Genomic DNA, 57,671 nt, shown 5'->3' with positions numbered 1-57,671 from the left:
CTGAAGAGAACTTAAATACTTACTACGTGCAATCTCTTCAATCATGGCAAAATCTACATCATCAAATTTCTGTTCTATTTCTTCAATCGGTGTCGCATTGAAGGGCAGTACGGTCAAGAAGACCTCTTCGTCTTCGCGTGCGGAATATACGGGCTTATCCGGAATCTTATCCGTTCTAAAGCCAAAATCAAATGCTGTGTTGCAGTAATTTGCAGAATTGTTAAATCTTTCAATCTTCTTCATATATGCCACGCTCCTTTCACGCTGCAAAGTCATTACTGATCATTTTGGTAACTTTCTCACGAAGGCTGTTGTTGTTCAGGTTGCATACATAGTAATCACAAAAATACTCGATACATTCTGCCTTACTGTCAGAGATAAAGGAATCCACCAGCAGCAGTCTGTCCGGTACGATTCCATAAGTTGCTCCCACCTCGGCAAAGCTTCCCCAGTCAGAAAAGCACTTTCCGCTTTTGCATTCGATAACGTAGAAGATATTGCCCACATGGACCACAATATCAAATTCGTTCTTCAGTTTTCCCTCACGGGTTGCCACTCGGACGTTACGATATATCTCGTATTCAGTTTTATACTTCACTGCCAGTTCCTGAAGCACGTCCCTGACGGTCTCATACACTGCAAGCTCCAGATACCTTCCGGTCAGGAACATTTGAGCTTTAGGTGTTGCTGTCAGAAAACCATTCAGAGACTGAAACTCCGAACAGTAACGGACGGAGCTGACCAGGCCTGCCATATCCTGAAACAAAGAAATAATCTGTTTCTTCTCTCCATCACTCCTACCAGCCAATGACAGACGAAATTCTTTCTGTCCCCGAATATAAAGCTGTCGAAGCTCCCGCAACAAATCTTTGATCAATTCATTACTGTTCATCATTCTCACTGCAAGGTGACTGACTGCTTCCGGGATTTCTTCATCGTCTCCGACCGACTCAATTACGATATTCTGCATATTGCCGATGAAAGCTTTCAGACCTGAACCATTTTCTCTCTCAACAGCTTCAGACTTCTCCGCCACCGATATGAGCGGCCTGATTTCCGGAGCTGTATTACCATCTACTGCACAAAGTGCTTTTGCTTTCAGCATTAAGCATCCCTCCCTTCTGATGAGATAGCTGAAATACGCCTAATCCACAATCTCTGATTTTTTCCTTAAATACCCACAAACCATCTATATTTGCTTTTCTCCATATTTTCCTCAGCAGAGTCAATAACAATTTCCGGATGGGTCTTCATCCAGGATTTCAAAAAGTTCAGTTCCAACGGACCTCCAAAATTTCCATCATTTTCTGTCCAGAACCATTCTTCGTGCATATCCGGATGCAGAAACCGTAAAACCCCTGCGTCCCTCAATGCGGCTCCATCCTGACTTGAAAAAGCGCAACGTATATCGACTGGTTCCTGCCAGGTGAAAGAATCTGACCAGATACCCACCTCCGTATCCTTTGTCTGAACCGGGTACATCAGATATTCATTCGCCAGCTTATAATCATCTCTCCAGGAAAATGACTTCACAGAGGTCACCCTGTTATCTTCATACCTGATACAGATCAAGATTTGACCCGTACGAATTCTTCGCAGCATACTATCGCCGACAGCAATGGGCTTGTTATCAAGGATAGCTGTAATCTGCCCGTTTTTATGCTGGATAGGTTTGTTTTCAATAATCTTCAGTCTGCGGAACTTTCCCAGATTTTCGCCCTTAACCTGTCCAACTGAATATCTCCCGATCAATTCAGGAAATCTCTGTCTGTGAGTCATTTTCATCCTTCCCCGCCCCCACGGTATCTTCTTCGGCCGCCAATCCACTGGGAAACTGATTGAACGAAATCCGCTGTCCGCAAAAGAAAATCTGTCAATCGTATGAATCCTATCAGGAATACGGAGCCTGTCTAAAATAGATGCCTGTGAAAACGCAAAGGCCTCAATTTCTTCCAATGTTTCCGGTAAAATGATTTTATTTGCCCTAATATTTGAGAAGCAGAAGCTCTTCAAAATACGTATGCCTTCCGGAACTGCTATCCTGTCACCGGATGAGAAACAGACATACAAGGCATCCTGATCACAATAGAAATTTCTCCAGTGTCTCTCTGCCCATGGCACGTTCAAGAATGTTTCAACTCCGAAAATAATGACATCGTCATCATTTTTCTGTTGTTTGTCATATACATATCTCCATTCGCGCTTTCCCGATTCAATGTCATTCAGGCTCGTACAATTACGGAACGCATACGCATGAATACGATGGATTGTTTCCGGCAAGACTACCTTTTTCAGATTCGTACAATCTCTGAAAGCATTGATCCCGATTTCCGTAATTCCCTCTCCGACAGACACGCTTGTTATGCTCTCCTTCTTATCCTCCCACGGAGCTGCAGGATGCTTTCCGCAGGAGTAGTCGGAAATCTTGCCGCTTCCTTCAATACTCAGCAATCCAGATTCATCCAGTTTCCAGCGGATCACCGCCTCCACATTTGGCTTACGTCCTGTATTTCTCATATGCCGTCCCTCCATTTCCTAAAAACAATAGTGGCATGGTTTTGCGTTCAGTCTTATGAAATTTTCAAGGTTCGCTATGTCTTTCGACATAATCATCATAAGCCCTCTATTGAATTTCAAAAACGGACGCCTGGCGGGCTGTCTGAAACAACAGAACAAAATTTTTGAAACTTTCCTATAATGGATTTCAGCCCACTGCGGTACGGAAAATACATACCTGCCAGAGGGCCTCCATCACTACTCATTCATAATATCTTTTGCCTGTTCACTCGATGCATCCAGTAAAACAACCTTTCTGTTGCTGGACGCGATACTGCCTTCATATCCAGCTCCGGATACATGCCAGGGATCACTGGAGCCAAGACCTACTGCAATAATCCGGGATTCATCCACTCCCAATGCCACCAGAGATGCCTTAACTGCATCTGCACGCTCATGTGAAAGTGCCATGGTGTAGGCACTGTCCTCGTCTCCAGCAGTCGTACCTGCAAGAAGGATCGTGATTTGATTGTTCTGTGCCAGATAATCTGCAATGGGCTTAATTGTTTCGAGCGCCACATCCTCATCAAGATATTCTGACTTATCCGGTACAAAGCACACCTGCTCTTCTGTGAGCATAACCGGTTCTTCCAACAGGCTCTCGTTTTCTTCGTCCAGCATCGCCTCATCAAACTTTACCGGTGTTTCTTCCGGAAGATCCACCGTATCCACTTCCGGGAAAGAAACCTCAGTATCAACCGGATTCGCCATAATATCGTTATATACAAAGATACCGCCGCCACGCTCTACAATACCTCCCCAGATTTCCTGAAGGCGTGCCTTCTGCGACTGGGTAAGTGACTGCTGCGGCGCCGCAACATCACCAAGCTGCTGCCATACAACAGTCATACCCGTAAAATCCGGAATCTCATTCTTCTCCTCCAGCAAATCAAGAACTGCTTCTGGTTCTGCTGACAGAAGATTATTCTGGAAATTCAAGGTGCCCTGCGTAGAAAGTCCGGTTCCGATCACTACAATTGTTTTGGAATTGTATCCCTCTAAAGAATTTAACGACCTTACCGCAATCCTTAATCCTTCCAGATAGTCCACCTGCGCATCATTGGCAACTTCATTCTCCATGAACGTAATCAAATTTGTTGCATTCGAACGCGCATCCGTCTTAAGCTTCTCCTTCGGAGCGCTCTTATACTGCTCCGGGATATCATAGCTATCCGCTGCAACAAGTTCCGGATTACCGTCAATGGTTACAACACTGATATAGCCATATCCGAGAATTGTATCATATGCCATATCCTGCACCAACGGGCTGTTCATATTCAGTCCCTGAGAATTTGCGGTAGGAGCTATGGCATAACACACAGCTGCAGGACCAGCGGTCTCATCCGCAGATGTCTGACTGCCACAGCCTACAAGCCCGGCCATGGCTGTAACTAAGCAAGTCATCATTGCAAAAATCTTAATCTTCTTCATTGTTCATCTCTCCTTAAGCTGTTGCTCTGTTGCCACGGAGCATCATAGTGTATTTTGTGTCTCTGCCTGACATATCAACGGTATGCGATGTCTGACCATCCAGACATGCCAGTTCTTTATCCAGTCTGGCAAGAATGTTTTCACAGATTTCTTCAGAAAGAACATTGTTGGAGGTCGGATTTCCCAGATGTTCCTTCAGGCGCTCTCTCACATAATCGCAATAACCGACCACCATAGCTCTATGCATCTTCTTCATTTCTTCGTACTTAGCTTCATCTTCTGCTTCGAGCTGCTCAGCGAAATCAGGCTCGGCATCATAATCGTCGATGATGGCATCGAAACGTCTGACCTCATCTCTGGTATCTTCAATCATTTCAGCCAGTCGCTGCTTTTTGATGCCAAGCGGGTTATATGTGATAAAGCTGATCAGGCAGCTTCCCAGGGATGTCACAACCGGAATGCCCATACCGAAAATAGTAAGCGCAATGGCCGTCGGATCAATGCCTGATTCTGTAGTCTCCTGAGTTGCTGTGCCGATATAGCTGGTTACCGTACGGACTGCTGACGGTGAAATCAGGTCAATGGTCGTTACACGGAGCGCAATGTTCATCGAAAATGCCAGTCCACATACAATCAGCGCCATAACCAAAATAAACTTATCTTTCGTCAGGCCCTGACGCAGCCGCTTGTATTGGATGCCGATAAAGATAGGCACAACATCAAATCCAAACAGAAAACCTGCAATCTGCACGCCGAGCATCATTGGACTGTCATAAGAAATCTTACTGAACAGAGAGTAGAATACAAATCCATCGACTGTTGCACAGAAGATCATGATCAGATACGGGACGATGCTGTTATCAAACGGTGTATCCGCCTTAAAGCGCTTTCTGTTGTTACGATACATGCACTCATTCATAATTTCACCTTTACTATTAAGCGACCAGATATTATTACTTTTCTTGCTCATGCTTAACCCTCCTCTGCAGCCATAATCTTGTTACAGGTTTCTTTATACTCTTCTTCCAATCGCGCCAGTTCTTCCTGGCGTTCGAATCCCAGCCTTACGAAATCCTCACGGTCGGCTGTTCTGCGGGCTGCCAGACGTCGATTCATATCCTTATGATTCAGTCTCTGAACACCAAGCTCCGGCACAGATTCACGATATGGGCCAAAAATAATATTATCGAGCATATCACCATTTGCATCATCCACCTCTCCGGCAATCAATGCTTCCAGATGCTGATCCAACTTCGGCTTCATCTCTTCCTCACAAAGCTTATGGAATACTCTGTAATCTACAGAGCGATAGGATTCGTACAGATAGCGACGGGTAAAGTCATGTACCATAACCCTGGAATCATCCATCGTGTTAAACAGACCCTGTTCCTGTTTCTTTCTTCCAAACATTTAAGCCACCTCTCTTTTATGAGCCTCATCCTGAATCGCCTCATGAATTGTAGCTGCGCGTTTCATCAGTTCCTTATGAGGCTGTAAATAAGCTTCCTCAGCATCATTTCTCAGTTCCAATGTCGGGATTACTGGCATGTCCGCTCCCTCCGGATGACGCATCAACGCCGAATTCCAATACACATCAATGCGCATAAGTATGTGATCCTTCACACGATGACAGATCAGTCTGGTCGTATTATCATCTTCTATCAACTTGCTATGTAGACCAGAGAACGCTTCTTCTGCCTCCTTAAGCTCCTGTTCCAGACCTGCGACCTTGCTCTTTAACGGAGCCAGATTTTTCTCTTTCTCCGCCTTACGTCTTGTCTTAACCTGCGCATCTGTGAGCTTATCTTCGCCTTTTTTTCTGAAAGTCTCCCCTTCTTTCTCTCTCTGACTGGCAACCTGAAAATCGTATCTGGCAGCTTCCAGATGTTCTTTCTTCTGGCGGATTCCGTCCATTAGTTGTTCCAGTCTTGTGAATTCATCTTCATTTTCAATCTGAAGACTGCCCCAGATGTGGCTGCAAAATTCTTCATAGCTGTTCACTTCACGGTTCATAAAGGTGGAATACCATGCATTATCACCTGTCAGACGAGGAAAACCTTTTCGTCCGTCTCTACAGCCGATAATCTTCAAACCAATCGACTCGGAAAATCCCACCTTCTTTCCTTTTCCATTGCCTAACTTCTTATGACGCTGCTTACGCAATTTCCTTCTATCCATAGATGCATCCTCCTTCTTTTTTTTAATACAAATCAGGAATATTATGTTACACTTATGATGAGCGTTTTAATGTCTCACTTGATACAAGAAAAATTTACTGTTTCTTTGGAAAACATCGCAATCCCACCATAGAAACAGAAATTTGAAACTGAGAAACTGTAAGAGAGGAGTACGATATATGGCACAATATGCTTTTTCCATGCGAGACCAAAGCCTCGGCATCACCTGGGCTAAATTGCATCAAGAAATATGCTGCAATCCTGATTTGTGTAAGAAGACCATGAAACAAAAAGAATTTATGGATAAAATGTTCATGCGAGTTTCTGATACAAAATCTGATACTCATATTAAGGGAGAACTATATATTACAGCATTTGCCCCCGAAAGAGACACAGAGTCCAGCAGTGTCAAAAAATACATCGGATATATGTATTATGCTAAGGATGGCATACATTCCCGCTTTAAAAATGTAAGGGATTATTTCATTACACAGAAAAACAAATCTGGAGAAGACTGGGATTATAAGACCCATCCGGATATAGTAGCTTTCAAATCCATTTGGGAAGAACTCATTCCTGTATCAGGGCCGGATACTGATTACAACGAACCTTTAGAGCTTGCAATCGATGAGGTTTTACGCAATATTCCTGATACCCCATTGCAACTCATGGAGAGGTTGTCTGCATTAAATGATGCCCATGAATATTCGCTCACATTAGCCATACTATCTGCGATCGCTTCTACTTTATTCTGCTTCGGTTGTGGTAAGCCTTTCGAGGAAAACGATTTTGCATTACAAGATTTAATACTCCCACCTTTACCCAAACATGAGGAATCCTTAGCTTTGGAGAAAGCACGTGAGTTGGTAGAAGAAAAAAAGGGAACTTTAAAAGAGTTGGAGGATAAATTGGTGTTTCCTTTGAAAACACCTTTTGAAAAAGGAGAAGCAAATTATCTTCTGGCTAAACGCGCCTACCAGTTGGATAACAAGAAACTTTTCGAAGCCTATTTAAATAAAGCTGTAGAATGTGGCAATAAAAAAGCGATACGTTTGAAGAATGAAGAAAGGGCAATTAAATTGTTAGCGCGCTCCCGCTCCATTTTTTACGGTTCTGAGCAAACTGACCCCAGATTTGTAAAAGAATGCTGTGAGAATTGTCAGAAAATCCTTCATTTTTCTCCTTCGGTAGATGAGAACTACCGCGGGGAAGCAAGTTATATGCTTTATAAATACATCAAAATCGGACTTTATATTTCTCCATCAGGAGAAACTGCCCAGGATTACCTCAGCTTAAGCCATCGTCTTGGTTATCCTTTGGCTAAAGATGATTGGAATGCTTCCAACAATGTTTCGGTGGAACCTCAATATGAGCGGCCCGAAACAGCTAATGAAGGAACTTGCTTTGTAAATACACGAAATATTTATTCCGAAACTTTTGCTAAAACAATTCCTCATTCGTGGAATGATGATCTTACCGAGTTCAATCTCGAATCTATTGAAAAAATAATCTATGACAATTGCCATTGCAGATTCTTATTTATTGATGATCATCCACTGAAAAATATGCAGGATTTCTTCTCTCTTTTACAGTTAATCAAGGACTCGTCTCCTGAATCCGTAGAATATTATGAGGTATTTATACGACATGACTTTGAAAAGGCAAAACCTCTTGTCGATACCGCATTAAGTCATTTAGCAAATTATAAGATAGCCGTTTACATTTTAGATGACGATAAACAAGCGGCACAGCAATTACTATCTTTCCATCCGCTATTCTATCCGGTTAAATCAATTAATTTCAATTTACCGGCAATTCAAACAGGACAGGAGAGGCCAATCTTAAACTTTACCGTCTTGGGGGATACCCGCGTAGCAGAATGGCTTGTTCGGGAAGCGTTTTGGATGATGGGATTCAAAGATGATCTTATCGAAAATAGAATAACTGTCCTTGCCAATGCCGGGGAACAATTTGTAATGAATATCAAATCACAATACCCAGGTATGGCCAAAGGCAATTTGAATATTGATGGCATTGAATTTCCAGACATTAAAGGAATAGATATTGATTATTCATCGCCGACACTATACCGTCAAATTGCAGAATTGTTAAATGTCTCACGATATAATTATTTTGTTGTTGCAACAGACTCCGATGAAGAGAATCTATCTCTTGCAATGAAGATCAAAGAACTCCTGATCAGAAACAGTGTATTTGCAAACAAGAAACAGGAATTCATTGTGCCTTCACCTGTCGCTTTTCTATGCAAAGATGATAATTTATCCTGGCTCAGCAAAGAATTAGTCGTCGAACAGGAAGATGAGGGAGATCGCTGGTTTAATACATGGAATCTTATTCCATTTGGAGAAATATCTAAGCGTTATTCCTGGAATAATATTACCGGAGGAACCTTTGAAGAATTAGCTCGCTGCATTCATTATCAATACAATGGCGTCACTTTGGACGATGTCATCAATCAAACGGATCATTGGAAAAAAGCCACCCATGAATATTACTTAAGGCAATACAATCAGGATAGTTCCTATTCATCTGCATTAAGTATGCCTTATCGTATATTTCAATTTCAAGATGATGAGCATAATCAAATTATCCCTGCGGCATGGAGTATTTGCCAATCCACTGTTTTTTCTTCGGTGAATCAGTTAAAAGCACTTTCGAATCGTTTCAGCAGATTTCTATCGTCTAAAGAAAGAGCAAACGAAGAACAAAAAATAGCCGAGTGGGAGCATGCCCGTTGGGTAAAATGGATGATCTCGCGTGGTTGGATGCCTGCCTCTATCGATGATGTTGTATTTGCTTATGAGAATGGCAACCCTCGCCCACAACTGTTTGTGGCCAAACTGCATCCGTGCATATGCTCCTATTATGACCTGCAAATCCTTCAAGATGAATTATTAGCCAAATGTGGCATGAACAAAGATTTTTTCACCTATGATTTATTAAATATACGAGATACTCAAAAGTTATTAGCTTTGGAATGGCTTCATCCCACATCTAAAGAAAAGACCTTGTAACTGGATCAAAATCTAAACTAAAGGCGGCAGTCCCGTTGATAGATATCATGATAGGCAGATGCCGCCTTCTTTTAGGTTTACCCTATTATTCCAGTAATCTAAGTTCGTTGTGCCCTCATCTTTTTCGGGTTCCAAAGCGTCTCCGTCCCCCATAACGGTACATTCATCTGCTTTGCCCGTTCGACAAACGATGCTCTGTTCTTCTCGGTATAGTCCGAAGCCACTGCCATAACACCTGTGGACTGGAAGTGATCCGACACTGCTTTGATTTCATAAACCCATTGCATGTTGTCACTGTCGGATGTTTTACAAGATACCATTGTTGCATTCATTCCTCTTAATGCAATGATATCAACCTCATTTTTAACGGACTGCCCCTCCTGGATGATGGCGTGCCTGATCACTTCACCTCTCGCCCGCACGTAATTGCTATAACCCAAATCACCGAAGCTGCTCATGTTCAATTCTTCCAATAGTTGCTGTTTCTGAGGGACATCTTCTGCGTCCCAGGCAATTTTCACTCCGGTCTCTACATCATCGAACTGACCAGATTCACGCATCAAATAATACACAACCAATTCGAAAATCAGTCCCTGTGTCTTTATAAGGTGCATCGTTGAATCATCCCGAAATACAAAGGATACCGTATCTCCATTGTCATCTATAGCCAAATTGATAATATAACCTCGCCTGGAAAGATCCTGCAGAAAGGCTAATTTGACTTTTCTATGGGCGTCCGTTTCCCCTTCTGCCAGTATCGGTGCCTGCTGCACATAGCGATTCGAAATCTTCAAGCCTCCATTCATTGGAATGAATTTTAAGGACTTGTATGTATCTTCTTCTGTAATAGTGTCCTGTTCAAATTGGTGCATTAAAGCTGCGATTTCAGGATTCACATACTCAAAACGGACAGTCACTACTTTATCTGCAGTACAGTCACTGTACCCTTGAATAATGTGATATGCCTGCAACTGACTCAAGGTATTTCCAATCATAGAGTCACGGAAAACATTTTCAGAAAAAGTTCCTGTGTATTGTAGTACATCGCCTTCCAGATTCTTTTTTATTTTATCCTCATAGTGAGTGTCTTTCGCTGACTGGGCAAAAAATTTAGTCACAACCGCCCAGGTATTAAAACTTCCCTGTGTTTTTCCATCACCTTTTTTGTATCGAGTCGGTTCACAGTATTTCTTGAACAGCTCCATAAGTGACTCATATTCTCTGGTATCATAAAGCTTGTCATATTCATTTTCCACTCTTCCGCCCATAAGCTGTATGTATTCTGACAGCGAAAAATTCTTATTATCCAGACCCACGCCGATATTTTTATCCGCAGAAAAAGACAGGATTCCTTTCTCTGGAAGATACTGAACAGCATTAATGGCTCTCGGATACTTTTCAATCAACCTTCCGACCGCAAGCACAGCATCGTATCCTTTATTAGGTACACAATTGATAATCAGATCATGATGGCCGTATTTTTCAATCTGTTCCTCCAGACATTCATAAACTGTGTCCATATCCATAGAGGATAATGCTATAAATTGAGGCGTTATATTGCCTCCGCGGCTTTCAAAATACGTTGAAATTGCTTCCTGATATTTTCTGCTGCTAACGGCCTTGCCAATAAACACTGCATTCTGAGCACAGAACAAAGTCGGAATGATCACATCATGCATGGTCGTGGACATACCGTCACTGATCGTAATAACCGTTCCGTATTTGTTGCCGTACCATAGCACAAATGGCAGCATTTCCACAAGCTGCTCATCAAGACTGAAGAAATCCATTCTGGCATTTCTGATTTTGACAACTGAAAGCATTTCATCTGCCTCATCCAGCTGATGAACCTCCTCCCCGGAAATGTTCTCAGCATATTCTTTTGCTGCTTCAAATGATTTCTGATAGAGCACCAATGAATTGTCCTCATCATTGACAAGCTTCAAGATTGAACGTCTGAGATTCGAGTATTCAGTATTGTTTCCAACAATCCGTCTCAAGATTGCATCGGAATCAATCTTCTCTGACAATTTTTCTGTGAGCTGGTGTGCTCTCAGACTGGCCCTGTCAAGTTCGGAGGGATCATTTGCCGGACATTTCTTTTTCAGCCATAAAGCATACTGATAGTCAAATTCATTATCCAGGGACGCTTTCTCACCACAATCGCACAAACACATATGCAATAATCTCTGTTTATCCTGATGCGTATTGCCATCCCGATACAACAGCGTTTCTTCTTCCTGCAGTGTCGGTGCACGGAAACCGCGCGTCACGGTATATGCGTTCCAACGTCGATGTTCAAGCGCGACCAGTTTCCAATACAACTTGTTCTTCTTTCGAATGGCCTCCTTCAGGATATTAAGAGGATTCTTTTTCGGTTCGGAGTCCTTACACATGGCCAGTTTTACCGGGATATGAACTACGGATGCAAACGAAGAATCTGCCGCATATTTCGCCCCGATAAAGTTCGCCGCCACATTAACATCTCCGATCTCATAATCCATCGGCGATTCCACAAACTCCGCCATACGGCTCGCTTCAAACTGCTCATCGGATTTTTTCTTATTTATACGCTGATCATATTTCATTCCGTAACTAAAATTAATGTTGCGGGCAATGCGCTCCAATTCTGTACCGATGACAGATTCATTTCCAAAGAAATGGACCTCAATGCCGTTCTCTTCGCCATGTTCCTCCAGCATTGCCTGTTCGTCCGCCCCAATATTATCAGAGAATTCGTCAAAAACATTTACAACAACTCCGAACGGACTCGATTCCTTTTCGGATCGTGCTGCACCAATCTGTGTGATCAATTCTGATGCCGCCAGCCAGTTATGTTCTGCATCGCCAAGAGAGATGATGATATAATTATATCTGTTTGCGGCAAAATCAAGTGGTGCCAATCCTGCAGCATCTAACCCCTCTTCTACATCGATATCAATAAACTTCAGATTCGCATAATGCTTCTGTTCCGCATACTTTTTCAGTGCCGGCATATAAGCATCCGACTTTGTCGACAAAACTTGTTCCTTATAGGCTGTTGCATTCTGAGAAGCAACTGTAATATTCAGTTCTGTATCCAGTGCCTGTCCCGCCCAGAAGGCTGCCTTGAACGCCTCGTTACCGGTCCAACCGGTTCCGAGAATCAAGACATTGCTCTGTTTCTTTTTCCCGGTGCCTTCTGCATAATTGCAGATTGGTTTTTCATATAGCAGATCATAAATCCGCAATCGATATACTCCAATCTTCGCCATGTTTTCATCCCCCCTGTATTTACACCTATTGGTATCTTGTTAGCGGAAACTTTCTAATTGCTTTGGACTACACTGTATATTTTATTAAACTCGCCCCGTTCCACAAAATTAAAATCCGCGTCTATGATGCAACCGTTGTTATCGCGGGAAATGCTATAAAAAACAATGACCGCATCTGCTGCAGCTACCTCTTTTGTTCCCCAGAGTTCTGCCGAATAGCGCTGTGCTGTAGAGGTCTCATTGATAATCAACCCCTTCTTCTCAACCAGGAATGCCACTTCCGGACACATCGCACATTCTGCATCCCAGGCCTGAAGAGGTTTTGGAATCTGCTCATAGATATCACCTTCTATATGACAATGATTCGCCTCAAAATAGACCTGATCATTCGGGTAAGGACAGCCGCTGCTATCGATTTTGATCCAATCACCGGCTTTAGCCACTTCTCCGCCCACATTTCCATTGATTGCTTCCTGAGAATGGACTGCATAGTTTCCATCTCCCAGATTCTCAATTTTACCGCCTGCAATTAACTCATTTATTATTGCGCTATCCCTTCCCAGCTGATAAGCTCGAACCACATTTCCTTTATTTTTAATCACGTTAAACATGTCTTGCTCTCCTTAATGGATATGATATTCTCATTTTATCATATTATATCTGTATGAACCATTGAAAATACCAACGACTATCACCTTTATTCCGATCTTTACCTTTCCTCTTGAACGATCGTTATCACAATATCCTCAATATTTCCCGACAGCGTTACCTTCTTTCCCCTGTATCTTCCGATATTGCGGTCATATACTGTCGCTGCTGTGATAGCCTCTCTCACTGCATCTTTGACACCTCTGGCGCCATAGTTGCTGTGCTGTTCTTTCAACTGTACCATCAGTTTTTCGTCCATGTGCTCCAGTTCCATCTCGTAGTTCTGAAGCTCCTCTACAACAAATTTACTGACGATATCCGTAAGAGCATCTACGGGCAACTCCTGAAAAGCCAGGCAGTTCGTAATCTTACCGGCAATTTCCGGGTGCCCGCAGGCCTTAGCCAGAGTATTTCTGCAAATTTCCTTCTTTCGGAATGCAGATGCCTCATTATATGCCTTCATATCGACAGGAATATTGCTCGTGATAATGAAAATCACATGGCTAAGGTCGATGTCTTGCGAGTTATCTGCCAGATGCACCACACCGCTGCTAAAGCATTCCATCAATCCGGTATAGACTCTGTCAGTCGCTTTCTCAATCTCATCAAGCAGGTAAACCTGATAAGCATTGGAACGGACGGGTTCAAATACTGTTGGATCCTTGTAGCCCACATAAGAAGGTGGGGCTCCAAAGAACCGATTCACAGAATGCTCGCCGATAAATTCATTTAATGCGATCTGATGAAAACCATATGCCTGTCCTGTCAGCTTTTCGAGTGCCCCAGGAAGAGCTTTACCAACTTCCGTCTTACCCACACCAGTCGGACCAAAGAGGACGATGACCTCCACTTCAGGCTGTTTTCTGCGAAGATTTGCTGAAATCAATTCACTGATCTTCTTAATTGCCTCATCCTGTCCATAAATGTCACGCTTTAATTCTGCAGCCAACTCATCCGGCCAGACAATTTTCGTCTGCTTTTTCTGTTCAAGCTGACGGACTTTATCTTTATCTACAATATCCCTGGTTCTATCTGTTGAAGGTGTCCTCTGCGTGTTTTCCTTCACACTATAACTCCACACCTGATCTGTATTGCAGATAGTTACCGTTCCGCCATCCTCTTCGGGCTTGAACTCGATAACAATATCTACTTCCGAAACATTCCGTGGCAGATTTACATTTCCCACATTCATACAGGTTTTAATGTCAAAATTGACATGATAAATCGTCATGCTGCTTTTGCCGCTGATACCCTGGAGCATTTTCTTCAGTCCACTGCTTCCGCTCATCTGGATAATCGGAGATATATGAACAGTATCCCCGTCAAAGCCAATGAATATCCAATCTTTATCCGAATATCTCATGAGAGTATTCCCCTTCCATTCCTTCATTCATCATGGCTATAGTTTTCAATATCTGAAGCTTCCAAATACCTCTCTGTACTATCCGGCATCAGGTATGTTGCTTCTGCCTCATTCTCATCCGCCGCATTCGCCTGTTGGGCATTCATGTAATCCGTGATTGCTTTTTCTTCAGATGAAACATGAGAGTGATTATAAAGGAATGCTCCAATGAACATTGCAATCACAGCACAGATGATAATAACCTTCCATGGGAAACTTGTATGGGTAGTTCTGTTGCCTGCACTACTTGTCCTTCTGCTGTATCCAGCCGCCGACTTCGGGCGGTTGGATACGGAAGATCTCATAGCACCCCGGGTCCTCTGTGCTCTTCGATCGGCCTCCGCCTGCGAAACATTGTCCACTGTTGCCCTGCCTGTCCGGTCATCTTTGTAATATCGTTTGCCATTGATCAACACGTAACTCATGTGTAAAACCTCCTCAGGCCCTTCGGTCCGCAATAAGAACAGGACTCGTTTTTCTGCGCCGGTCCGGATTTCCAGGTAAGCGGCCTGCGCTCTTCCACGGCTCCAAACAGCTGCATATATGGATTCACGTCCTGATGTACCGGATAATTAAGCAATACTGTGCACTGATTAATATAAGGAAGCAGCTTTGGCTCATAGCCTTCTTCTTTCTCCATCAGAAGATCGATGGCCAGTTTCGCCTCAAAGATTGCTGTGAGCTGGATATCCAGATACATACCTGGCTGGAAATGAAGCTTTTCGAGTTCTGTCTCAGTCGCATAGAATCTTCTGCGCACTGCCTGATTGCTGTAGTCAACGCCTTTATCTTCACCATAAGCACAAGTATAACATGCCATACCGGAATCCGGTCTATAATAGAAAATCTCTCCTGTAGAAGCTCTCGGCCCACACCCGGCATCAATCATAGGGATATGGTATTTGTCAGCCAACTCATTGCAGACATATCCACAGTGACGATTGTCAGCACAACAGAGGATGATGGAATCTTTCCAGATAATTTTCTCCAATTCAGCCGGATCCACATGCTGAATCAGATCCCTGAAAGTATAGACTTTGCAATTCGGGTTGATATCTGCAGCCCTTTCTTTGAAGCAATCCACCTTATATCGTCCTACATCATGAATACCACACTCATGGCGACATACATTGTGATATGCCAGAATATCATTATCGGCAACGATCAGGGAACCGATTCCTGCTCTGATCAGCTCCAAACCAACCTTGAACCCTCCGGAACCTGTACCTGAGATGATTGCCTGTTTTGCAGACATCTTATCTTTTTCCACGATCCCCTGATTTCTGGAAAAAACCTCCTGCTGACAGGCGTAGTATTCCGTAAGAATCTCAACCTCCATATTGTCCTTCATAGAAATCATCGCATCATCACCGTTCCATACAAGCGAAAGCCCGAACTGATCGGAGATACTGCCTGCATTTCTTTCAATATGCTCACTTCTTACGGCCACACCTAACGGCCGGGCATCCGTTCGGACACTATAAAGTTCTTCCGGAACGATGTTATAGATTTTCGTTTCCGGTAAATAATATCCCATCAGTTTCCCTTCATATCGCTGCTTTCTATATTCCTCCGGAATCAGCACCTTGTACGGTCTGAGTGCTTCCTGCATTTTTTCAAAATCCATAAATGCATCATCCATCAAGATTTCATCCTCTTCTGATGCTGCATCTGTTGTCTGTAATCCTCTGTCCTTTCTGTTATCCATATACTTCTCCTCCCCTGTACTTTCCTTAAATAAACCAGATAATTTTGAACAGATGGCTTCCCTTACATCACTTCCATCTACCGTCCTGCGTTCCATTCTTCCGGCCGCTGTCCTCGCTGCTTCATTGCGTTCTACTGTTTGTTTAAGCTTGCGTAAATCGATACGCGGCATCGCAGCCCTGACGGCTTGATCGTTAATTTCATATTCAGCTTCCGTCTCATCTCCGTTCTCGTCGATATACCAGAACCTGATCCTGAATTCGGGATCGATAAAAATCAGTCCGTTGACTACACCGCCAAACTGCTGTGCCAGCTTAATATTCGCCGGATAATCTCCCGGGCTGAAACGCAGGCAGCCATTCGGATGTCTGTGGACCTGAGACACTGTCAACTTGCCATTTGAGAAGTCATAATATTCAGAAAGCCGCGTCGCCAGATGATCAGCGTATACATGGTCCTTCTCGCACATGGCAGGCGTATATGTGGCGTTAATGCCACTGTCCGCCACCATATCAAAGAAGAAGTCATTGCCGATACGTATTCCAGGCATCTGGATAATACTTTCATTTCCAGGATGTCTGCCCGCTTCGAGTAACATCCCTCTGTATGTATTATGAGTAATATAAACATGATATTTTTCTTTACGTTGGAACATTGCCACCTCCATTAACGGTCACGATCTACACCGGTCTTCTCCCACACGCAGTAAACATCGATCCATCGAAGGACTCTGGTCATTGCGGTGTATCCATTAACGGATGCCGGATCTGTGGACCTGACCTGACAGATATAAGGAAGTCCCATCCTATAATCTGAAATCAGATGATGGAAGCCCGGTTTCAGCTTTGTCATCGGATAAACCTTGATACTGCCACCGAATAAACCATCAGCATCTCTTCCCGGATGGTCGTGCTCGTACACAACATGGAATACGAATGTCCGCCATCGCTGATCCGGTGCCGGTTTTACCGGCAGCGTCACGTCCACGCAGAATCTGTGCTTTTTGTCGAAGCTGAACATCATCTTCGTATTCGGATGATTATACTCGCGCATGAACTTCAGAAAAGATTCTTTCTCAAATTTAAGCAGATCGCCGTTTTCTTTTTCATACCAATACATCGTATGACCTCCTTATCGTGCATAGTTCTTTTCCGGTGCCGTATTGATCACAGGACTCGAAGAGTTCTCTGCCTGATCTGCAGGCACTACCTCACCATTGCGGAATACAAACGCCTCAACATCCGCAACGCCATTGGCCTGGTCCTCAAGCTGTCCATAGTTCTTATATTTTCCGGTTCTGATCATATCCATATTCTCCTTCCTATCTAAATAGAGATTTGAGTAAATATCCTATAACAAATACAATGATTACAATCGGCATAATGGCATTGATCCATGCCCAGGTATTATTTGCAAAAGCCGTCACGATAAACTCCTTGTATTTCACACAACTGACAACCACCAGCAAAACTCCCGCCACGGCCCATCCGATCAGGAAGCGCCTGATCACTGTCCACACTGTTACCGCCTGATCATCCATGTTTTATCACCACCCCCAAAAACTTCTGCGCAGCTTCCATTTCAACCGCACTACAAAATAAACTGCCGCAATCACAACTACCAGGATTGGGAATCCAGAAGACAGCGTGTTTGCCATGAATATGGCGATTCGCGCTGTCACCGCACCAAAATTGGCAATGATTCCGATTGCCGCCAGAACAGAAAGCACCGAACAGACAATCATGGTGAGCGTTACGCCTGAAACAGCCCTGATTCCTGCTCCTCTGTAGCTTTCCTGCTCAAAAATATTTCCTGCACGCCTCATGTACTCATCACCTCCCCAACGCTCTTATCTATATCTGATCTCCTCTTTCAGACCTCCTTTCCTACTTTGTTGTTAATGCTATTTTAAGACCAGAAAGATGTTTCTTATAGTTGTGCCGGTCATCTGAAATGAAACATGTATTTCCGCTTTTTGAAACTATTTATGTCTTTTACGTCTCATATACTTTCCCCGTGTCATACCACCATCGGAACTCCTGACACAATAGGCAGGAAATCTGATGTGGGAATCAAATAGACGTTGTCATTTGCTGTCGTCTTAACAGCAAGATAATCCGACTGCTTTCTCAAAATTGCAGGTTTTGCATATAGGTCCTGACTTCTCACTCTGAGTCTTTCCTCTCTTTGAATCTGCCAATGTACCGCTTTTTTGATTGAAAAGAAAATATGCGGAGTGTTACCTGCTACGGGTATTGGCACATGATACTGATAGGTACTAAATAAGTCTTTGGAAATATCGTCAGTCGTTGCAGAAGTTCCATGCTGAAACAGCACGACATTTGCAAAATCCAGCTCGGAATTCCCATGCATGGACTCTTTGATGTTCTGCGACACCAACATTAACTCAACCTTCCCCTGTCGTTTTGCCTGTATGAGATATTTCATCAGTTCATCATTTTCATCCACGAACTCCATCTCATCAAGAATAATGCGGACTCTTGGCACACGCTTGAGGGTATAAAAGATTTCTTCTTTCAAATAGGAGTTAAAAATATGCTGATTGCTGGAGCATGCATACATAGCCATTCCTGAAAGGTTACCCTTTGCTCCGCTCTGGAAGTTATATTTGGTATCGCTTCCAGGCGTATAAACATCTTCAAATATTTCTTCAAGTCGTTCAAACAGTCTCCGAAGCGCAATTCCAGCCTCATGATTGGCGCGAATATTATCCGCGATCACATTCGAGAGACCACTCTGCAGAGCAAACTCAGAAATAGAATCATCATCTTCGTTCAAAAGCTTTACGATAGCCGGCAAAGACACCGGATATTTTGCTGCAACCACATTGAGCACTGCTGCCGCATAAATCATGATCGGATCAATCAGAGTGGTATATCCCATTTCCTCAGCCACCATACAGACGAAACGCAGAATCTGCTGTGCCGACATGCCGTAGAACGGATGGTAATTTTTGTCCGTTACGCAGGATGTCATAACGCCGTCTATCTCCTGTGTATTTCGCTTCTGCTGTATGGCTGTCATCACTTCCGGATGACTTGTCAGGATAATTGTCGGCATATCATTTCTCTCCAGACAGCTGCAAAACAGATCAAGTACCATTGCCTGATTTCCGGCTTCTCCACCGGTTATCACCAGATCTCCACGAATCCTACGAAAGAAACTTGCACTATCCACACGTCCCTCAAATACCCGTCTGGCAGCATTCAGTCGTTCGCACTCCCGGATGATCATTCCTTTATTACTCATATCTCTCTCCCTTCTGCCCGGTGCATATTCACAATGAATCGGGCAAACGTTTTCAATACAGCGGCATCGCAAACAGGAACGGTGCCTCTCCTGCCAGTGATACCACAGCCTCACCATTCTTCATCTTTAACAGGTTCCAGTCTTCAACGGTATGTCCTGCCCTCTGAATGTTCAGATTCTCCTGCTGTGCAGAAAGGCTGAAATTCTGATAGTTCTCCCCCAAACGGTTGATCACAAACTGTCTGGTGTCAAAATCGTTTATTCTGAATGCCATCATATTCTGAAATGAAGATAAGATATTCTTTGCTCCGGCTTCCCCATATTGTTCCTGGAGACCTGCTGTATTCTGAAGTCCACACATTACCTTTACGCCCTGCGAACGGCCAAAATTCAGCCCATCCGACAGATGCTGGAGCTTCGGAAGAAGCAGCATCTCATCTAACAGAAAATACTTATTGGATTTCTCCTTCTGTCTTCCACCCAACCCATTGGCAAGCGCCCGATCAATCAGAATAGAGTACATCGGAGCAAGAAGCTGGCCTTTTCTCAAATCATATTCAATAAAGACAACTTTCTTCTTACCGCCGCCCATAATCTCTCTCATGGAAAACTCTCTTGACGGATCAGCCTGAGCAAAAGGCCCTACAAACATCTTTTTCAGCATAGAGCCAATATAGCTGTTAACTCCCTGGGTCTGATTGCCCTTGTTGGAAATATAGTCAATACAGTTACGCTGATCGGCCATATAATCCAGTCCCAGGATTTTCTTTAAATCCTCATTTGTGCTGTGTGTGAAGAAACGAATGAGTTCCTGATTATTCAACTTTGACTGTTCGGAACGCCAGTAAGTTCTCATATAATAAATGATGACAGCAGTGACCACCTGTTCGGCCATAGCCGGGAAAATCGGTTGAGTCTCGCTATTCATCGTCTGGAACAGCTGCTCACAGAGTTCCAGAGCATCTTCATCGGACTCTGTTGTATAAACAAGCTTTCCATCTAGTCCCCTCGGCATTACTTCGGCAAAAATATTATGATAAGCGGTAATATTGCGATACATCTCGCCATTGCCGATGATAATTTTCTCCTTATCCGGGATTCTCTCGCCAAAGGTTTCCAGATAATCACCCTTTGTATCGAAGATAACCATCACATCCGTTGGTTCCATCGTTGCAAGCAAACGCTCGAAGACCATATTGAAGAAATTCGTCTTTCCTGTTCCCGGCGCGCCAATGGCCAAAAGTCCATATGCCAGCATAGCCTTACTCATACCAAAGAGTTTCTTTGTCTTTGAATCCTGAAATGCCACAAAGGGATTCCCCGACTTATCTGCGGTCCAGGAAGGAATCGGAGATTCGCTAATGCTCTGCCCTAAAAGAGTCTTCGTATACATTCCTCCGTTCCTCTCCTGACTACTTCCTGCTCCGATTCGTCTCTGTCCAAAATCATATGACATCTACTATGACCCTCCTTAAATATCCATGCCGCCGTCAACACCATCGCCATCATTATCCACGCCGTCATCGCTGACACTATCGTCAGGTACACCGGCATCTACTGATGCAACGCCATTTTCCTGAACATCTGCCGTATCAAGCGCATTATTATCTGTCTGCATATCCTGCGCCTCCTGGAACTCCTGAACAGCATCAAGATACTTTTCGCTCGTTTCTGCAGTTGACTTAATTGCCTCTTCTTTAGACATTGACGGATCATTCATCGCATGCTCATAATAAGCATTTACTGTATCTCTAAGGCTCTGATTGTATTCCTCTAATGAAACCGGCTTTGGATCAAATGACATCTTGGTGTCCTCCTTTGTCACTAAATGATTTGTTTGCGTCATCTGCTGCTGAAGACTCTGATGGGTTGCAACCATTTCTGCCTTAACAGCCTTTTCTGTATTTGGATCGACCGGCACCCTTGTTCCGAAATACTGATTCTGCAGCGTCTGGTTCAGATCCTTCACAAAATTCGGATTTTGAAACCGCTGTATTGCTTCCTGTTCGGTTGCCTGATAGCCCGTGGTGGCTACAGATTTGGCATATGCTTCAAAGGATGCCTCCGTGCCATACTTTCCGGATATACTATTCAGGATAGTGGCTGTCTTTTCTTCCGCCGAAAGATGCGCATCTCTTTCTGTTGACTGAAAGTAATACATGTAATATCCGTTAGCCGTTTCGCCTGTCAGATACTGGCTGCCCAACTGATAACTTCCATTCTGAAGCACTGCACTGGTGGTAAAATCATTTGCCTGATACTCATTGGTCAGCTGAACATTATCAATATTGATGGTTCCGTCGATCACCTGATCCTGGAAGCAATGCACATTCTCATGGAGCACCGTATTGAGTGTCTGACAGTTATAATCACTCATTGTGTGCTGAATCGTCTGGCCGTTATATTCAAATGTCTGAACGCCCCTGACTGCCATATCGTAATTAACGTTAATCACACCATTTGCTGCATTGCCGCTTTCATTTGCCGGCAAGTCAGCGAAACGCACCTCCGGTGCACCAATCTCGCCTCGCTCCAACGCATCACGATTCACTGTCTCCTGAAGAAGACCCAATTTCTCGTTTTCGTCAAGTTTGCTGTACGTTGATTCGCGGAACATGGAATAAAGCTGTTCATTACTCAACGCCCCATACTGGGTCGGATGTACTCCGTATGTACCCGTAACAGACTACCTCCTCATATTCCAGATTTTCATTTCCGCGGTTTCAACATTTCCTTCCGATAATTCGGTCAAGACCTCCAATGCTTTTAAGAAATCTCTACTGTTCCAAATTGCCAGGATCATCGGCAATGAATACTTTCCGACATAAATGTCAGTCAATGCCTGTTCCTCTGACCATTCCTGCACATTCGGGTACAATGCTACAGGGCACGCCTTTAGTGTCTGTATCGCTTTGTTATGCGCAGCCTCTTTTGCAAGGCCATATTCCTGACGGATTCTATCCGCCAGTTTTGTTACATCACATGTTCTCATGCTGTCTGTCTCCTTTCTAAAATGTGATCATTTGATGTTATTGCATTGACAACTATGGCGGCTTGCGCCATCACCTCCTTAAGCCGCCATCTCCATATCGTTTTCATAGGCTACAGAATCGACATTCACCAGGATATCCTTATCCTCCTTTGCCCAACGCTTAATTGAGCAAAACACTTTTGTGCCCTTCGGCACTCTTCCAGTCCAATAACCAAATACCGGAATGGTTTCCTTGTATTCATCGTTCATGTCATTTTCAATTTTCAGATCAATGTACAGGCCCGCTCCGCTCTGTCCCTTTACAACACCTTCCAGTGAATCTCTAAGGTTCATCATTGCTTCTTCGTTGTATCCATAATCCCACATGCCTTTATCCTCCCTGACTTTTATGCCTTTGTTTTTTGATCTGATATCAGTATCTCATAAACAAAGACTTTCCTCACCCCAGAGACCCTCCCCGAGATGAAACACCTTTTGAAACTTATAAAGGGTAGTTTTGCGCATCAAAAAAAGAGCTATAGACAATTGCTTCCAATAGCAACTATCTACAGCTCTTATGAGTCATCTTACTTTTCAATTTCAAATTCACCCGGCTTATCCCCATCCGGGACAAAATCTATAATGTCATCAACCTCACATTCCAGAGCATCACAGATTTTGCAAAGCACTTCCGTCGAAACGTTTTCGTTTTTACCCATCTTTGCTATAACGTTTGTCGTCAGACCGGCCTGCTCCCTCAGATCTTTTTTCATCATGTCTCTATCTATCAGCAGTTTCCACAGTTTCTTATAACTTACGTTCATACTCACCTATCACCATCTACAAATCTAAATAGTTTTACTTATCTTTCTTTTTATCGTACTTTCCCGGCCAAGTCCTTCTCCCGATGCGGCCGGTTTCTCCCGGAAGTTTTTGACCTTTTCAAAAATTCTTTCCCCCGGCTCCAAATCCTCTGGCACCCCACGTCTCACTAAAGCTTTGGCATAATTTTGCAGGGAGATGGAAGACCAAGCACCTGGTTTTCGCACTGAATGGTTGCCGGCAAATCTGTTCCCATTTAACCAAGAGCCTTATTGCCTGTCTCTAAATATGTAATCACATCTTTAATTCGTCTCTTCTGAGAATCCGCCAAGGGTAATCTCATCACTTCATCTAATGGCATCCACACAAAATTACTGGACTCCTCATCAAGTTTTACTTCAAGCCCGCGGGTCTCACCATAATAAACGATCGTAAATTCCTGACGAACCTCTCCATCTGAGTATGCCACACGGATGTTCGGATCAGTGTATGTCCCGATAATATCCTTGATTTCAACAATCAGTCCACACTCTTCTTTTACCTCACGAAGTGCACAATCCACCATACTCTCGCCGAATTCCAATGTCCCACCAGGCATCGTCCACTTCTTATTATCTTTTCGATGAAGCATTAGCAGCTCTTTTTTTTGATTCAGAATAGCAACCGCTGCAGCTGGTTTAATTGAATTTGCTGCGGGTGCATCTTTACAATAAAAGAAATCTGTGCGAACAGTCTTCATTCTTTCCGTCAACCATTTTTCCTGTTCAGCAGTTATTTCAACAAGCTGCTTATCATTGATCGATGGCGTTTTTATAAATAAGATGTTCGTTCCCGATTTTACGCGCTGAGCATATGCTGTTCCCGGCAAAATTGCATAGAAATCTCCTTTTCGAAATTCGTAAATTTTTCCAGTGTCAACATCCATATACTCTGTCCAGCCACTAATCATATACTGATACTCAGTCGCAATATCATGAACATGCGTAGGCTCATACTTATAATCCGGATAACTGGAAACACCAATTTCAAGACGCTCATCTCTTACAAACTTAATTTCCTGTGGTTTCGACAGATTTCCGACAAAATACTGACGTGTTGTACTTTCTAAAGATTTCTTTATTGCTTCATTTTCAATTTTTACAATTTTCCCCATTTCCCCATTCTCCATTATAAAAAATATAGTTTAAGATAATCGTTATAGCTATTGCAAAACTCTTCAATTGCTTCAATACAAGACCCGTATTGCATTTTTCTTGCCAGGTCAAGACTCTTCTGACAAGTAACCTGAATAGGTGCAATTCCAACTCTGCTTTCACAAGCAGCCAATAGTGCTCCACTCATAATCAAACCCCATTCCTGCTTTATCTGCTTATACATGCCCTTTGCTCTCGAAGCAAAATCCGCAGCCTCTCTCAAATTTCCTAAATGATAATTAATATTTCCAATACCCAGGTTAGCATGGGCGGCCCATCCAATAATACCGTTTGCAACAGAATATTGAAGCACACTCTCATAACATTCCAAAGCTTCATCATATTCCCCCATACAGGTACATATATTTCCAAAGGCACCTATAAGATAGTTTTCATATCTTCCTATTATTTTGTCATGCCGATCCACATAGGTCAGAATAATCTTTTTAGCTGTTTCATAATCCTTCATATGGCAGTAGTAATCCGCCAATTTACGGGCATTTCTTTTAGAGTAGTCTAACAAGCCGTGTCTCTGAGAATATTCCTCTGAAGTTGTAAGCCATTTATAAACAAAATCCCAATCCCCGGAAAGTACCCCCAGATTTCCCCCGATCAAAAACAGAAGCTCATTCATTACTTTAAGATATTGATCACTTGTTTGAGCCAATACACTCAAAGCATCATCCATGAGCCTGCCCACCGGTTTATAAAACATTGAATGATGAATCCGTCTAACATTGAGCATCGCAAGGAATTCGCTGCTCATGATCTCATCCTGAGAATGTCCCTCTAAATATTGCTCCGCAATATCCACTGCTCCAGAGTAATCTCCGGACATATGCACAATATCTATGTAAACCGATACCAAATTCGGATTAAATTGTTCAATTCCATAGTTTTCTTTTGCCAGGGTTAATATCCACTGAAGAAGACTTGTGTTTCCTTCTCGTTGCAGGCTTATACAAAAATCGTTACGATTTTCAGAATTCCAAAATGTTTTCAGTAATTTCTTGTGATTCCAAATTGGCGGAAACATATTCCAAATCTTCCAGTACGGGTTTAATTTGTATTCGTGACTTAATAAAAACTGTTCAAGTTCGCCAAACGCTTCTGCCAACACATAGTATGTACCCACGTGATCCTGCACATAACTCAGAAGCTCAGCAGACGTATTATTGGTCTCAGACAGGCTCTCTTCAATAAGTTTTCGACAATATCTCGCCAATAACAGAGCTCCTTGTTTTTTATCAACAAAATACACACTGCTTCTCTGTTCATCCGTAAACCAGTCTGATAATGACTTATGCGAGAAATTGAGCGTTGTAAATTCACCTTCCTGTCGATTCACCCAAGACCCAAGTAAATCAAGATTCGATAAATAAATATACTTTGAATACTTACATGCATTGATCAGTATCTGCTCCGGAATTGACTCAGACACAACCAACAGTTCTAAAAAGTCTCTGACTCTTTCAAAAGATCCGCTGCTTCTAAATTTACGTTCCATTGATGATCGATAAAAATCACTTAGACCTCTGGGAAAACTATTCGGATTGCTCAAGTCAACTGCGCCGTTCTTTACATCTTCAACAAGTAGTTCCGCATACAGAAATATGCCTTCACTTAATTCACATATCTTATTAAGTACCTCAAGACGATTGGATATTTGTTTCAATTCAATTGACAGGGCCCTCAGCAGATATGCCATAATATCATTGTATCCATCCGGAATATCTTCCACCAAGTCCAAAGAATCTGCTCCTTCAAATAGAGAAATAACGCTTTTTTCCGGTCTACTGGTGAAAACAAAACGAATCCATCTCGGCAAACGTTCTACACATCTGGAGAATACCGCTGCTAATGGATTCGTCCCATCCTTTTCAGCTTCATCCAATCCATCAATAATGATGATGCCCGTTTCACGACCGCCATCAACCAGATGATTTAATGGATAGGCGAGCAAAAATTCAAACAAAGCATCATCATTCATTTCTTCCAGCCCTGTACCAACCTGCTCTAATTGATGCAGAAGCAGTTTGCGATAATCCGGAAGCTTTGTTGCAAGGCGAAATGCCATCGTTCGGATCAGTTGATGTGGATTGATAGAAAATTCCCGATTCCACTCACACAAAAAGCAACCATATACATCCGAATTATAATGGGAGTAATTGACGCTGAAGGCACTCTTTCCTGAACCGGGCTTTCCATATATTACGAGAGCCTTTGTCTTCTGGCGTCCCTGCCAGTCTTCGATATAATCCTCTACCCACTTTCTTCCATAGAATTCCTTTGATAATAATCTGTATTCTTTTTCAGTATTCAAATATGGAGATAATTTTTTCTTTAACGTGTGAATTTCTCCATTTAATTCAAACGATTCATCTGCTTCAATAGCACTACAAAGTTCCTCAAACTTCTCCTGATACCAGTCTTCAAACTGTTCCTGAGACTCTTTTCGAATTTCTGCCCACTCACTCATGTCCAGCCATTGAATATCGGACAAGGTTGCCGGCTGCCTGATTTTATTTTCAGGCTCAAGAAGAACTGTTTTTACATTCGCACCCTTGACACAAACTGCAATCTTCAGCTCATCCAAACAAACACCTGGATTTCTTGTAGAATGCTCTGATAAAAAGGCGATGACATTTGCAGACTTCATTATTCCATTTAGAATATCCTTTCTCCAATGGTCTCCCGCCTTAATTTCATTTGTATCAATCCAGACACGATGTCCTCTTCTTTCAAGATCCTGTTTAATTCTTTCAACAAGTATCCTGTTTTTATCATGACCATAACTGAAGAATAAATCTAACCCAACTTTGCTCTGATCTTTTTCCTGAAATACAGAAAGCTGATGTTCGCTAAAGATTTCATCACAATCTTCACATACGAAAATTTTTCTCTTTTTACTGTAATATATATCCTCAGACCCACAAAAAGGGCATCTCTCCATTGCCGTATCCCCCGTCTTTATCTGATGACGAACAATGTCCATCATTTTGATTCATAACACATACCAATCTTTTCTGCTTCTTCCAAAAGTATATCATGTGCAAAAACCGGAGTCAATTTCAAATTGATTTTTTCAATTTTCCATATTCTCATGCTCCGGTCCGGTCATAATTCTCAATTTTTAACATCTTTTTATTCATTACTGGTATTTATAGCTGTTTATCTGAAAAAATTAAAAATCTTTTGACTTACATCTGATGCTTCAGCAACCATTGTAAAATATCTTCGTATTGCTTCTTGCCCGCTGCTACATTTAATATTAAATCTGATAACTCATTCTGTGTATATTCAATCTCATAACCATTTAATGCTAAAAATACTAACATGGCATGAACCCCTATTCTTTTATTTCCATCTATCATTGCATGATTTTTAACCAATCCATAGCAAAGTCTCGCCGCCTTTGCCTGTATGCTTGGATATAATTCTTCTCCGCCATAGGATTGAAATGGACTTTCTAATGCAGATTCAAGCAGGCCCACGTCCCTAATTCCATCACTTCCTCCAGTAGCCTCTATTAATTGAGTGTGCAGTAATAAAACTTGTTCTTTTGTCATTTTTATCATTTTGCAAGCACCTCATAGGCTTCTCTATTTTTTTCAATTAACCTTTTTGATATACTCAGCACATCTTCATTTGATGCAACAGCATCATTATCTGCTTTGCTAAAGTCTATGACAAGATATCTTGGCACATTGTTTTTCAAAATAACAGCTGTTCCATGTTCATCCACTAATCTTGCTACTTTAGAAAAGTTCTGGTTAGCTTCAGTAATAGAAACCATTGTATTTGTATCTATTGTCATTGCTCACACCTCCCGACAGTTTTATAATTTTATTATATCTATCTTCTAGGATAAATTCAACCTATTATTCCTCGTTTTAATCCAATTTATAATTTTACACTGATATTTAATTGGTGACTGTTTCACATTCTCTATTTTCCATAATATAAGGCAAAATGAAATTTATCACCTTCCTCTCCAATAAACATACATCTATACTTCCCTTTTCGTTCAGACGAAGTTCTTAATGGACTTTCTGTATATGCATTTACATAATCATAGGTTAAATTTTTTGTTTGCTTTGGGGCATTCTCATTCTTCTTTACTAAAAAGGGAAAATAAGACAGTTTTCTCTCATCCACTAACGGATAGGCGCCACTGCCTGTACCCAACTGAATTAATTGTGAAAATGAATCCACACAATTAAACCATCCAATCACAAACGCAACCTTTCCATTTTTTCCATTATCTATTTCATCCATTAACCAGTCAAAATCTTGCTGAAACACCGACCAGTTTTTGCTTGCTGCTCTTGTATTGGCCGAACTAATCCAATTTTTTAAATATTTAACTTCGATTTTAAAATCCCTTTGTCCTATATATAAATCATGATTTATTTTCTGCGCTTTCTTTAATCTACCACTTTCTCCTGCTGTATAATGAGCATTCTGCTTGAACGGATATCCTAATCTTACTGTTATATCCATTTCATTGAACTTTTCATCTGCTTCATTTTTTAGTTCCGGCTTACCCCATCCCTTATACAACATATTGAATTCATCAATCACATATAAGCAATTAGCCACTAAATACTGATCAATCGTTGGACCCACTATACCATCATTCCTTTCCGTTTCTTGAATTGTATATTTTATAAGCTAATATAACTATATTGCCTAATTTCAATTAATATTCAAAAATTACAAGATACTTTTCGATATTAAGCAAATATTCCACAAATCCAAAAACCCCTGTAAATGGTATATCAATACCACTTACAAGGGTTCTCGTTTTTATCATTATTCGTTTAATTTCAACAAATTCTTACTGTCCCATCTGTTTTGCAACTTCTTCAGCAAAGTTTTCTTCTTTCTTTTCCATACCTTCACCGGTCTCAAAGCGAATGAAACCTTTGATAGCAACGTTTACACCTGCAGTTTTTGCTACGGATTCAACGTATTTGCCTACGGACTGTTTTCCATCTTCTGCTTTTACATATACCTGGTCTACAAGGCATACTTCTTTAAGCTCTTTGTTGATACGTCCTGTAATGATGCCATCGATAACCTTTTCCGGTTTTTTGGACTCTTTTGGATCGTTCATGATCTGAGCAAGAAGGATTTCTTTTTCATGTGCAATATAATCTGCACTTACTTCGGAACGGTCTGTATACTGAGGTTTCAGGGCCGCTACCTGCATAGCAACGTTTTTACCACATTCAAGAACTTCTGCGTCAGCGGAATCTGTTGTCAGTTCAACAAGAACGCCGATTTTTCCGCCTGCATGGATATATGTTGTGATAACGCCGTCTGCGCTGACAACTTTTTCGAAACGACGAATACTTAATTTTTCGCCGATGATAGCGATTTTCTGAGATAATGCCTGTTCTACAGTCAAGCTGGCATCATCAATCCATGGTTCAGCCATGAATTCTTCGATTGTTTTTGCATTTGTAGCCAATGCCTGAGCTGCTACTCTTGCTACATAGGACTGGAATTCTGCGTTCTTTGCAACGAAGTCTGTTTCACTGTTAACTTCAACGATTGCGCCAGTTTTATGATCATCAGAAAGGATTGTTGCTACAAGACCTTCTGCTGCAATTCTGTTTGCTTTTTTAGCGATAGCTGCAAGACCTTTTTCTCTTAAGAATTCAACAGCTTTTTCTTTGTCTCCGTTAGTTTCGTTCAGAGCTTTTTTACAATCCATCATACCTGCTCCGGTGAGTTCTCTTAATTCTTTTACCATTGCTGCTGTAATTGCCATGATTCATTCCTCCATAAATTTTTCTTTATTTTATAATTTCTTAATTCTTTTCCGTTGTACTCCGCACGGCTTCGTGTCTCGTTTGCTTAAAAAAGCTGTCTCAAGATTAAAACTAATTTTGAGACAGCACTTTAAGTCGTAAGCTCTGATTATTCAGCAACTTCCTCTGCTGCTTCTTCAGCATCGTCCATCTGAACACCCTGATTTGCTTCGATAACTGCATCTGCCATCTTGGAAACGATCAATTTAACCGCACGGATTGCATCATCGTTACCTGGGATTACATAATCCAGTTCTTCCGGATCACAGTTTGTATCTGCAATACCGATTAACGGAATACCTAATACATGAGCTTCCTGTACACAGATTCTTTCCTTCTTAGGATCTACAACGAAGATTGCGTCCGGGATTCTCTTCATGTTCTTGATACCACCAAGGTTTTTCTCAAGTTTTTCCCATTCTTTCTTCAGTGCAATAACTTCCTTTTTAGGCAATACGTCAAATGTACCGTCTTCAGCCATAGCTTCAATCTGTTTCAGTCTTGTAATACGGCTCTGAATTGTTTTGAAGTTTGTCAGCATACCGCCAAGCCATCTCTGATTTACATAGAACATACCGCAGCGCTCTGCCTCTGTGCGGATCGCATCCTGAGCCTGTTTCTTTGTTCCGACAAAAAGAATCGTTCCACCGTCTGCAACGATATCTTTGATAGCATTGTAAGCATCATCTACCATACCTACAGACTTCTGTAAATCAATGATATAAATACCATTTCTCTCTGTGTAGATGTACTCAGCCATCTTAGGGTTCCATCTTCTTGTCTGGTGTCCGAAATGTACGCCGGCTTCCAGCAGCTGTTTCATAGAAATAACGCTCATAATCATACCTCCATTGGTTTTACATCCGTGGACTTCATCTTCTCAGGCGACCTATCGGCACCTGCCTGAAAATCGACCCACGTGTCATATTTTTACAAAATAGGATTATAACACAAAAGACTCGCATTAAGCAAGCCTTTTGTAACTATATTTTATGTCTTTTTTAAATTATTTTTTGATTTTCTTTAATTCGTCGAATACAGCATCATTAATGACCTTAATATAAGTACCTTTCATACCGGATGAACGGGATTCAATGACACCGGCACTTTCAAATTTGCGCAGAGCATTGACAATAACAGACCTGGTAATGCCCACTCGGTCGGCAATCTTGCTGGCCACGAGTATACCCTCATTTCCATCTAATTCATCAAAAATATGGGTAATAGCTTCAAGTTCGGAAAAGGACAGTGTGCTGATAGCTGATTTCACAACCTGAAGTTTTCTTGATTCTTCTGCACTTTCTTCGTTTACAGAACGCAACATCTCAAGTCCCACAACTGTCGTTCCGTATTCACTCAAAATAATGTCGTCAATTTCATAGGACTTATCATTTCGGTAAATAAACAGCGTTCCCAGTCGTTCACCAGCAATATCAATCGGCGTAATGATCGCCTCATAGGTCGATACATTATCACACGAAAATCCAAGTGTTAATAAATTAACATTTTCTTTTGTCGAAAGAACGCTGAGCAGACGTTCATTCAGCCTCGAATCGATATGACCGCCAACACTGTCACTAATCAACTGGTGAATACACGGCTGCCCGGACCGGTTTTTTATTCCCAGAATCTTACCTTTCTTGCTGATCACAAGAATATTGGACTCCAATATATCACTCAAGACTTCACATATGTCATTGAAAACAACCATATTGGAATTATTATTATGAAGAAGCTTATTGATCTTTCTAGTTTTGTCTAACAATTCAACGCTCATATCCATCCTCCTTTTTCATATTTATCATCTAATCAACATTTTAACACAATTGTTGAGACGAAACAACCATTTTTCAAATTTTTATAAACAAACAAAGCAATTCGAAAACAATTTAAAAAGCGATGAATTTCCATTTCCTATATCAGAAACCCATCGCTTTCTATCATTCTTATTTTAATTTTCAGGCATCTTTACCTTCCGTGCTGAAATATTCCTTCACCAGACGCACCACTGTTCCTGATAACAGGAACAGTGCAATCAGGTTTGGAATGGACATCAGCCCATTAAATGTCTCTGCAATACTCCATAGCAGTCCCAAATCCACCGTGGCACCTAAAATAGCTACCAGCGAGTAAACGACCATAAATGGCTTGATGACCCTGGAAGAAAACAAAAATTCGATACATCTGGCCCCATAAAGTCCCCATCCGATGATCGTCGAAAAGGCAAAACAACACATGGCCACCGCTGTAAAAATGGAAACCCAGTTTCCATAGGTCGATGTAAAGCCGAGAATCGTCAGTTCCGCCCCGGCCGCACTTCCGTAGCTTACCGGTACACCGCTGCATAAAATGACCAATGCTGTCAGCGTACAAATCAAAATCGTATCTGTAAAAACTTCAAATATTCCGAAAAATCCCTGTTTTACAGGCTTCTGTGTATCCGCACAAGCATGAGCGATCGACCCGGTACCAAGACCGGCTTCATTTGAAAAAATCCCACGGGATACGCCTTTTTGCACACTGAGGAAAAAACCGCCCACAACACCGCCGGTAACCGCACTCGGATTAAATGCGCCATAGACAATCGAGTATAAAACACGAGGTACATTCTCAATATTCAGAAGAACAACTCCCAACGCCAATATAATATAAAATACCGCCATAAAAGGAACCAGCTTTTCAGCAACACTCCCAATCCGCTTAACTCCGCCGAGCAGGACCAGTCCTACAAGCACAGCAATCGTAATACCCATGATTATATTGGAAAGATTCACGGCAGAATCAGAAATGACATTATAATTCAGCAGAGCTGAATTAATCGCCGTGGTAATCGTATTTACCTGAGTTGCATTTCCCGTACCAAATACAGTTAAAACACCAAAGGCTGAAAATGCCACTGCCAGCCACTGCCAATATTTGCTAAGACCATTCTTAATATAATACATCGGTCCGCCAACCAGATCTCCCCGGGCATTTCTCTCCCGAAAATGTACTGCCAGCGTTACTTCGGAAAATTTTGTGCACATGCCAAGCAGCGCTGAAATCCACATCCAGAAAACGGCCCCCGGACCACCTATGGCAATCGCCCCGGCCACTCCGGCAATATTCCCCGTCCCGACCGTTGCCGCCAAAGCGGTACAGACTGCTTGAAATGGAGTCATCGCCCCATCTGAAGCTTCCCGTTTACGGAACATTCTCCCTAACGTCGTCTTTATAGCATAGGGAAATTTGCGAATCTGCAAAAATCTGGTACGAAGGCTTAAAAACAAACCAACACCAATAATACAGACCATCGCCGGGACGCCCCAGACAAAATTATTGACGGCATTATTAATCATTTCAATTGTTTGTAGCATAGTCAAACCTCTTACTTCTATTTTTTCTATAATTACAAAAAATCATAACACATTTGTGGAAAAATGTCTATTTTTGAAATAATCTACTTATGCTGATAATAGAAAACCGCCACCTGAGTCCGGTCCCGAAGATTTAATTTATCTAAAATCTGACTCAGATAATTACGCACAGTACCTTCGCTCAAAAACATTTTCGCCGCAATCTCTTTATTGCTCAGTCCCTCAGCGATCCATCGTATGATTTGCTGCTCCCGCTCGTTGATTTCATAAGCCGAATAATCCAAAGAAACTTTCTTTTGGAGCAAATCCGGGATTTTCGCAATGATTTCGTGTCCAAATACCGTCTGTCCCGAATCCACAGCCCGAAGTGCCGGAAGGATACTGGCATAATCCTGTTTTAAGAGATATCCCTTTGCTCCGAGCTTCAGCGCTTTAATAATATACTCATCGTCCAAAAATGTTGTCAGAAGCAAAATATTGGCTTCTGGAAATTCCTTCAGGATTTCTGCGGAAGCCTCCAGTCCATTCATATCTTTCATCCGTATATCCATTAAAAGAACATCCGGTCGGTATTGCCGGTACAGCGATACTGCTTCTCTTCCATCCGTCCCAATTGCCGCTATGTGGACATCCGCATTCACTTCCAATATCGTTTTCAACGCCTCCGATACAAGCCGGTCATCATCCACAATTACAATTTTCATCGCAAACTCTCCTTACAATTCCTTGGGAATGGTTACAAAAATCTTGAATCCCCGGTCGTTCATCGTTTGAAACGTACCGTTTAAGGTCCGAACTCTTTCCTGCATATTCACCAGTCCAATCCCCGAAGTTGTTGACTGGGAACTGGTCCTTCCTGATACCGTTCCGTTGTCTTCAATACAAAGCTGATAAAGTGCCGGATGTTCCCGCATCAAAAGAACCACCCGGCTTGCGTTACTATGCTTTATCACATTCGACAAGGCCTCTTTTGTAATACTGATAAAACAGTATTTAATTTCTTTCGGCAAGTCCTGTCCCATATCATAACACAACTCCACCGGACAAAATTTGAATTCCCTGACCAGATTTTGTACGCTCTCCTGAAGATTCACCGCTTCATCGTGCAGATCATGAACACTGTTTCGAATACTGTCCATGGCCCAATTCAGGGAATCGTCCAGATTTTCAATCAGCGGCTGCATCGTCGCTTCTTTATTGATTGTTTTCATCGCTCCGACCAGTAAAATGGAGCGTGAAAGGACATGGCCTACATTGTCATGAATCTCTCTGGCAATTCGATTACGCTCCCGCAGTGTTGCCGCATACAGCGCATAGTCCTGCTTTTCCAAAAGTGCTTTATTCTTCTCACTGAGCAAAAAATTCCGCTCTCTGCTGTCATCCTGACTACGTTTAAACCATGCTTCCATATATTCAAACTGTTCCGTCCGTTTTTCCAGTAAAACGGCCAGCAAGGCCCCAAATGTTACGAAACAGAAAAACGGAAGTATAAATTCGCTTACATGTATAAAATAATATATTTCCAGCAACATGGCCGTAACCACAAAAACATATTGGCGATCACGCAGAAAAATATACACGACTACCGGAATAAAATAAGGAAAATCCAACAAAGCTAACCCTGCTAACGTAAAAAGCAGCCCTGCTGCTGTTCGCACCTGTCTCTTTTCAATAAAATATCCGGCGCACATGAGTATGACCCCACATAAAAATCCAAACACAAATTGAAAATCAATATCCACATATAAAATAGAAAACATCCCGTATATCATTAATATTCCGGTATCCTGAAAATATCTCATAGTCCAATTTCCCCAAAGGGTTCTCTCCTTTTATATCGTTATTTTATTATATCTTAAATATACAGCGGGCGTAAAGGAAAAAACGTTAATTGTGACATTTGTCATGCCGATTCCATGACAACCGGCACTTCAGAATTTTGCATCAAAAACGTATAATAAAATCAGAAACAAAGGAGGGTTCGAAATGATTGAAATCAACAATCTGGTCAAACGCTATGGAAATCTGGTCGCTCTGGACCATTTAAATCTGAATATTCATGAAGGAGAAATCTTCGGCCTGCTCGGTCCGAACGGTTCGGGAAAAACAACAGCGATCAACTGTATGCTCGCTCTCTTAAAATACGATAAGGGAACGATCCGCATTATGGGAGAAGAAATGCGCCCGGACAATTATAAAATCAAACAACAGATTGGTATTGTTCTGCAAAATGTGGCTGTCTTTGATGAATTAACGGTTTACGAAAATATCGATTACTTTTGCGGACTCTACATTAAAGATAAGACAAAGCGCCGCCATCTGGTGGAAGAGGCCATCCAATTTGTCGGTCTGGAGGACTATGTCCGGGTTCGCCCCAAAAAACTTTCCGGTGGTCTCCTGCGCCGCTTAAATATCGCCTGTGGTATTGCCCACAAACCAAAACTAATCATTCTGGACGAACCGACCGTGGCCGTTGACCCGCAAAGTCGTAATAAAATTCTGGAAGGTATCCAGAAGCTGAACCGCCAGGGGTCCACAATCATCTACACCTCCCATTATATGGAAGAAGTAGAGCAGATCTGTACCCGCATTGCTATCATCGATCATGGCCGCAGTATTGCCGTCGGTACAAAGGAAGAGTTGAAAAATATGATCAAAACCGGTGAGACCATCACAATCGAAGCCATTGCTCTGGAACAAAAACATTTGAATGATATCCAGCAACTGCCCCATATATTTGAGCTGAGCTATCACGAACAGATACTGACGCTCCGATGCACCGGCGCCGAGCACAATCTCATACGGGTCCTGAATTACCTGCAGGAACAGCACATTCCATTTGGACGGGTATTTTCCGAGCTTCCGACACTAAATGATGTTTTTCTTGAAATCACAGGAAAACAACTGCGTGATTAGGAGGGATTCGATTGCTTCATTTAATCAAATACAATATCATTGTCAAACTGAAAAATTTTAATGTCATTTTCTGGCCCCTCTTCTTTCCGTTGATCTTGGGAACACTATTTTATTTTGCCTTTGGTCAAATGGAAGAAGCTGACTTTGAAACCATCCCGGTGGCTGTCGTCTCCCAAACGGATACGGATACGGTTTTTATTGAATTTCTAAAAGGTATTGAAAACAGTGAAAATGAACTGATCCATACTCAGGAAATGTCTGAAGATGATGCACGAAACGCACTGGAAAACCATAAAATATCCGGTATTTTCTATGCCGGCCAAACGCCCTCACTGACAGTCATCAAAAATGGTCTGGAAGAAAGTATTCTCCAGTCTCTCCTGGAAAGTTATCAAAACGGAAAGCAGACTTTAATGACTATTGCCTCAATTCACCCTGAAGGCATGGAACAGGCTGTTTTGCAAATGTCTGACTATAGTGATTTAGTTCAGCAGGTCTCCCTTGGCGGAAAAACAACCGACGGTAACGCCCAGTTTTTCTATGCACTTATTGCCATGGCCTGCCTGTACGGTGCTTTTATTGGCTTTGGCGCTGCTATTACGCTCCAGGCCAACCTGACCCCACTGGCCGCCAGACGCTGTGTGACACCTACACACAAATTGAAGCTGATTGTTTCGGAAATGCTTGCCTCTTTCCTTCTCCAATTTGTCAGCGTCCTCATTTTACTTATCTATCTGCGTTATGTGCTTCACCTGGATTTTGAAGGACAGTTTTCAAATATGCTGCTAATCAGCCTGATTGGAAGTATGATCGGCGTATCCATGGGCATTTTTATCGGAAGTCTCGGCCGCATGAGTGAAGGTGTAAAAATCGGAATTCTACTGGGCATATCGATGGTCTGCAGTTTTCTTGCGGGCCTGATGAATAATACCATGAAGAACATTGTCGAACAGCATGTACCGATCATTAATCGAATCAATCCGGCTGCTCTGATTTCTGATGCCTTTTACTGTATCAATGTCTATGATGATACGGCCCGATACACAAGAAACCTTATCACGCTTTCCATCATGTGCGCTGCTCTGATTATTGCTTCATTTTGTCTGGTCAGGAGGGAACGTTATGACAGTTTATAAAGGATATATGAAAATTTTAAAACAAAACAAAGGCCTCATTTTACTCTATCTGGTCATTTTTTTCAGTGTGACTATGATGTTCCAGGCTGTTGCCAAAAATGATATTCCCGGCAATTATCAGGCTGAAAGCGTGAAAATCGGTATTGTCGACAGCGACGGAGGCCCACTGGCCCGGGGATTAATATCCTATCTGGAACACTTTCACAAAGTCACCCTGTTAGCGGATGATACCGCCGCCATGCAGGAGAAGCTGTTCTACCGGGATATAGAGTATATTGTCCGCATTCCATCCGACTTCTTTGATACCTGCATGGCCGATGGGCAAAAACTTTCCGTGACAAAGGTTCCCGGAAGCTACACCTCCTTCTATGTAGACCAGCAAATCAACAGCTTTTTGAATAATGCCCGCACCTACTATGCCGCCGGTTTTTCCGAAGAAGAAGTCTCCGAGGCTTCCCAAATGCCTTCCACAGTCGAAGTCAATCTTCTGGACACCAACGGAACCGCAGGGGCAACACCAAACTTTGTCTATTACTTTCGATATATTCCGTATTTATTCCTGTCCGTCCTCTGCTATGTTATGGGCAATATTTTAGCTGCTTTCCGCAGGGGTGATCTTCCAAAACGTATGCAGGCATCCGCCGTCTCAATGCATCGTCAAAACACTGAAAGCCTGCTGGCCGCCGCCACCATCGCCATCGTCCTGTGGGCGATCACCATCATTGCGTCACTGTTTTTTTATCATGATACACTGATAAACCATGGAGGATTTATCTATTTCCTGCTCAATTCGTTCATGATGTTACTTGTTGCTCTGACGATTTCATATCTGGTCGGCCTGATCACGACCAACTCAAATATGCTATCCGGCATCGTCAACGTCATATCTCTGGGGATGTGCTTTCTCTGTGGCACCTTTGTACCTCTGGAATATATGAATTCCGGCGTCAAAACCGCCGCACAATTCCTTCCTGTTTATTGGTACGAAAAAACCAATGACCTGCTTGCCCAGTTTGGCAGTATTACCGGAGATGTCCGTATTGAAGTCCTTCAGGGGCTGGGTATCCAATTGGTTTTTGCTGTGGCCTTTGTCTGCATCGCCATGGCTATCTCCAAACGAAAACGCACAATATAATATTAAGGAAAGCATCCTGCTCTTAAAACAAGGATGCTTTCTTCCTAATACACTGAAATTTCTTTATATTTCTCTTTCCAGTAGTTCCTCCAACGGCCATATTTTCCCGTCCAGATATGTATTCAGGCTGTGAAGTGCACCCCATAGCCATGATTCTTCTTCATATCCAAAACCATCGGGAAATTGCTCCTTTAGACAAACGGTCGTTTCATCGCCTGCCACAAAAAGGTATTCCGAATTCTGACAGATAAGTTCTTGAAGTTTTTTCTTTGCTTCTGCCCAGATACGATTCGCCTGGATTTCAGAACACAAAATCCGCAGGTACAGCATATTTCGATTGATGATAAAAACTTCTTCATTTACTCCACAGCAATTGATCTCCCCCCCGTGATTGTTGCTCCAGGAATTCATATAGGCAGAACACAGTTCCCCGAATTTTTCATTTTTCTCCCTCGAAAAAGTATAATCGCCACCACCTCTGTCTTCAAAACCAACTGCCTCTAACATCGCCTTTAAAAATGTTTCATCTGTACTCAGCCGCTTTGCCAGTACCTTTACATTCCATCGATTCCGGCTCACAAGAAACTGATAAAATTCTCTGACTTTTGGTTTCGACTCTTTCTTTTTCCCGAAAGAGCAATAAAGCCATTTTAAAACGGAATAAACGGTCATTCCTCTTCCAATTTGGTCGACAACCAAACCCGCAATTTCAGCAAAAGAAACCCATTCCTGATACAATCTCAGCAGCATTTCGCCGGCACTGCCGACATTATCCACCTCCACCTCAATCATATCCTGCTCTGTAAGACCGTGAGTATCAAGAAATTCCTGAATCGACAAGTCACTGTAAGGTACATTCCATACATACACATCGTCTCTCAATATATATGGAAACATCCGCCCCAGACTCGTTAATTCGGTTCTGCCGTAATACCGGTCAAAAGAAAAATATTTTCCATCCGGGTACGCTTTTTTACAGACTTCCCATAAATTTTCCTGCAATGATTCTACTGGTACAATAACAGCTTCTCCTACCTTATTTGTTAATGGATACCTCAAAAATAAAATTATCTTCTTCATATTCTCTCTGTTTTCCTCCGTTCTTAATGGATCTATATAGAATAACAAGTAAAAACGCATAAGAATAATTTTAAAAATATTTATTTTTTTCTCATGGAGTTCATTGGATTTTTATAAAAATACCACAATTTCATCACAACTATGCTTTATCATATAAAACATACAAGCGATAAAGCTTTTTACATAAATTCATAACATTTTTCTTCTCTTTTAAGTCGAAGCCAACAGCTTCGGCTTTTTTATGGCCTCTAGTCATTTCTCTGGCAGATGCCCTGTATCTGTTATTTCACAAAATCAAACACCGCTCCTTTTATCTATTCTAATTCTGCCAGTCCATCCATGCCGTATGCGCTCATCCATCCGGCACAAGAATTCGAATTGATAAACTGTGCCCCTGCGTCATCTCCCAGAGTGTAGGTAAGTTCCGGAGCGCTTCCCATAGTAAGAGTATCTCCTGCGATGGTCAGACGGTAAATCCTGATTTCGCCGGTACCCCGGCTCATATCCATTGTATACAATCCATTTCCATCTGCCGGGAGATAGATTGCCAGAGATACCATATCCCCATCGATTGCTTTTAATGTATACCCGGATGAATCCTGAACAACGGTAAACACCCGGATATCATACGCATCAAACACATCCTCTGTGAACAGTGCACCTACAATCAGTTCTTTGATTCCATCTCCGTTCATATCCCATAAGAAATATTGAAAATCCGAACTTCCGCCTGCGTTTGGAAGTTCATAACCGGCTTCATTATTTTGAACAGATGTCAGGACGCCTTCATAAATGGTACGAACAGAAGCCGTGCTTCCATTTTTCACTGCCGCTTGACTTTCCGTGTTATCCATTTGAGCACTTCCGGCTGTTCCTTCAGCCGGCACGAAGCCTTCTACAATCGCAATGATCTGGAACTTATCATTCGCGTTCTTTTTCAGCGTAGCTGTCTTGTCTGTCATCGTCAGACCGTTCTCATAAGAATTTTTCTCGTAGGAAAAATGAACAGTCATGGTATCCTCTATATAAGACGCATCAACAATTGAAGCCTTTGCCTCAAAGCTCAGCTCTGCCGGCATAATCCATATGGTATCTCCGTTCACATCGTTTCCGTATGGCGTATCGCTGTCATTATCCTCGGTAAAACGGTATTCCGTAAATGAAGAAAGATAGCGGTTAATATCCTCTACCGCATAACCATGACGATAATTAGCGTCCTGCCCCATAAATGTGATAAATTGGCCGGCTGGCTCTGACGCTTGGCACCAGCAATTCAAGAACATCAGGTAATCTCCTTCTGAAAGTCCCTGCTCCGTCAGTGTCTCCGGTCCGTAAGCAAAAACAAACTCCAATTCTTCTTTTGTAAGACTTCCCTCTATCAAATCCGGGTAATCAGTATCCGTAACCGGGATGGACTGCGGCTCTGCCTCGGTCTCAACTTCGGTTTCTGTCTGCTGCATCTGCTCCTGCTGTGTCTGTCCGGTCTCTGTTCCTGTATCATGTCCCATGGTTTGCGTGACTCCATAGATGGTGCCTCCCGCAATACAAACACTTAAAACTGCAACAACTGCCTTTCCGGCCACCGCATGTAAGAATCCTGCTTTTGCGGCGGCCGCCTTTCCGGCGCCGGTGCCTGCCTGCACCGCCTCAGATGCCGCCTGGGAAGTTCCGGATGCCATCTGGGAAGTTCCGGACGTTCCCTGGGAAACTCCTGGTACCGGATGTAAGGACGGAATCCGTGCAAATATATAATCTGCAATACATCGCCCCACAATCTGAATACTGCCCTCGGCGAGCATTGTATCCCGGTCGGTACGAAGTAAGAACAATAACAACGGAAGCGGCGCGATACTGTAGAGCTTGTATCCCTTTTTCTGCAGTTCCTCTGCCTTTATCTTCAGGTTCTTTCGCCCATAATTCAACCGGGACTTGACCGTATTCTCGGAACAGTCCAGCGTCTGCGCAATCTCTTTGATAGAAATTCCTTCGATATGGAACATCAGGATACACATTCTCTGCTCATCAGACAAGGCATCTATGAGTTCCCGTACCAGTTCCCTGGTTTCTTCCCTTGTATAAGAAAGCTCCGGCTGACCGGTAACATCATCATCTTCTACCCGGTCCACAAAATCTTCAATCTCTGTCTCTGCAGCAACATCCGTAAACAAAAGCGGATTATTCTTTGCCAAAGCATTCTTCGCCGTATTTGCCACAATTTGCCCAAGCCATGCCGAAAAATGTTCCGGCTGTTCTAACATATCCAGTTTTGAGAAGGCCTTTAAATAAGCATCCTGCAACACATCTTCAGCAGCCTCCCTGTTTTTCATATACTGGAGCGCCAGATAATACTTGCTCCTGTAGGTACTCTCATAGAGATATCCAAATCCTCTTTCATCACCAATCCGCGCCAAACGGACAGCTTCTGTGTAATTCATAACATTTCACCCTTTACTTTTTCTTTCTGATTTTTTTAAATAATGTCTCTTTGTTCTTTCTATCTACCGGATATTCTTCCATATCCCTTCGCAGCAACGCCAGAAACCATGCCATAAAACTCCTTCGCATGCCTTTCACCACCTTTCAATGTCTGGACAAGGTCTCATTATAAGAAGATAAATCCACTAAAATCTCCATCTTCTATCTTCTGTTCTTATGGCTTAGACAGGCAAACCAATCAAAAAGTTTTACGATTTCTTAAAAAACTGTAAAACATTAAAAAATGGTTCTAAATAAAAGAGACCCTCAAGGGCCAGTCCATCACAACATAGCCACTGTTTTAGAACCAAAAAAAGAGAAATTCCTAAAACACAAGGAATTTCTCTTTCTAAATTCACACTACTGAATCGAAATAAATTCTGCCATGATATAACCGCTTGTTCCGGCGAAAGCTACTTTGTACCAAATGACACCACTGGCATCCCGTTCAGCCCCTTCAATAAGAACGGACACGCCGGATTTAAGGGTATTCATGACCTCCTGATCCGAACCAGCGCCTACGCGGACATTGACAAGTGCTGCGTTAACCACACCTTCTTTGCCCTCGATACCTTCCATTGGATAATTACCGCCGCCGTTATTGTTGTTGTTATTACCACCAACGGTAATATAATCAGAATGCATATAACCTGAGCCACCGTCATACTCGATCTTATACCAGGTTGCTCCGCTACCGTCCTTTTCTTCACCAACAATGGTAATGGCTGTGCCGGAGGAAAGGTTGCCGACAATGCTGTTGCCTGTACCGGCGCCGCTGCGGACGTTGACAGAACTTGCATTGACAGTTCCCGATTTCTTTTCGTAACCGCTGTTATTATTATTGTTGTTATTGCCGCCGTTCACCGTAATATAATCAGAGTGCATATAGCCCGAACCACCCGCATAATTAATCTTATACCAGGTTGCTCCGCTGCCGTCTTTTTCTTCGCCGACAATCGTTACGGCTGTGCCGTTGCTCAAACTGGTCACCCGGCTGTTATCTGTTCCTGCACCTGTACGGACGTTGACATAATCACCATTTACCGTACCTGTCCGAGGCTCTGTGGTCGTACCGCCGTTATTGTTATTATTATTGTTATTATCGCCGCTGATGGTTACATAATCAGAATGCATATAACCTTCACCGCCGTTATACTTAACCTTATACCAGGTTGTTCCGCTGCCGTCCTTTTCTTCACCAACAACAGTCAATGGCGTATTCAGAGCCAGTGTTGCAACAACTCCGTTATTTGTACCGGCACCGCTGCGGACATTGACAGAACTTGCGTTGACTTTAGCTGCTTTTTCCGGATAATCGGTCGTATTGTTATTGTTATTCGATTGATCCAGAGTCACATAATCGGAATGCATATAACCTACCGTTCCATTATATTTAATCTTGTACCATTTTGCTCCGGAACCATCGGTTTCTTCGCCCAGTACAGTAATCTCTTCATTCTGAGAAGCCACTGCAACTACAGAATAGTTTGTACCGGCGCCGCTGCGAATATTGACATAGCTGGCATTCACCTTGGCCGGTTTTTCTTCCGACGGTGTATTGGTATTATTACCTGTAATCTCAATATATGCTCCAAAGACATAACCGGTCAGACCATTGATTGCTATACGGTACCAGAGATTTCCTGAACTGTCATTTCCTCTACCGGTAATCGTCACGCTTTCATTATTCTGAAGCGTGATCCGGTTTCCGACACTATCTGTCAGATATCCCTTATCGGTACCAACGCCCTGACGTACATTCAAATAGGATGCTCCTACGTTTACCTTACCTGTGGCGTTGTAAGTTTCCATCGTTGGATTATTGGACGGAACGTCTATACTGCCATTGCCGCCGCCATTAGCTGAGAATAGGGCGATACGGGTAATGCCTTCATCCGAATAGTTTCCAAATAATTTCGTATAGGAATAACCCGGGTCAAAAATATTAACATTACTGTTCCCGTCTACAGAATCTACAGCAACCCAATGTTCACCGTGTCCAACGGAAACAACAATATAATATCCCCTGTCAAGATAGCTCTTTATCTGAGCCACTTTATCGTAACGGCTTCCTGAAAGAGCTACTTTCCAACTGGCCAATGAAAACCCTTCGACGGCACCGTCTACTTTAGCCCAGTAAAGTTCGCCATTGGATGTGAAACCTCCGTTGTTACTTAAATATGTACATAATTTCCCCGGATCCACGCCATTTTCATCGGCACAGCCAGAATGCACCATCAATGTGGCGATAGCCGTTATAAGGCATCCATAGCCAGCCATCGTATCTGAACTGGAACCCAAACGCTGACTGCCCCATCGGCTGTCATACTGTTTCCAGGACCGGTACTCGCCGGTAGCGGCCTGGAGAGTTGCCCGCTCCTCCACAGCTTCAATGGAGACTGTAGGCCCGTTATATTCACTGGCGAAAACGCCCATCGGCGCTGCCGCTAATGACAATGAAGTCATAAAAAGGATAAGCTTCTTGTTCATAACATGTCCCTTTCAAAATCTTAATTATAAAATATCTTCTATATTCTAACATACTTCGCACAAAATTTGAAGTGTTTTTGTAATATTTTATTAACTTTTTATTCACAAGTCGTAAACATATAGGCGGATATCCGGTTCTTTATCCAATCTTTGCGTCGATAAATGAAAGCCCATCTGTTCTGCGAAATGCCTGGAAGGCCGATTTTCAGTATGAATACGCAGGATAACTCTCGGCGCTTCCAACTCTTCCGACGCATATCCCAGAATAGCTTTGACAGCTTCTTTGGCATAGCCCATCCTCTGATACCTGCCAGAGATCATGTATCCCAACTCATATTCACCCTGATTTCCAATAAATTCAACCTGCAGACCACAGCGTCCAATGAGACGGCCATTTTCCTTCAGGCAGACCGCCCAGAGACCAAAGCCGTAAAATCCATAAATATAATGAATATAGCTTTTCAGTTTTTCCAGTTCTTCTTCCCGGTTTTCCGATAAAGGTTCCAGAAATTGTGTATCACTTTCTTCATATAAACAGTAAAGTCCCGCCAAATCCTCCGGGACAAATTCCCGGAGAATTAAACGAGACGTTTCAATCATGATATTCTTCATATGACATATCCTAAGCTTCCGGATAGAACAACCGGTTCAGAGCACTGAAGATTGCGCGGAAGGAAGAACGGTTAATATTGGAACTGATACCCACACCATAAGCGGAAGCCCCTGTATCCGAATTAACAAGCTCGATGTAACTGGCCGCCTGAGAATCGGAACCAAGTGTCAACGCATGTTCGTGATACATGGTCAGTTTTGTATGGAAACCAGACTGCCGACAGAGACCATGTTTTACCGCATCGATTGGTCCATTGCCGAAGCCTTCGATAACTCTTTCTTCGCCGTGATCTGTATATGTGAGAATAACTTTTGTATCGTATTTGCCCTGATCATCACTGATATCTTCAATTCGCGCTTTGCGGAAGTGGAGCGGTTCTTTTGCGTCAATATACATATTTCGGAAAGTATCCATAATCTGTTCCGGTGATACTTCGCCCTGGGTCTCGGACATGGCCTGAATCTTGTCGGCCAGTTCTTTGTGCATCTCCTTTGGAAGCTTGAAGCCATAATACTGTTCCAGGACAAAGGCTACACCGCCCTTGCCGGACTGGCTGTTGATACGCACCAGCGGCTCGTATTCACGACCCACATCCGATGGATCAATCGGCAGATACGGAACTTCCCATATCGCAGAATTCCTTTCATGAAGCGCCTGCATACCTTTGCTGATCGCATCCTGATGGGAACCGGAAAAGGCCGTAAATACCAGTTTGCCCGCATATGGATGTCTCGGTGGAACCCCCATCTTTGTACAGCGTTCTGTCACTTCGATAATTTCATTCACATTTTCTATATTCAGTTCTGGGTTAATACCCTGGGAGAACATGTTGTAGGCAACATTTAAAATATCTACATTTCCGGTACGTTCTCCGTTTCCAAACAACGTACCTTCTACTCGTTCAGCTCCGGCAAGTAGTGCCAGTTCTGTTGCCGCAACACCGCAGCCCCGATCATTATGCGGATGAATGCTCAGAATAATCTTTTCTCGTTCAGTAAAGTGGCTACTCATCCATTCAATCTGGTCAGCATAAACATTCGGCGTATTCATCTCCACCGTCGCCGGAAGATTGAAGATGATCGGACGTTCAACCGTCGGCTGCCATACTTCTTTGACTGCCTCGCACACTTCCAGCGCAAAATCCATCTCTGTTCCTGTAAAACTTTCTGGAGAATATTCCAGCCAGAGATTACCGTCAAAATTCTTGGCGCCTTCCTTGACCATTCGGGTTCCCTCAATGGCAATCTGCTTAATCTCTTCCCGGTTCATGTGGAATACCACATCTCTCTGAAGTGTGGATGTGGAATTATAAATATGGAAGACGACGTTCTTGATACCCTTAATAGCTTCAAAGGATTTATCAATCAGATGCTGACGGCACTGACACAAAATCTGCACACGTACATCATCAGGAATCATCTTGCGGTCTACCAATGTCCGCAGAAAATCATATTCCAACTGGGATGCGGAAGGAAAACCAATCTCAATTTCCTTGAATCCCAACTTTACGAGCAAGTTAAAGAATTCCAGCTTTTCTTCAACCACCATAGGTTCGATCAACGCCTGATTACCATCCCGCAGATCCACGCTGCACCAGATTGGAGCTTTCTGAATCTCTTTATTCGGCCACTGACGTTCTTTATAATCTAATACGGGTACGTGTTTATACTTTTGATAATTTAACATTCTTTCTTCCTCCTAAATAAAAAATAATAAAGAGTATTGCAGAAGCAATACTCTTTAAACACACTTAGATATATTCATGATCAACACTACTCGCCCAGGCCGGTTTCGATGACTCCCCGCATAGCTTCCAAAGCCAATTCCTCGTCCTCGCCGTCGCAGCATAGCTCGATGATATCTCCACATTTGACACAAGCTCCGAGAACACTCAATACGCTCTTTGCATTAGCTGTACTTCCCTTAGCTCCAAATGTTATCCGTGATTTAAATCTCATCGCTTCTTTGCAGAAAATTCCGGCTGGTCGTAGGTGTAGCCCTGAAGGATTTGTGATTTTAATTTTATCGCTTACCATATACAATCTCTCCCTGCAATTTATACCCGGTCTTTCGTCAAAATTCCGAACATCTAAAATGTTACCACTTTTTAAGCGTCATGGCAACTATTTTTTACTTAGAATCTATTTTTATTTTTACCGGGACTTCTGCTGCCAGCGATATCTCCTGACTTGTCGTCATCTGAAGATTGACCGTATGCGTTCCCGGCTCCAGTCCCGTAACATCCAGACTGAATTTCATTTTTGAACGTTCTGCCGTCTCAATGTCCGCATCCAACCCATATAGTGTATAGGAAATAGATGTATCGCCAATGATTGAATAATTATAGTTATCGTCTTTTCCCGTCAATTCAACCGAATCAAATGCAACAGTTCCGCCGACTCGATTATAAGGCTCCACCTTCACAGCCAGTTTCGCCGTTTTATCCGTATCCGGACGAGCCAACGCGGCCCCCAGTCCTTTGACAATGGATTCCAAATCTACTTCCGCTTCCTGATTCTCTGAAATATCTTCCGCCGAATAATCATCCAATACAATCTCATCAATGGCATCCAGTACCTCCGGACTTCCGGCAATATCCACCTCTGACGGAGTATAATCCGAGGATTCGATGCCATAGCCCTCAGCCGGACTGACATCAATATTCCACCTTACCGGTACGGTTTTCGTGTCCAGCAGACTTACATTCACTTTTAAACTATCTTCACTGAAAGTAATATCCGTACTGTCAATCTTATTGCCATTGGAATCATAAAGTACCGGTTCCACCACAAAGGAGCAGTCCTCCGAAATCCCAGACACATTGACCACCGCATAAACACTGGAAATCCGGTCAATCGTCGTCTTTGCACCTTCGATACGAATCATATTTGGTTCCACGGAGATGCTTCCCAAAGCCTTACCGGTAATGACCGTTCCTTCGGCCTTAGTCGACACCATCTTATCCACAGTCGCCAGATCTTCGATGCTGACCCGCATCATCGTATTGGCTCCCCTCTCAATCGTCACCTGATTGGCATTACGTAACACTGTGATCTCTATCGGCACAGCGCCGGTAAAAGAAAGGTTGGCAAAATCCGCCACAGCTTCAAAATCCTTCGCTGTCAGGTCTTTTAAAATTGACTGTCGGGCACGGACAGTGATCGTCACCGTATTGCCTTCAATAACTTCATAGGTTTTATCATTTTCACGAATTAATTCTTCGTTGATCTTTGTAACGGGAAGCTCCAGAGGTTTGGTCTGCTCCGGGTCCTCCATCGTCACGACAACAAGCCAGAAGACAATCGCCAATAATAAGGATATTATTTTCATGCCTAAATTATCCGTTAGCTTTTTTTTCATTTTTAATGATTCTCCTCCATCGGCTGCGCTTCGGTGCATCCTGATTTTTCATCAGCGTACTGAGCTGTTCGCGAAGCTCCTCCTGACTTAAGCCTCTGAAAAGCATACCATCATGCGCAACGGAAATCATTCCTGTCTCTTCCGATACAATCAGCGTAATGCTGTCCGACACCTCACTGATTCCCACTCCGGCCCGGTGACGGGTTCCCAATTCTTTACTGAGAAGCATATTATCTGATAAAGGCAGATAACAGGTTGCAGCCACAATACGGTTATTGCGTATAAACACAGCGCCGTCATGCAGCGGCGTATTATGTTCAAAAATGTTAATTAAGAGCTGACTGCTCACCAGCGAATCCAGAAAAATACCTGTACGCTCATATTCACTAAGCTGAACATCCTGCTCAATAACGATCAAAGCGCCTGTGCGAACCTTCGACATCTCCATACAGGCCTTTATAATTTCTGATTTTGTCTTTTCAACGGTCTTTACCGTCTGCTCATCAGCCGCCCCACTGCCGCTCAGATTAAAAAAGGAGGACAGAATATTTTTTCGTCCAAGCTGTTCCAAAGCCCGACGGAGTTCCGGCTGAAACAAGACAAAAATAGAAATGATCGCTACACTGATCAAATTCTGGAACAACCACAGGATCGTATCCATCTGAAATACATAGGCAAACAGCATAAAAGCACAGATAACTAAAATTCCCTTTAGCAGAGTCCAGGCCCGTGTATCCCGAATCCAGATTAAAATATAGTAGATCAATACACTGATAATGAGTATTTCCAATACATTATTCAATCGTATCGCAGGTATAAATGATACCATACGACTCACCCAATCTGCAATCGCTCCCATGCCGCACCTCCTTTACAGTAACAATCTGTCCCCGACGGACATATCTTATTTCTGGTCTAATTCATCAAAATCAAAGCCATCAAAAGACAGTTCATCAAAGTCATTGACCGGTTTCTGTACCGATACAGTTTTTTCCGGTTTCAAATCCTCATAGATCTGTGTTTTCTGTTCTTTTGTTCTTCCTGAACCTTCTGCCGCAACCATCATTTCTTCCTCATGCCCGGAACCTTTTTTAGTTTTTTTCGCTTTTTTAGACTTCTTTCCATAGGTTTTTACAGTCCGTTCTGCCTGTGTGATCTGAATCTTCGGAACCGCTTTAACATAGTAGTAATAATCATCATCTTCAAATTGAAGAGATTCTTTCCGGGCATAGTCCAGTGTACATCCCATGAACTGGGCTGCTGCCGCCAGAAGCCCACCGATGACTGAGCCGATAATCACCATAACGACACTCATCCCTTCAATACCGGAAGCCTGCATTGCCAGACCAATGACATTCACCAGAGTACCCACACCGATGGCAATATACCAGGAATAGTCAACAGCCAAACGTGAAATTCCATAAACAATGAGAATAACTAAAGTGAATACCACAATATATGCAACCATCTCTCTGTCTGCGAACAATTTATCAAAAATGTACTGATAGCTTGTCATGATCTCTTTAACATCCGTTCCCGGATCTCCCAGGCTGGCTGCTTCCTGCAGATAACCAATGACCTTCATAAATATGACACCAAAGGCGATCGGCAGTGCCGCAAAGGGATTAAAGGCCATCGCACCAACCAGCGGAATCATGTAATGCAGATTAAACTGGGCCAGTACCGGATAAAGAACGATAAGAATTCCCTGGTCCGGAGCAAATTTTAAATAGATAAAATAGAATAGTAAAAATACAACAAGGGCAACAGCCGACAGCACCATCGACAATTTAAACAGATGGAGCAATACGACCAGCGCAAAAATCAGCACAAATATAGCTACCGGGACAACCGCACAAATAACAGACAAAAACAGCATCGGAACTATCCCTGTCAATGCCTCAAAATATCCCAGATCATTATTAATGTAATTGAAAGCCAGTATCGCCAGAATAAATTTTCCAACAATCTGAATCGGGTATTCAAAATTTTTATAAAAACCTACAACTTTTTCTTTTAATACTAACAAATTTGTCATTATTTATTGTCCTCCGTCAAATTCTTTTTATCGCTTCCTTCATTAATCTCATCCAGGCTCTGCAGGTCTTTATAATACCATCGCACCCGCTTCTGGGTATCCGCATATTTCCATCCGTAAAACAGAATACTGATCACAGCAAATATAATCAGAACAATGACGTAATATTTCAATATGCTCTTTCCAAAGGCCAGAAAGTCCATTCCGACAATATTTTCCATGTAATATTCCGCTTTCAGCACCAGATAGAGTCCCAGGCACATCACGAAACCTATGGTCACTCCAATCAATGTTTTTAATGTATTCAGCCGGACATAATCCCCCTGAAAATACCGGTTGATTGCCAGATCATCTTTGCCCTGCCCCTTTTCATACATGGCACAGCGGCTCATAATTTGAATTTTATCTTTATTGAGCATATGAACACCTCACATTTTCTGTTTTTCCGCCCTTCATCCCTCTCTAAGCATAAAACGGCATTATTGAAATATTATAGCACAAAAAAAAATAAAAGTCACCCCATTGTATAAAACAGGATTTTCATATACAATAAAATACGACTTAATTTTTAAAGGAGGAACAAACCATGGGTGGTTTTTTTGGCGTCACTTCAAAGCAGGATTGTGTGCTTGACGTTTTTTTTGGAGTTGACTATCACTCACATCTGGGGACCCGGCGAGGCGGTATGATCATTTATGATACAGAGCAGGGGTTTCAGCGCCAGATTCACAACATCGAAAATACCCCTTTTCGTACAAAATTTGAAAAAGATCTGTACGACTTTCACGGCTGCTCCGGCATCGGCTGCATCAGCGATTCCGATCCCCAGCCGCTTTTAGTGCGTTCCCATCTGGGATTGTACGCGATCACAATGGTCGGTATCATTAATAATGCGGATGAACTTATCAAACAGTATTTCTCTGACCATGGTCACCAATTTATGGCCATGAGCTCAGGTAAAGTCAATTCCACTGAATTAATTGCGGCGCTCATCAACCAGAAAGAAGACCTGGTCTCCGGCATTCGTCATGCCCAGGAGCTGATCGACGGTTCTGCAACCATTCTGATTCTGACCAAAGACGGCATTATCGCTGCCAGAGATAAGCTTGGTCGCCTGCCGGTTCTGATCGGAAGGAGCGACAACGGACACTGCGTTTCTTTTGAGTCCTTCGCTTATACGAAACTTGGATATGAAAGCGTCTATGAACTCGGGCCTCAGGAAATTGTATTTATGGATTCCGATCATTATGAAACTCTGGCACCTGCGGGAAAAGATATGAAAATCTGTGCCTTCCTCTGGAGCTACTATGGATATCCGAATTCCAACTATGAAGGTGTCAATGTTGAAATCATGCGTTATCGCAACGGCGAGATCATGGCCCGTGATGAGATGGAAGCCGGAACCCTCCCGGATGTGGATTACGTGGCCGGTGTTCCTGACTCAGGGATTCCTCATGCCATTGGCTACTCCATGCAGAGTGGAAAAACCTTTGCACGCCCATTTGTAAAATATACGCCGACCTGGCCCCGTTCTTTCATGCCGGCCAATCAGGATATCCGTAATCAAGTTGCCAAGATGAAACAGATTCCGGTTCAGGAATTGATTGAAGGTAAAAAATTGCTCTTTGTTGACGACTCTATTGTCCGTGGCACCCAGTTACGGGAAACCGTTGAATTCCTTTATGATTCCCATGCCACAGAAGTACATATTCGCTCCGCCTGTCCACCGATCATGTACAGCTGCAAATATTTGAACTTCTCCAGTAATGGTTCCGATATGGATTTGATCGCACGACGGACAATTCAGGAGTTGGAAGGCGATGAGGGGCAGAAACATCTGGAGGAATATGCCAATTCGTCAACTGAAAGGGGCAAGTGTCTGCTTAGCTCTATCTGTGAAAAAATGGGCTTTGATTCTCTTGGATATCAGTCCCTCGATGGACTTCTGGAAGCCATCGGTATTGACCGTGAAAAAATCTGTACCTATTGTTGGGACGGAAAGAAATAATAAATTTTAAAAAAAGACAGACCATCCGCTCACTCCTGTGGACCAATGGTCTGCCTTTTTTAGTTTTGCATGTAAATCTGCTGATTTTGAATCAAGGGATAGCAGATCAACTGTCTGCCATCCAGATTTTCCCTGTACATATCTACACCGCTGATCTGGCTGTTTTCATAAGTTGTATAATAATAAATTCCCTTGTCCGTGTTACAGCAGGAAGAATATACCGTTATCTCGTACAGTTGATTTTCTAACCGTACGCAGCCACGCTGCTGGTCCACTGAACCAAGGATGTGGAAGAATTGGCTGATACTCTCCGACTCCGAATCCCCCGAAACCGAATTCAGCCGGGTAAACGCAGCTTTGACAAATCGGGAGGCTGAGGATAAATCTCCAGGCAGGCCCAGACCTCCCATGCCTTTACTGCAGGCTTTCAGGTCGAGTTCTTCTGAAAATCGGTTTTTCGCCTGTCCGGCCGATACATTCATGTAATTGCTCAGATGAAACATCTGAAAGTCGAAAGGCGGATTATTTGTCAAAATTCCTATCGGATTATCATAGATTTTAAGACCGTCGCCGACAGCCTCCAAAACGATGCTTTCTTCTCTGTCAGAAACCATCCAATGAAGCGGCATCGCTGGAAGTTCCCTGCTGAAATTTTCATTCCAGATATTTATATGTTCCAGTAAAACTCTGACTTCACTGATATTCCTGCACTGTCCCAAAATCCAGGGAATCAATTCAAAAGTGGTCACATTATTCATTTCCCGGACTTCTGGCTTATAATGTGCATTCCCCGGAAAATATAATCCTGCCATGCTCAGTCCTTTTTCATTGGTTGCATCATAATACAGGGGATAATCTTCAACCACGTAGGCCATACCAACCATAGCATAATGCTGCATCAGGTCATTCACCTTCCGAAAATGAAAGGGATAATTTCTCGGTGAGACCGTAACCGTCTCATCATAAGAATATTCTAAATCCAAGTTTCTCCCAAAATAATGATCCTTTGTTTTATACGTTGCCGCCGTACACATGTTTCACATCTCCTCCTGACATCTTGTTCTTCGCTTCTTCCCGGCCGAACCAAAGAACGGTCATACAATTAATTATATTATATCCAAAAAACAGCGCTGCAACCGTCTCAGAATGTTTATTTCTCCATATTCTCTGAATCAGTGTCAATTTTTGCCGTTCCCATCTTATCTTCAAGAAATTCCGGCAAATTTCTACTTACAGCATGGAAGCCCGAAGTTCTTCACCGCTTTTTGCACTTAAATAAGCCGGTGCAATATCAAATACGGTCTTGCAGCCTGTCTGTCCTTCTGAAGCCAGCCGATAAGCTGCCCGGGCATAAGCCACAATGACACTGGCTGTAAATTCCGGATTAGAATCCAGTTTTAAACTATATTCGATCAGATGGCTGTTTTCTTTCTCCCATCCGGTCACACCGCTCCGCAGCACAAAGCCTCCATGCGGAATACGGCTATGGTTTCTCTTCAATTCTTCTTCACTGATAAAATGAACGGTTGTATCATAATCAGAAAAATAGTTCGGCATATTTTTAATCTCTGCTTCAACCTTTGCAGCATCGGCACCTTCCTCTAATACAACAAAGCATTCCCGCGTATGTTTCTGACGCGTTGTCAGTTCCGGATTTTCACCTGCACGCACAGCCTTCAGAGCACTTTCCACAGGAATGGTATACTGTTTCGCATCCTTGACCCCCGCAATCCGGCGAATCGCATCGGAATGTCCCTGACTGACGCCCCGGCCCCAGAAGGTATAATCTTTTCCTTCCGGTAAAATGGCATTCGCATACATACGATTTAATGAAAACATCCCCGGATCCCATCCAACAGAAATAATGGCAACGTTGCCTCCTTCTTTTGCTGAAGCATCAACATTGGCAAAATGTTCCGGAATTCTGGCGTGGGTATCAAAACTGTCGACCACATTAAACAGTCTGGCATATTCCGGTGTCTGCATCGGCAAATCTGTGGCACTTCCGCCGCAGAGAATCACCACATCCAGCTTATCCTTCCACGCCGCCGCTTCTTCCAAGCGGCATACAACTGTGCCTTCTGTTAATATCTTTACCTGTTCCGGGTTCCTTCTTGTAAATACGACCTTTAATTCCATATCCGGGTTCTGGCAAATGGCACATTCTACGCCCCGGCCCAGATTACCGTAACCTATAATACCAACTCTTATACTCATTGTCTCTCTCCTATTTGATTCCAGATTTATTGTAATTTATTATAAGCGCACTTTTTTCTTTATGCAAGGTATTTCATTTTTCTTTGTCTATTATTGCAATCCCCAATGACATACAAAACAGATATCCGGACGTTTTTTATCATGATCACAAAATCATGAATAGTTCCCTGTACGCACAAAGCGGTTACTTCCACACCGGCACATCGAAGCTTTTCCCCAAAAGCTTCTCCTTCACTACGCAAAACATCCGTCTGACCATTGATGATCATAGTCTGAGGCAGACCTTTTAAACAATCATGTTAGAACTGGTTATTATTATAATATGCAGCATTCCCGCCCTTGTATATCCAGACTTCTCCAGATTCCTCTTCACGATCAACCCAAACATCTAATTATAAAAAACCTCCTGTTTGTTTTCTGGGGGGGGTATTTTAACACCCCACCTTAAACAAACAAGAGGTAAATTTCTCAATAATTTCGAAACTCTCAGTCTTTCTGCTTTAAACGACTGCCAGTAACACCGTTCCCACTGTAATCAGTATCACTCCAGCGGTCGACTTTTTCGTCAATTTTTCATGAAATACAATCCACGAAAAAGCAATGGTAACCAGCATACTCAATTTATCAATGGGAACGACCACACTTGCCGGACCGTCTTGCAGCGCCCGGTAATAGCACAACCATGATGCCCCCGTTGCCAGTCCGGATAAACAGATAAAAATCAGTTCTTTTTTCTCTATCCTCCGGACTTCCCCCTGTTTCCCGGTAAGAAACACCATCAGCCAGGCCATAACAAGTACCACGGTTGTACGGATTGCTGTCCCAAGATTTGAGTCAATTCCCGCAATACCAATCTTTCCCAAAATAGCAGTCAAACTTGCAAATACCGCAGACAGAACCGCATAAATCATCCATCCGCTGCTTTGTTTTTGTACATTCGTTTCCTTATCCTTTTTATCAATCATAAGCAACGTGCCGCCACCGATCAGCAAGACGGACAGTATTTTTACTCCTGAAATCCCTTCCTGAAGAAATATAAGCGCCAACAGAATTGTCAACACCGTGCTGGACTTATCAATGGGCACAACTTTGTTAATATCCCCTTTTTGCAGAGCATGAAAATAACACAGCCAGGATGCCCCTGTCGCCAATCCCGACAACACGAGAAACAGGAAGGTCCTGCTGTCAATCTGTCTGATTCCTTCCCCGGTTCCCGTAACCAACACCATCAACCATGAAAACAGCAGTACAATCACTGTCCGTATCGCTGTCGCCACATTAGAATCTGTTTTCCTAATCCCACACTTTGCAAGGATTGCTGTAATTCCCGCAAAAAAAGAAGACCCCACCGCATAAAGTATCCACATCGTTCTTTTCCTTTCTCTTTTCCATAAATCCCCATACATTATGCCTCTTCATTTTCCCATATCGGTCACAATATTTTCTGCCACTGGAGAGGATGCAAGTAACATCCCTATTATACCGCAGCCTGATATAAGTGCAATACCTCCCTTGTGTTCATGCATCTATGATACGATTCATATTTAAACAAAATATATCCAAAAGCCTGAACATTTTCTAAGCAAATTCTTTATTTTTGTTTTACATACAAAGAGCCCGAAAATCCGCATAAATGCTGGATTCCCGAGCTCCATTTTTTTATTCAAACTCGCTCCCGAAACCTATGTTTTAAACAATTTTGTATAGGTAATTTGGCAAGAGGTATTTATATTGTATGGATTATACACAGCTATCATTATTTTGAGAATAATGCATCATTTCTGGAAAGAAGATAAACACAGTATTGATTCATACTGATTCCTTCTCTCTGAGAATGTTCTGCCAGTGACCTGTGCAAACTGCGAGGAATTCTCAACTTAAACTGCCCCGAATAATCTTCCAGACTATCCGGCTCATGAATCTCCACACCATCTTCCAATGCTGCTTCTATCCACGCTTTTTTCGCATCCAGCGCATTTGCCACTGCGCTTTCCACAGTCTCACCACAAGTAATACAACCAGGCAAATCCGGATATGAAACCACAAATCCGCCTTCCTCTTTATCTTCTACAATTTCCATACGATAAGACATTTCCATATAATCATTCAGCGTCTTCATTATTTTTCGCCTCACCTTCTACAATCCGCCTTACCATTTCTACATATACTTTTTTGATTGGTTCATGCTTCGGTATCGTAATTGGCATACAGCCCTGTTTTCTGAATGTATAATGACTGCTTCCACTTCTTGGGGCATTCATTTCATATCCGTAGCTTTCCAATACCTTCCGTAATTCATCAAACCGGAGGTCTTTCGATAAATTGCATATACGCATTATTAGTTTATCCCATTTTGACATTTTCGATGCCTCCTGATTACATTATATGTGGTATCATATATGGCGTCAATCTTTTTCTCTATAAAAACAGCGGAAGCTTTAGTTCAATTATTGCCACCTCTTTTCGGGTAAACGCTCAATAGCGAGTACCTCCCAAAATTAAGAGCCGCCTCACGGCAGCCCTGGTTATCAGTTTTTTCGAATCCCGTCCGGTAGATTTGGT

At 42.7% G+C, this 57,671-nt stretch carries 55 protein-coding genes and 1 pseudogene (1 of these 56 running past the window's edge); 5 read left to right on the top strand and 51 right to left on the bottom strand.

Annotation, left to right across the window (positions count from 1 at the left end):
* From EV212_RS04380 to EV212_RS04350, 7 genes are all read right to left on the bottom strand, one after another.
* Positions 1-243 carry the 5' portion of a hypothetical protein gene (locus EV212_RS04380; protein WP_132089472.1) on the bottom strand. Its footprint begins 789 nt before the window's first position, so 243 of the gene's 1,032 nt are visible here — the first part of the coding sequence; it begins with the start codon at positions 241-243; the stop codon falls past the left edge of the window.
* Between the two features lie 16 nt (positions 244-259).
* Positions 260-1,105: a Card1-like endonuclease domain-containing protein gene (locus EV212_RS04375; protein ID WP_132089469.1), complete on the bottom strand. Its 846-nt coding sequence runs from the start codon at positions 1,103-1,105 to the stop codon at positions 260-262.
* Positions 1,106-1,170: 65 nt separating this feature from the next.
* Complete coding sequence (locus tag EV212_RS04370) at positions 1,171-2,517, bottom strand: leucine-rich repeat domain-containing protein (protein ID WP_165873296.1); 1,347 nt, start codon at positions 2,515-2,517, stop codon at positions 1,171-1,173.
* Positions 2,518-2,754: 237 nt separating this feature from the next.
* On the bottom strand, positions 2,755-3,987 hold the full coding sequence (locus tag EV212_RS04365; RefSeq protein WP_132089463.1) for an OmpA family protein: 1,233 nt from the start codon (positions 3,985-3,987) through the stop codon (positions 2,755-2,757).
* A gap of 13 nt (positions 3,988-4,000) precedes the next feature.
* Entirely contained in the window at positions 4,001-4,957 is a 957-nt protein-coding gene (locus EV212_RS04360) for a hypothetical protein (protein WP_132089460.1), read from the bottom strand.
* 2 nt (positions 4,958-4,959) lie between these two features.
* Positions 4,960-5,397: a hypothetical protein gene (locus tag EV212_RS04355; protein WP_132089457.1), complete on the bottom strand. Its 438-nt coding sequence runs from the start codon at positions 5,395-5,397 to the stop codon at positions 4,960-4,962.
* A complete protein-coding gene (locus EV212_RS04350) occupies positions 5,398-6,165 on the bottom strand; it encodes a hypothetical protein (RefSeq protein WP_132089454.1) in 768 nt (255 codons plus the stop codon). It abuts the gene before it with no gap.
* Positions 6,166-6,343: 178 nt separating this feature from the next.
* Between EV212_RS04350 and EV212_RS04345 the strand changes: the two genes are divergently transcribed.
* On the top strand, positions 6,344-9,199 hold the full coding sequence (locus EV212_RS04345; protein ID WP_132089450.1) for a hypothetical protein: 2,856 nt from the start codon (positions 6,344-6,346) through the stop codon (positions 9,197-9,199).
* Between the two features lie 98 nt (positions 9,200-9,297).
* Here the strand turns inward: EV212_RS04345 and EV212_RS04340 are convergent, their stop codons facing one another.
* The 27 genes from EV212_RS04340 to EV212_RS04210 form a co-directional block, all read right to left on the bottom strand.
* The gene (locus tag EV212_RS04340) at positions 9,298-12,453 is read right to left on the bottom strand and encodes a hypothetical protein (protein WP_132089447.1); all 3,156 of its coding nucleotides are present in this window, start codon (positions 12,451-12,453) and stop codon (positions 9,298-9,300) included.
* A gap of 53 nt (positions 12,454-12,506) precedes the next feature.
* A complete protein-coding gene (locus EV212_RS04335; protein WP_132089444.1) occupies positions 12,507-13,064 on the bottom strand; it encodes a hypothetical protein in 558 nt (185 codons plus the stop codon).
* Between the two features lie 98 nt (positions 13,065-13,162).
* Positions 13,163-14,464 carry an AAA family ATPase gene (locus EV212_RS04330; protein ID WP_165873295.1) on the bottom strand — a complete coding sequence of 434 codons (1,302 nt, stop codon included), beginning with the start codon at positions 14,462-14,464 and terminating at the stop codon, positions 13,163-13,165.
* Positions 14,465-14,487: 23 nt separating this feature from the next.
* Positions 14,488-14,928: a hypothetical protein gene (locus tag EV212_RS04325; protein ID WP_132089438.1), complete on the bottom strand. Its 441-nt coding sequence runs from the start codon at positions 14,926-14,928 to the stop codon at positions 14,488-14,490.
* Entirely contained in the window at positions 14,925-16,865 is a 1,941-nt protein-coding gene (locus EV212_RS04320) for a HesA/MoeB/ThiF family protein (protein ID WP_165873294.1), read from the bottom strand. Before EV212_RS04320 ends, EV212_RS04325 begins: the two co-directional genes overlap by 4 nt.
* Positions 16,866-16,876: 11 nt before the next feature.
* On the bottom strand, positions 16,877-17,329 hold the full coding sequence (locus tag EV212_RS04315; protein ID WP_132089432.1) for a hypothetical protein: 453 nt from the start codon (positions 17,327-17,329) through the stop codon (positions 16,877-16,879).
* 12 nt (positions 17,330-17,341) lie between these two features.
* Positions 17,342-17,521, bottom strand: coding sequence for a hypothetical protein (locus EV212_RS04310; protein ID WP_132089429.1), 180 nt, complete (start codon positions 17,519-17,521; stop codon positions 17,342-17,344).
* Between the two features lie 10 nt (positions 17,522-17,531).
* Complete coding sequence (locus EV212_RS04305) at positions 17,532-17,750, bottom strand: hypothetical protein (protein ID WP_132089426.1); 219 nt, start codon at positions 17,748-17,750, stop codon at positions 17,532-17,534.
* 6 nt (positions 17,751-17,756) lie between these two features.
* Positions 17,757-18,035, bottom strand: coding sequence for a hypothetical protein (locus EV212_RS04300; protein ID WP_132089423.1), 279 nt, complete (start codon positions 18,033-18,035; stop codon positions 17,757-17,759).
* Between the two features lie 194 nt (positions 18,036-18,229).
* Positions 18,230-19,480 carry a hypothetical protein gene (locus tag EV212_RS04295; protein WP_132089420.1) on the bottom strand — a complete coding sequence of 417 codons (1,251 nt, stop codon included), beginning with the start codon at positions 19,478-19,480 and terminating at the stop codon, positions 18,230-18,232.
* Between the two features lie 52 nt (positions 19,481-19,532).
* Entirely contained in the window at positions 19,533-20,936 is a 1,404-nt protein-coding gene (locus tag EV212_RS04290; RefSeq protein WP_132089417.1) for a type IV secretory system conjugative DNA transfer family protein, read from the bottom strand.
* A gap of 15 nt (positions 20,937-20,951) precedes the next feature.
* Positions 20,952-22,121, bottom strand: a complete 1,170-nt coding sequence (locus tag EV212_RS04285) for a hypothetical protein (protein ID WP_132089414.1) — start codon at positions 22,119-22,121, stop codon at positions 20,952-20,954.
* Positions 22,122-22,166: 45 nt separating this feature from the next.
* Positions 22,167-22,472 (bottom strand): hypothetical protein, encoded by a 306-nt coding sequence (locus EV212_RS04280; RefSeq protein WP_132089411.1) that lies wholly within the window; start codon positions 22,470-22,472, stop codon positions 22,167-22,169.
* A 78-nt stretch (positions 22,473-22,550) separates the two neighbouring features.
* Positions 22,551-22,838: a hypothetical protein gene (locus tag EV212_RS04275; protein ID WP_132089408.1), complete on the bottom strand. Its 288-nt coding sequence runs from the start codon at positions 22,836-22,838 to the stop codon at positions 22,551-22,553.
* Positions 22,839-23,038: 200 nt separating this feature from the next.
* Positions 23,039-23,275, bottom strand: coding sequence for a helix-turn-helix domain-containing protein (locus tag EV212_RS04270; protein ID WP_132089405.1), 237 nt, complete (start codon positions 23,273-23,275; stop codon positions 23,039-23,041).
* A 24-nt stretch (positions 23,276-23,299) separates the two neighbouring features.
* Positions 23,300-23,500: a hypothetical protein gene (locus EV212_RS04265; protein WP_132089402.1), complete on the bottom strand. Its 201-nt coding sequence runs from the start codon at positions 23,498-23,500 to the stop codon at positions 23,300-23,302.
* Between the two features lie 29 nt (positions 23,501-23,529).
* The gene (locus tag EV212_RS04260; RefSeq protein WP_132089399.1) at positions 23,530-24,426 is read right to left on the bottom strand and encodes an NUDIX domain-containing protein; all 897 of its coding nucleotides are present in this window, start codon (positions 24,424-24,426) and stop codon (positions 23,530-23,532) included.
* A gap of 14 nt (positions 24,427-24,440) precedes the next feature.
* The gene (locus tag EV212_RS04255; RefSeq protein ID WP_132089396.1) at positions 24,441-27,464 is read right to left on the bottom strand and encodes a toll/interleukin-1 receptor domain-containing protein; all 3,024 of its coding nucleotides are present in this window, start codon (positions 27,462-27,464) and stop codon (positions 24,441-24,443) included.
* A gap of 202 nt (positions 27,465-27,666) precedes the next feature.
* On the bottom strand, positions 27,667-28,044 hold the full coding sequence (locus EV212_RS04250) for a type II toxin-antitoxin system death-on-curing family toxin (RefSeq protein ID WP_132089393.1): 378 nt from the start codon (positions 28,042-28,044) through the stop codon (positions 27,667-27,669).
* On the bottom strand, positions 28,041-28,283 hold the full coding sequence (locus EV212_RS04245) for a type II toxin-antitoxin system Phd/YefM family antitoxin (RefSeq protein WP_132089389.1): 243 nt from the start codon (positions 28,281-28,283) through the stop codon (positions 28,041-28,043). The genes EV212_RS04250 and EV212_RS04245 overlap by 4 nt, the downstream gene beginning before the upstream one ends.
* Positions 28,284-28,414: 131 nt before the next feature.
* Positions 28,415-29,095 carry a hypothetical protein gene (locus tag EV212_RS04240; protein ID WP_132089386.1) on the bottom strand — a complete coding sequence of 227 codons (681 nt, stop codon included), beginning with the start codon at positions 29,093-29,095 and terminating at the stop codon, positions 28,415-28,417.
* Between the two features lie 211 nt (positions 29,096-29,306).
* Positions 29,307-30,245, bottom strand: a complete 939-nt coding sequence (gene tsf, locus EV212_RS04235) for a translation elongation factor Ts (protein WP_132089383.1) — start codon at positions 30,243-30,245, stop codon at positions 29,307-29,309.
* 149 nt (positions 30,246-30,394) lie between these two features.
* Complete coding sequence (gene rpsB / locus EV212_RS04230) at positions 30,395-31,123, bottom strand: 30S ribosomal protein S2 (RefSeq protein WP_132089380.1); 729 nt, start codon at positions 31,121-31,123, stop codon at positions 30,395-30,397.
* Positions 31,124-31,291: 168 nt separating this feature from the next.
* Positions 31,292-32,062, bottom strand: a complete 771-nt coding sequence (gene codY / locus EV212_RS04225) for a GTP-sensing pleiotropic transcriptional regulator CodY (protein ID WP_132089377.1) — start codon at positions 32,060-32,062, stop codon at positions 31,292-31,294.
* A 181-nt stretch (positions 32,063-32,243) separates the two neighbouring features.
* Positions 32,244-33,641: an alanine/glycine:cation symporter family protein gene (locus EV212_RS04220; RefSeq protein ID WP_132089374.1), complete on the bottom strand. Its 1,398-nt coding sequence runs from the start codon at positions 33,639-33,641 to the stop codon at positions 32,244-32,246.
* A gap of 83 nt (positions 33,642-33,724) precedes the next feature.
* Entirely contained in the window at positions 33,725-34,345 is a 621-nt protein-coding gene (locus tag EV212_RS04215; RefSeq protein WP_132089371.1) for a response regulator, read from the bottom strand.
* 12 nt (positions 34,346-34,357) lie between these two features.
* Positions 34,358-35,443 carry a sensor histidine kinase gene (locus tag EV212_RS04210; RefSeq protein WP_132089368.1) on the bottom strand — a complete coding sequence of 362 codons (1,086 nt, stop codon included), beginning with the start codon at positions 35,441-35,443 and terminating at the stop codon, positions 34,358-34,360.
* Between the two features lie 184 nt (positions 35,444-35,627).
* Here EV212_RS04210 and EV212_RS04205 point away from each other — a divergent pair, with 184 nt between their 5' ends.
* From EV212_RS04205 to EV212_RS04195, 3 genes are read left to right on the top strand one after another with little or no spacing between them, the layout of a single operon-like run.
* Complete coding sequence (locus EV212_RS04205; RefSeq protein ID WP_132089366.1) at positions 35,628-36,557, top strand: ABC transporter ATP-binding protein; 930 nt, start codon at positions 35,628-35,630, stop codon at positions 36,555-36,557.
* Between the two features lie 11 nt (positions 36,558-36,568).
* Positions 36,569-37,693, top strand: a complete 1,125-nt coding sequence (locus tag EV212_RS04200) for an ABC transporter permease (RefSeq protein ID WP_132089363.1) — start codon at positions 36,569-36,571, stop codon at positions 37,691-37,693.
* Positions 37,680-38,828, top strand: a complete 1,149-nt coding sequence (locus EV212_RS04195) for an ABC transporter permease (RefSeq protein ID WP_132089360.1) — start codon at positions 37,680-37,682, stop codon at positions 38,826-38,828. Before EV212_RS04200 ends, EV212_RS04195 begins: the two co-directional genes overlap by 14 nt.
* 63 nt (positions 38,829-38,891) lie before the next feature.
* On the opposite strand, the gene EV212_RS04190 is transcribed toward EV212_RS04195, so the two are convergent.
* The 10 genes from EV212_RS04190 to EV212_RS04145 all read right to left on the bottom strand — a co-directional run bounded on the left by EV212_RS04190 (position 38,892) and on the right by EV212_RS04145 (position 51,303).
* Positions 38,892-39,908: a hypothetical protein gene (locus EV212_RS04190; protein ID WP_132089357.1), complete on the bottom strand. Its 1,017-nt coding sequence runs from the start codon at positions 39,906-39,908 to the stop codon at positions 38,892-38,894.
* Between the two features lie 314 nt (positions 39,909-40,222).
* Positions 40,223-42,343 carry an RNA polymerase sigma factor gene (locus EV212_RS04185; protein WP_132089354.1) on the bottom strand — a complete coding sequence of 707 codons (2,121 nt, stop codon included), beginning with the start codon at positions 42,341-42,343 and terminating at the stop codon, positions 40,223-40,225.
* 400 nt (positions 42,344-42,743) lie between these two features.
* Positions 42,744-44,873, bottom strand: coding sequence for an SH3 domain-containing protein (locus EV212_RS04180; protein ID WP_132089351.1), 2,130 nt, complete (start codon positions 44,871-44,873; stop codon positions 42,744-42,746).
* 102 nt (positions 44,874-44,975) lie between these two features.
* The gene (locus tag EV212_RS04175; RefSeq protein ID WP_132089348.1) at positions 44,976-45,485 is read right to left on the bottom strand and encodes a GNAT family N-acetyltransferase; all 510 of its coding nucleotides are present in this window, start codon (positions 45,483-45,485) and stop codon (positions 44,976-44,978) included.
* Positions 45,486-45,495: 10 nt separating this feature from the next.
* Positions 45,496-47,172 carry a 2-isopropylmalate synthase gene (leuA, locus tag EV212_RS04170; RefSeq protein WP_132089344.1) on the bottom strand — a complete coding sequence of 559 codons (1,677 nt, stop codon included), beginning with the start codon at positions 47,170-47,172 and terminating at the stop codon, positions 45,496-45,498.
* An 86-nt stretch (positions 47,173-47,258) separates the two neighbouring features.
* Positions 47,259-47,522: an HPr family phosphocarrier protein gene (locus EV212_RS04165; protein ID WP_132089341.1), complete on the bottom strand. Its 264-nt coding sequence runs from the start codon at positions 47,520-47,522 to the stop codon at positions 47,259-47,261.
* 94 nt (positions 47,523-47,616) lie between these two features.
* Entirely contained in the window at positions 47,617-48,846 is a 1,230-nt protein-coding gene (locus tag EV212_RS04160) for a CdaR family protein (RefSeq protein WP_165873293.1), read from the bottom strand.
* Complete coding sequence (cdaA, locus tag EV212_RS04155) at positions 48,824-49,705, bottom strand: diadenylate cyclase CdaA (RefSeq protein ID WP_207669061.1); 882 nt, start codon at positions 49,703-49,705, stop codon at positions 48,824-48,826. Before cdaA ends, EV212_RS04160 begins: the two co-directional genes overlap by 23 nt.
* A 45-nt stretch (positions 49,706-49,750) precedes the next feature.
* A complete protein-coding gene (locus EV212_RS04150) occupies positions 49,751-50,884 on the bottom strand; it encodes a hypothetical protein (RefSeq protein ID WP_132089336.1) in 1,134 nt (377 codons plus the stop codon).
* Positions 50,884-51,303 carry a hypothetical protein gene (locus tag EV212_RS04145; protein ID WP_132089333.1) on the bottom strand — a complete coding sequence of 140 codons (420 nt, stop codon included), beginning with the start codon at positions 51,301-51,303 and terminating at the stop codon, positions 50,884-50,886. The genes EV212_RS04150 and EV212_RS04145 overlap by 1 nt, the downstream gene beginning before the upstream one ends.
* Positions 51,304-51,470: 167 nt before the next feature.
* On the opposite strand from EV212_RS04145, the gene EV212_RS04140 reads away from it, so the two are divergent.
* The gene (locus EV212_RS04140; protein ID WP_132089330.1) at positions 51,471-52,892 is read left to right on the top strand and encodes an amidophosphoribosyltransferase; all 1,422 of its coding nucleotides are present in this window, start codon (positions 51,471-51,473) and stop codon (positions 52,890-52,892) included.
* Between the two features lie 59 nt (positions 52,893-52,951).
* On the opposite strand, the gene bsh is transcribed toward EV212_RS04140, so the two are convergent.
* The 7 genes and pseudogenes from bsh to EV212_RS04105 all read right to left on the bottom strand — a co-directional run bounded on the left by bsh (position 52,952) and on the right by EV212_RS04105 (position 57,469).
* Entirely contained in the window at positions 52,952-53,926 is a 975-nt protein-coding gene (gene bsh / locus EV212_RS04135; RefSeq protein ID WP_132089327.1) for a choloylglycine hydrolase, read from the bottom strand.
* Positions 53,904-54,101: a hypothetical protein gene (locus tag EV212_RS04130; protein ID WP_132089324.1), complete on the bottom strand. Its 198-nt coding sequence runs from the start codon at positions 54,099-54,101 to the stop codon at positions 53,904-53,906. The genes bsh and EV212_RS04130 overlap by 23 nt, the downstream gene beginning before the upstream one ends.
* 21 nt (positions 54,102-54,122) lie before the next feature.
* Positions 54,123-55,109: a diaminopimelate dehydrogenase gene (locus EV212_RS04125; RefSeq protein ID WP_132089321.1), complete on the bottom strand. Its 987-nt coding sequence runs from the start codon at positions 55,107-55,109 to the stop codon at positions 54,123-54,125.
* A 140-nt stretch (positions 55,110-55,249) separates the two neighbouring features.
* Positions 55,250-55,399 (bottom strand): annotated as a pseudogene (locus EV212_RS14015) (alpha/beta hydrolase fold domain-containing protein); the annotation flags it as partial.
* A gap of 210 nt (positions 55,400-55,609) precedes the next feature.
* A complete protein-coding gene (locus EV212_RS04115; protein WP_132089318.1) occupies positions 55,610-56,476 on the bottom strand; it encodes an EamA family transporter in 867 nt (288 codons plus the stop codon).
* 389 nt (positions 56,477-56,865) lie between these two features.
* Positions 56,866-57,228: a type II toxin-antitoxin system HicB family antitoxin gene (locus EV212_RS04110; protein WP_132089315.1), complete on the bottom strand. Its 363-nt coding sequence runs from the start codon at positions 57,226-57,228 to the stop codon at positions 56,866-56,868.
* On the bottom strand, positions 57,212-57,469 hold the full coding sequence (locus EV212_RS04105; RefSeq protein ID WP_132089312.1) for a type II toxin-antitoxin system HicA family toxin: 258 nt from the start codon (positions 57,467-57,469) through the stop codon (positions 57,212-57,214). Before EV212_RS04105 ends, EV212_RS04110 begins: the two co-directional genes overlap by 17 nt.
* Between the last annotated feature and the right edge of the window lie 202 nt (positions 57,470-57,671).

The organism is Frisingicoccus caecimuris (genome assembly GCF_004340975.1).
Classification (GTDB): Bacteria; Bacillota; Clostridia; order Lachnospirales; family Lachnospiraceae; genus Frisingicoccus; species Frisingicoccus caecimuris.
The sequence above is the reverse complement of the archived record's forward strand: the minus strand, read 5'-3'. Positions and strand labels throughout refer to the sequence as shown.

Bases quoted from the DNA above. Each gene is read 5' to 3' on its own strand.
- EV212_RS04375 (WP_132089469.1), bottom strand. From the start codon at position 1,105: ATGCTGAAAGCAAAAGCACTTTGTGCAGTAGATGGTAATACAGCTCCG.
- EV212_RS04370 (WP_165873296.1), bottom strand. From the start codon at position 2,517: ATGAGAAATACAGGACGTAAGCCAAATGTGGAGGCGGTGATCCGCTGG.
- EV212_RS04365 (WP_132089463.1), bottom strand. From the start codon at position 3,987: ATGAAGAAGATTAAGATTTTTGCAATGATGACTTGCTTAGTTACAGCC.
- EV212_RS04360 (WP_132089460.1), bottom strand. From the start codon at position 4,957: ATGAGCAAGAAAAGTAATAATATCTGGTCGCTTAATAGTAAAGGTGAA.
- EV212_RS04355 (WP_132089457.1), bottom strand. From the start codon at position 5,397: ATGTTTGGAAGAAAGAAACAGGAACAGGGTCTGTTTAACACGATGGAT.
- EV212_RS04350 (WP_132089454.1), bottom strand. From the start codon at position 6,165: ATGGATAGAAGGAAATTGCGTAAGCAGCGTCATAAGAAGTTAGGCAAT.
- EV212_RS04345 (WP_132089450.1), top strand. From the start codon at position 6,344: ATGGCACAATATGCTTTTTCCATGCGAGACCAAAGCCTCGGCATCACC.
- EV212_RS04340 (WP_132089447.1), bottom strand. From the start codon at position 12,453: ATGGCGAAGATTGGAGTATATCGATTGCGGATTTATGATCTGCTATAT.
- EV212_RS04335 (WP_132089444.1), bottom strand. From the start codon at position 13,064: ATGTTTAACGTGATTAAAAATAAAGGAAATGTGGTTCGAGCTTATCAG.
- EV212_RS04330 (WP_165873295.1), bottom strand. From the start codon at position 14,464: ATGAGATATTCGGATAAAGATTGGATATTCATTGGCTTTGACGGGGAT.
- EV212_RS04325 (WP_132089438.1), bottom strand. From the start codon at position 14,928: ATGAGTTACGTGTTGATCAATGGCAAACGATATTACAAAGATGACCGG.
- EV212_RS04320 (WP_165873294.1), bottom strand. From the start codon at position 16,865: ATGTTCCAACGTAAAGAAAAATATCATGTTTATATTACTCATAATACA.
- EV212_RS04315 (WP_132089432.1), bottom strand. From the start codon at position 17,329: ATGTATTGGTATGAAAAAGAAAACGGCGATCTGCTTAAATTTGAGAAA.
- EV212_RS04310 (WP_132089429.1), bottom strand. From the start codon at position 17,521: ATGGATATGATCAGAACCGGAAAATATAAGAACTATGGACAGCTTGAG.
- EV212_RS04305 (WP_132089426.1), bottom strand. From the start codon at position 17,750: ATGGATGATCAGGCGGTAACAGTGTGGACAGTGATCAGGCGCTTCCTG.
- EV212_RS04300 (WP_132089423.1), bottom strand. From the start codon at position 18,035: ATGAGGCGTGCAGGAAATATTTTTGAGCAGGAAAGCTACAGAGGAGCA.
- EV212_RS04295 (WP_132089420.1), bottom strand. From the start codon at position 19,480: ATGAGTAATAAAGGAATGATCATCCGGGAGTGCGAACGACTGAATGCT.
- EV212_RS04290 (WP_132089417.1), bottom strand. From the start codon at position 20,936: ATGTCATATGATTTTGGACAGAGACGAATCGGAGCAGGAAGTAGTCAG.
- EV212_RS04280 (WP_132089411.1), bottom strand. From the start codon at position 22,472: ATGAGAACATGTGATGTAACAAAACTGGCGGATAGAATCCGTCAGGAA.
- EV212_RS04275 (WP_132089408.1), bottom strand. From the start codon at position 22,838: ATGTGGGATTATGGATACAACGAAGAAGCAATGATGAACCTTAGAGAT.
- EV212_RS04270 (WP_132089405.1), bottom strand. From the start codon at position 23,275: ATGAACGTAAGTTATAAGAAACTGTGGAAACTGCTGATAGATAGAGAC.
- EV212_RS04260 (WP_132089399.1), bottom strand. From the start codon at position 24,426: ATGGGGAAAATTGTAAAAATTGAAAATGAAGCAATAAAGAAATCTTTA.
- EV212_RS04255 (WP_132089396.1), bottom strand. From the start codon at position 27,464: ATGATGGACATTGTTCGTCATCAGATAAAGACGGGGGATACGGCAATG.
- EV212_RS04250 (WP_132089393.1), bottom strand. From the start codon at position 28,044: ATGATAAAAATGACAAAAGAACAAGTTTTATTACTGCACACTCAATTA.
- EV212_RS04245 (WP_132089389.1), bottom strand. From the start codon at position 28,283: ATGACAATAGATACAAATACAATGGTTTCTATTACTGAAGCTAACCAG.
- tsf (WP_132089383.1), bottom strand. From the start codon at position 30,245: ATGGCAATTACAGCAGCAATGGTAAAAGAATTAAGAGAACTCACCGGA.
- rpsB (WP_132089380.1), bottom strand. From the start codon at position 31,123: ATGAGCGTTATTTCTATGAAACAGCTGCTGGAAGCCGGCGTACATTTC.
- codY (WP_132089377.1), bottom strand. From the start codon at position 32,062: ATGAGCGTTGAATTGTTAGACAAAACTAGAAAGATCAATAAGCTTCTT.
- EV212_RS04220 (WP_132089374.1), bottom strand. From the start codon at position 33,641: ATGCTACAAACAATTGAAATGATTAATAATGCCGTCAATAATTTTGTC.
- EV212_RS04215 (WP_132089371.1), bottom strand. From the start codon at position 34,345: ATGAAAATTGTAATTGTGGATGATGACCGGCTTGTATCGGAGGCGTTG.
- EV212_RS04210 (WP_132089368.1), bottom strand. From the start codon at position 35,443: ATGAGATATTTTCAGGATACCGGAATATTAATGATATACGGGATGTTT.
- EV212_RS04205 (WP_132089366.1), top strand. From the start codon at position 35,628: ATGATTGAAATCAACAATCTGGTCAAACGCTATGGAAATCTGGTCGCT.
- EV212_RS04195 (WP_132089360.1), top strand. From the start codon at position 37,680: ATGACAGTTTATAAAGGATATATGAAAATTTTAAAACAAAACAAAGGC.
- EV212_RS04190 (WP_132089357.1), bottom strand. From the start codon at position 39,908: ATGAAGAAGATAATTTTATTTTTGAGGTATCCATTAACAAATAAGGTA.
- EV212_RS04185 (WP_132089354.1), bottom strand. From the start codon at position 42,343: ATGAATTACACAGAAGCTGTCCGTTTGGCGCGGATTGGTGATGAAAGA.
- EV212_RS04180 (WP_132089351.1), bottom strand. From the start codon at position 44,873: ATGAACAAGAAGCTTATCCTTTTTATGACTTCATTGTCATTAGCGGCA.
- EV212_RS04175 (WP_132089348.1), bottom strand. From the start codon at position 45,485: ATGAAGAATATCATGATTGAAACGTCTCGTTTAATTCTCCGGGAATTT.
- leuA (WP_132089344.1), bottom strand. From the start codon at position 47,172: ATGTTAAATTATCAAAAGTATAAACACGTACCCGTATTAGATTATAAA.
- EV212_RS04165 (WP_132089341.1), bottom strand. From the start codon at position 47,522: ATGGTAAGCGATAAAATTAAAATCACAAATCCTTCAGGGCTACACCTA.
- EV212_RS04160 (WP_165873293.1), bottom strand. From the start codon at position 48,846: ATGAAAAAAAAGCTAACGGATAATTTAGGCATGAAAATAATATCCTTA.
- cdaA (WP_207669061.1), bottom strand. From the start codon at position 49,705: ATGGGAGCGATTGCAGATTGGGTGAGTCGTATGGTATCATTTATACCT.
- EV212_RS04150 (WP_132089336.1), bottom strand. From the start codon at position 50,884: ATGACAAATTTGTTAGTATTAAAAGAAAAAGTTGTAGGTTTTTATAAA.
- EV212_RS04145 (WP_132089333.1), bottom strand. From the start codon at position 51,303: ATGCTCAATAAAGATAAAATTCAAATTATGAGCCGCTGTGCCATGTAT.
- EV212_RS04140 (WP_132089330.1), top strand. From the start codon at position 51,471: ATGGGTGGTTTTTTTGGCGTCACTTCAAAGCAGGATTGTGTGCTTGAC.
- bsh (WP_132089327.1), bottom strand. From the start codon at position 53,926: ATGTGTACGGCGGCAACGTATAAAACAAAGGATCATTATTTTGGGAGA.
- EV212_RS04125 (WP_132089321.1), bottom strand. From the start codon at position 55,109: ATGAGTATAAGAGTTGGTATTATAGGTTACGGTAATCTGGGCCGGGGC.
- EV212_RS04115 (WP_132089318.1), bottom strand. From the start codon at position 56,476: ATGTGGATACTTTATGCGGTGGGGTCTTCTTTTTTTGCGGGAATTACA.
- EV212_RS04110 (WP_132089315.1), bottom strand. From the start codon at position 57,228: ATGAAGACGCTGAATGATTATATGGAAATGTCTTATCGTATGGAAATT.
- EV212_RS04105 (WP_132089312.1), bottom strand. From the start codon at position 57,469: ATGTCAAAATGGGATAAACTAATAATGCGTATATGCAATTTATCGAAA.